We start from the raw sequence: 55,993 nt of genomic DNA, 5'->3' as shown, positions 1-55,993 counted from the left end.
CGGGCTCAAGGGGTTCGAGGAAGTCTATCCGAACGAGCTGTCGGGCGGCATGGCCCAACGCGCCTCGATCTGCCGGATGCTGATCACGGAACCCGCCGTTCTGCTTCTGGACGAGCCGTTCAGCGCCCTCGACGAGCTGTCACGCGACAACATGAACATGGAGCTTCAGCGGATCTGCCGCGAAACGGAAGCGACCGCCTTTCTCGTGACCCATTCGATCCAGGAAGCCGTGATCCTTTCGGACGAGATCGTGGTGATGAAACCGCGGCCGGGCCGGATCGCGGAAATCGTGAAGGTCGATCTGCCTCGGCCCCGCACGCTCCACATGATGACCACGCCCGAATTCGGCGAAACCGTCGATTACATCCGGGACCTTCTGGACAAGGGAGAAGATATGTGAGCGACGTTCAAGAAAATCCCTCCCCGGAGCGGGCCGAGGATACGGTCTGGGTGCAACAGGTCTCGTTCATCGACTCCGTCCCACGTTCGATCGCGATGGCTTTCGTCTTCATCGTCTTCGTCGGCACATGGCAACTTGTCACGAGCTTGGGATTGGTTTCCCCGATCATCCTGCCGACACCGTGGGAAACGCTCGAGGACATGATCTTCGTCGGCCGCAACCTGCTCGGGGGTGGATATCTTCTGGGCGCTCTCTGGATCACGATCCTCGAAGTGGTCTACGGCTTCGCCCTTGCCATCGCGATCGGCTTTTCGCTGGGCGTTCTGGTGGGCGAAACGGCCTTCGGCGAAAAGGCGGTCATGCCCTATCTCGTGGCGATCGACACCATGCCCAAGGTCGCCTTCGCACCGCTCTTCGTGGCTTGGCTGGGCTTCGGCATCGAATCGAAAGTGGCGCTTGCGGCCTTCATCGCGACCTTTCCCATCGTGGTCGGCACGGCGGCAGGTCTGCATTCGGCCGATGAAAACGCCCGCATGCTGTTCAAGACCATGGGCGCAAGCCGCTGGCAAACGCTGATCAAGATGAAGCTGCCGACGGGCCTGCCGCAGATCTTCACCGGCCTCAAGATCGGCGCGGTCGGTGTGATGGCAGGCGCGATCACCGGCGAATTTCTCGGGGGTGGCCAGGGGTTCGGCGAACAGATCCGGGTCGCGGCGTCCCAGCTAAATACGCCGCGGGTCTTTTCGCTGATCCTCTATCTCAGCCTTGTCGGCCTCGCGCTCTATGTCCTTGTCCAATACGTCCAGCGCAAGGTCGTGTTCTGGCACAAGGAACGCGTGGGCGCCCATGACGCCTGACGCGGAGGCCATCGCGGCCGAGGCCCTGCGCCGGTTCGTGGCAGAGGCACTGATGTCGCGGGGCGTGCCCCGGACCGACGCGGCCAAGGTCTCGGCGCTGATGGTTGAGGCCGATCTCTACGGCTATGGCACGCATGGCGTGTTCCGTCTGCGCCAATATCTCGCGCGGCTGAGGGACGGGGGGTACAATGCATCCCCCGTCCTCTCCGTGGTTAAAGAGACGAGCGCGACGGCCCTGATCGACGGGGATAACGGGCTTGGGCATCTTGCCATGTCTGCGGCACGCGATCTGGCCATCGACAAGGCGCGCAAGGTCGGCATCGGCTGGGTGGGCGTTCGGCGCGGCAATCACGCAGGCCCCTTGGCGCTATATGTTCGTCCGCAGGCAGAGGCCGGGATGCTCGGCATGGCCGCCGCCGTGGGCAGCGCCAACCACGTGCCACCCTATGGCGGCTCGGATCTGCTGCTCGGCACCAATCCCATCGCCGTCTCGGCCCCAGTCGACGGCCCCGATCCCTTCGTCTTCGACATGGCGACGACGGTCGCGGCGATGGGCAAGATCAAGACCCTGATCCAACGCGGCGAGCCGATGCCCGAAGGATGGATGGTCGGCAAGGACGGCCAACCGCTGACCGACCCGTCCCGCGCATCCGAAGGCTTCCTCTTGCCCATTGGTGGGCCGAAAGGCTTTGGCCTGTCGGTGGTCATCGGCCTGTTCGCGGGGGTGCTGAACGGTGCTGCCTTCGGATCGGATGTCGTCGATTTCACCGCCGATACGACCTCCGAGACGAACACCGGCCAGTTCGTGATGGCACTCGATCCGGCGGCATTCGGTCTCGGCGATGGCTTCGCCAAAAGGGCCGCAGCTGTTTTTGCGGAGATGCGCGCCTCGCTCCCTCTGCCCGGCCATGACCCGGTGCGTCTGCCCGGCGACGGGAAAGCCGCCGTGGCCGAGGCTCAGCGCCGCGACGGCCTGACGCTGAACCCTTCCTTGCAGCGCGACCTGAACGCCCTCGCCACCGACTGCGGATTGGTCGCGCCTTTCACTGCAGCTTGAGCACATAAGCAGAGAGAACGATCCTCAAACTATCAAGAGGCTATCGCTAAAATGCCGAACCCTAGGCTGCTTTAGCAGTCCATTGGATATTGTCCTTCGAATTGGACAAATTGATCTGTGCTGAGTAGCCTGCTGGCGCGGGTTGCTGACTGGGTTCGAGACTTGGGATGGATTTTAGTTGGCACGTAGAGGCATCTTGACATATCTACCTAGCCACAAGGCAAATGTTGTAGGCCGCGCGGATGGTGCAGGAAGCCTTTGCCAATTCAATCAGCCATTCTAGGCGTCCAAGCGATCAAAGTCACAGTCGCCGCCGGGAGAGCAAGGCGCGGCATTGCAGATCGACTTCTGCGACAATGGGCATGGCTGCCCCCCTGACGTTCCGATCAATGAGTGCGGTCTCACAAACCTGCGCCCATGCGGCCGAGTTGAGGGCTCGAAGTTCCATCTGCACGCTGATCGGGACAGCAGAGGAACCCAGATCACCTTAAAGCTAGGCGCGGTAAAGACGCCAAAAGACGGAATATTCTGCGGCTTACCGAGGCATCGCCCGAGGGCAGCACAGGGTTTTGGGTGCCGTTAATCAGAGAGGACGGCGACGCGGCATCCGAGACCAGTTCCCAGAACAGCACAGAGCACTACCCGTTCGCGCAGGATAGTATTACTGTAGACAGAGGGTACCTTGACGGATTTGGGCCCCTACCCCCCGGGTGGGGTCGACGTGGCGCTTGCCGTAGGTGAAGTGGGGTGGGGGTGCTTCATACGGATCGTTTGATAATACCGCGTTGAACGAGTCATCCGGCTTGGGCATTTCTCGGTTTTGTAACCCACTTGAAACCCCGAGAGCCGAGGCGGGCAAAATACGTCACGTAACCTATTGATTTTATGGCGACCCCTGAAGGACTCGAACCCTCAACCTGCTGATTAGAAGTCAGCTGCTCTATCCTGTTGAGCTAAGGGGCCACGCGGGGGTTGCATAGCGCAGCTGTGGGGTTCGGTCCACGCTCAAAGCGTGCGGGTCATGAAGACGCTCATCGGGTCGGGGCGGTAGGTGCCGAAAGGCGGGCAGGGGGTGAAGCCTGCCCGGGCGTAGAGCCGCCGCGCGGGGGCGGAGGCGGGCAGGCTGCCGGTTTCGAGCCAGAGACGGGCAAAGCCCGATGCCTTGGCGTGATCGAGGATCAGCGTGAGGATGCGTGCCCCCGCCCCCTGGCCGCGCAGGGCGGTTTCGACATGCATCGATTTGATCTCGGCCTCGGTCGCGGACAGGGGCGCATAGCCACCCATGGCGCGGACCGGGCCATCGGGGCCGCCAAGGCGCGCGGCGAAGAGGATCGCGCCCTGCGCGGCGAGTGCCGGACCGTCGAGGTGGTGGTTGCTGTCCGCCGGGTAATGGCGCGCGCTTTCGGCGGCGTGGCGGTCGATCAGCCCGGCCAGTGCGGGATCGTCGGGCGCGATCAGGCCATACTGAAGCGTCTGGGGCATGGCACCTTCCGGTCAATCGGGCGCGGGCCCCGGGGGCGGGGCCTGCGCGGCGAGCATATGGCCATGGATCGGGGGCGGCAAGCTGCGCCTTCGCGCGTCAAGCGCTCGGGACGGGTTCCCATGCGAGGCCGGGGCGATAGCGTTCGGTCACGCGGCCATCGTGCATCCGCAAGAGATGCAGCCAGCCCTTGTCGAAGAGCGCGCGGAGGCTGTCGTGGCGGGCGAGGATGTCGGTGATCGCCTCGGCCGGGGCCTCGATCAGCACCGAGAGGCGCAGGGGGTCATGCATCAGCCGCGCGCCGTCATGGACCGCTTGCCGGGGCAGGCCGGGGCGCAGGCGGCCGCCATTGCCCTCGGTCACGCCGATGCCGCCGGTGACGTTGTGGATCAGCTTGTTGCCGCCGCCAAAGACATCGGGGGCGACGGAGGAGCCGTAATATTGCAGGCTGATCCAGCTTGCGACCACGACAGGTGCGGTCAGGATCAGCTCGAGCGTGGCGAAGCCGTCGTCGTCTTGCCAGGTGTAGCTGTGCAGGAAGGCGCGACCATCGAGCCGCTTGCCGGCGGTGCTGGCGCGGGGGGAAGCGATGAAGGCGGCGCAACCCGCAAGCCCCCATTCGGGCCGCGTTTCGGCCCAGTTGAGCGCGCGGGCCGCGATGGTATCGGGCGTGGCACCGGGCAGGGTCGCGGCGCGTTCGGCCCGGGCGATCCGACCCGCCGCATCGAGCCAGCGGCGCAGGCGCGCAATCTCGGGGGTGTCGGTCGCCACGTCATGGAGCGTGATCTTGTCCGTCGTCGTGTCATGAAGCCCCGCGATGAACAGGGTATCGTCGGGCAGGGTGATGCCGCGTGCGGGCAGGCCCGCGCGGGTTTCGGGATCGTTCAGGAGCGTCGCCAGAAGCCGTGCCGACACCTCGCCCGTCTGCCCGCCGCAAGCGCCGCAGTGATAGGCGCTTTCGTGGGGGTTGTTGGTGACCTGTCCGCCGTGGCCGAGCAGCAGGACGAAGCGGCCATGGCCGTCGCGCAGGCTCATGGCCTTGAGGACGGCGGCGGCGGTGTCGGCCTTGGCCTCGGGCGACAGGCCGCCGATGACCTGCGGGCAGGGTTGGGGGGGCGTGGCGTGGTGGCCGAGCCCCAGCGCATCGCGCAGGAGCTTGCCGGCATAGAGGGGGCCCGCCGCCTCGACGAAGGCGAAGGAGGAGACGGCCGCCTGCCGGAACCGGCCCCAGGCGCGGCGGGTGCGGGCACGGATGCGGATGTCCTGTTCGGTGGCGGGATCGGCCTGGCTGGTCGTGGTGAGCGAGGGTGTCAGCAGCACGGGCAGATGCGCCGCCGCCACGTCGGAGCCTTGCGCCAGATGCGAGAGCGGCAGGCCGAAGAACCCGGCGAAACCCACGGTCGCGATGCCGGGATCGACGCTTTCGAGCGCGCGGCGGAACACCTCGGACCGGACATCGATGCAGAAGGCCGCTTGCAGATGCGGGCGCGTGTCGGCTGCGGGGCCGGAGCCGTCGAGCGTGGCGATCAGGCTGCGCTGGTGGGCGCGTTCCGCGGCCTCTTGCAAGATCGCCAGCGCGGCGGTTTCGGCATCGGGTTCCACGGGGGCGCGGTGGGCGTCGCGCGTCGCGGCCCAGTCCGGGGCGATCGTGGGGATATGGGCCAGAAGCGCCTCGTCCCAGATGAGGCGGATGGCGAGCAGGTCGGCCAGTGTCGTGTCGGTCGTGCCCGACAATTCGGCCTGCCACAGGAGCCAGCGGGCATGTTGCGCCCAGCCGCCCAGATCCATGTAGAGCCGGTGAAAGACGGTCTCGGCAGAGGCGGCGCAGAGGCCCAAAGCCTCGGCCGCGCGCAGGATGGCTCGTTCGGTCGTGTCGGGGGCGGCGGCGGCATGGGCGCAAAAGCCGCTCAGGCCCGCGATCTCGGGCGTGAGGTCATGGCTGGCCCAGGCGCGCCAGGCGGCAAAGGCACTGTCCTTGGGGCCTGCGGACCAGAGCGCCTGTCCCTGGTCGAAATGGCCTGCTGCCCAGAGGCCCATGGATTTCTCGATGATCGAGGGCCAGTCGATGCCGGTCGCCCTGGCGGCCAGATCGGCAATGCCGGGGAGCGGCGTGACGGGGCCTGTATCGGTCGCGGCCTTGGCCATGGCGATCAGCACCTCGGGGGAGGCGGGGCGGGTCGCGGGGGCGGCGGCTTCCCAGGCGGCGGTGATGTCGGTCTGCGTCAACCGCCCCTCGGCGATCCGCGTGGCGTAATCGGTCAGGGCCGGGGTGGCGCGGGTGCCCGCCACCCGCATCAGCCGGGCGGAGGCTTTGGCCAGATCCTCGCCCGTCTGGCCGAGGAACGGGTTGACCGCGACGGTGGCATCGAGGGGGAAGGCCGGCGGGATGGCGCGGCCCGCCGCCTCGGCCGCGGTGAGGATTTCCGAGATCCGGGCGGGGGCGATCTTTGCGTGTTTCATGAACATGGCGATATCCTGCGGATCAATGGGAACGGGAGATGCGGAAGCCGCCGATGGCGCGGTCCAGAAGCGCGTTGAGATAGAGGCCGTTGGCCAGATGCACGCGCAGCCCTGCGGTGGCGGGGTGATGGGCCCAGAGCGGGAACAGCGCCTGCGCGATGGCGACCGTGCCGAAGGACAGGACCGCGAGCACGATCAGCGCCCATTCGAGCGGGCCGGGCAGGGGCGCTGCGGGCAGAAGCGGCCCCCAGAGATGGGCCGCCATGGCCTGAAAGGCGAAATACGCGAAAGCCGTGGCCAGCGCGGCGAGGCCTGTGCGCCGGGTCAGTTGGGCCGGGGCGGCATCGGCCAGACCCTGGGCCACGAGATAGGCGACGCCGAAGATCAGGATCGCGCCAAGCGCCAGCGCCTGCGGTGTCTTGGGGCCGAGGATCGCGGAAAAGCCCAGGGCCATCACGGCATAGAGGACAAGCGCAAGGCCGAAGGCGCGCAGGACGGCGGCAAGGTTCGGCACGGCCACCGGCCCCGGTTTGCGGATCGCGGCGACAGCGGCCACCGCCCCGCCCGAGGACAGGAAGGCATGCGCCTTGTAGAGCGAATGGGCGACGATGTGCAGAAGCGCCAGCGCCCAGAGCCCCAGGCCGCATTGCAGCAGCATGAAGCCCATCTGCGACACGGTGGACCAGGCGAGCGAGGTCTTGACCGCGCTTTGGGTCAGCATGACGGCTGCCCCGAAGAGCGCCGTGAAGCCGCCGAGCATGACAAGGAGCGCAAGGCCCCCCGCGCTTTGCTGCACAAGCGGCGCTGCGGTGATCAAGAGGACGCCGCCCGCATTGATGATGCCCGCATGAAGGAAGGCCGAGACGGGGGTGGGCGCCTCCATCACCTCGGTCAGCCAGCCGTGGAGGGGGAAGGCGGCGGTCTTGAGGATCGCGGCGAGGATCAGGAGGGCTGCGGCGGCATGGCCTGCGATCCCGGGGCCTGCGTCGGACAGGGTTGTGGTGATCGCGGCGATGTCGGCGGTGCCATGGGTGGCGAGCATCAGGATCGCGGCCAGAGCCAGCGCCACATCGCCGCCGTGCCAGACGAGGGTGAATTTCGCCGCTGCGCGCCGCGCCTCGGGCCGGTCGGGATAGAAGAGCAGGAGCCGGCGCAGGCCGAGGCCGATGGCGATGGCAGCACCGGCCAAGAGCACAAGATTGCCCGCCTGCACGAAGACCAGAACGGCGGCGAGCGTGGCCAGCATCAGGCCGTGGAACAGGCCCTCGTTCTCTTCGCCGTCCAGATAGCTGCGGCTGTAGCGCATCACGACCCAGCCGATGAAGGAGACGAGCAGGGCGAGCGTCAGGCTGATGGCATCGACGCGCAGTCCCAGAGGCCCCGCGCCGCCGCCCTGCACGACATGGACCCCAAGCGCCGATGCCGTCAGCGCGAGGGCCGCGAGCGCCGCCAGTTCGGCAAGGCGCGGCAGCTGTCCCGGGCGTTTGCCGGGGTGGCGGAGCGCAAGGCAGGCCGTGGCCAGTAGCAGGGCCGGGGCAAGGAAGCTGAGCGAGAGGATCGGGGTCATGGGTCATGTCCAACGCTGGGGATGACCCGTGACCTAGCGGGTGAATTTGATCTTTAAAAATTCATATATTGAGCAGTCTGTTCATATTTATGGAACCATGCCCGCATGGGTTGTGCCGGGCGCAGAAAGCTGTGGGTCTGTGGCCTTGGCAACTAAAGCTGGCCGGTGCTGCGTCGTTCAAGGCTGCAATTCCACAGTTCAGGACATGCCATGTTTGACCAGTCTCCTGCCCCGATCAAAGCAAACGCGCTTGCGGTCGCGACCGAGGACCATAGTGCCGCAGTGGCCGAGATCGCGCGGCGGATCGGTGATCTTGCGGTTTCCATCGCGGCGGCTGCCGGGGATGTGCAGGATGTGTCCGAATTGTCCCGCCACCAGCGCGACGGGTTCCGGCATATCCGCGCGCAGGTGGGGGCCATGGCGAGCAGCGGTGCCGAGGTTCATACCGCCGCCTCTTCGGCCCTGGACCGGTCGCATGGGGCGGAGGAAAAGATCGCCGTCACCAGTGCGCATCTGTCGGACATGGTGGCGCAGGTCACGGTGCTGACCCAGATCGTCGCCGAGATCAACGACCGGCTGGAGACGGTCACCGAAACCTTGCGGGGCGTGTCGCGGGTGTCGCGGCATGTCGACAGCATCGCGCGGCAGACGAACCTGTTGTCCCTGAACGCGGCGGTGGAGGCGGCGCGGGCCGGTGCCGCGGGGCGCGGGTTTGCCGTGGTCGCGGGCGAGGTCAAGAAACTGTCCACCCAGACCAGCGAAGCGACGCAGGAGATCGAGACCACGGTGGGCCGCCTGTCGGGCGAGCTGACCTGGGTGATCGAGCAGGTGACGCAGGCCGCCGGTGTCGCGGCACAGATCAAGTCGGTCACCAGCGAGGTCGAGGGCGACATCCATGATCTGCCCGAGATTTTCGGGTCGGTGCGCCGCGCGCAGGAGAATATCGTCGCGGCCTCGACCCGGATCGGCGCATCGCTGGACCAGACCCGCGATCGGGTCGAAGCCTTGTCCGATACGGTGGAACGGTCGACGGCGAGCCTTGGCTTTGCGTCGGAGAAGCTGATGGACATCACCGATGCGTCCGAGACGATCACGGGGATTTCGGCACGGCTGGGGATCGAGACGGTGGACACCCCCTATGTGGAGGCGGTGCAGAAGGCGGCGGCGATGGTCACGGGCCTGTTCGAGCGCGCGATCGAGGCGGGGCAGATCAGCCTGACCGATCTGTTCGACGAAGCCTATGCGCCGGTCGCGGGATCCGATCCGCAACAGCATCTGACGCGCTTTGCCCGTTTCACCGACCAGGTGCTGCCATTGGTGCAGGAACCGATGCTGGCCTTGTCGGGGCGCGTGGTGTTTTGCGCGGCGACCGACCGGAACGGCTATATCGCGACCCATAACCTCAAGTTCAGCCAGCCGCAAAAGCCGGGCGATCCGGGCTGGAAAGCGAAATACGCGCGCAACCGGCGCATCTTCAACGACCGGGTGGGATTGCGCGCGGGCCAGAGCGAGCGGCCCTTCCTGTTGCAGGCCTATCGCCGCGACATGGGCGGTGGCGAGTTCAAGATGATGAAGGACGTATCGGCCCCGATCCGCGTTCGGGGGCGGCATTGGGGTGGTCTGCGTCTTGCCTACCTCGCGGAATGAGGCAGGGCGTCAAAGCCGGTAGGCCTGTCTGGCGAGGCGATGCGTCAGATCTTGCATAAGATCAAAGGCATCGGTTTCCGACAGGCGACCGGTGCCCACCAGCGTGGCGAGATAGGCAGCATCGACGCGGCGGGCCACGTCGTGGCGGGCCGGGATCGAGAGATAGGCACGGGTGTCGTCGTTGAAACCGGTGGTGTTGTAGAAACCCGCCGTTTCGGTCGTCATCTGGCGGTAGCGCCACATGCCTTCGAAACTGTCGTGAAACCACCAGGCGGGGCCAAGCCGCAGGCAGGGATAGACGCCCGCCAGCGGCGCAAGTTCGCGGGCGTAGGCGGTTTCGTCGAGGGTAAAGAGGATGATCCGCAGGTCGCGCTCATGGCCGATTGCATCCAGAAGCGGGCGCAGGTCGCGCACGTAATCGGTGCGGGTGGGGATGTCGAAGCCCTTGTCCCGTCCGAAACGGTCGAAGATCGCGGTGGAATGGTTGCGGAAGGAGCCGGGATGGATCTGCATGACCATCCCGTCCTCGAGGCTGAGTTTCGCCATTTCCGTCAGCATCTGGCCGCGAAAATCCTCGCGTTCGGCGGCATCGGCGCGGCCTGAAAGGACCTTTTGATAAAGCGCCTCGGTCGCGGCGGGGGACAGGTTGCGCGTGGTGGCGGTGGGATGGCCGTGATCGGTGGCGGTCGCGCCGCCGATGTCGCGGAAATACGCGCGGCGGGCGCGGTGGGCGTCGAGATACCTGGCGAAACTGCCGGCATCGGTTCCGGCCATGGCGCAGAAGCTTTCGACGTTCTTGCGGAAATCGGGTGTGTCGGGGTCGGTGACGGCATCGGGGCGGTAGGTGGTGATGACCCGCCCGTCCCAGCCGCTGTCGCGGATCATCTTGTGCCAGCGCAGATCGTCGAGCGCGCCTTCGGTCGTGGCCAGCGCTTCGATATCGAAGCGTTTGTAGAGCGCGCGGGGGCGGAAGGCCGGGGTGGTCAGCGCCTCGGCGATGCGGTCGTAGAAGGCCATGGCGGTGGCGGGGCCGAAATCCTCCTCGATGCCGAAGACGGTGGCGAAGGCATGGTCGAGCCAAAGCCGCGAGGGCGTGCCGCGAAACAGGTGATAGTGATCGGCAAATGTCTGCCAAATCTTGCGCAGGTCGGTTTCGGCCGGACCGCCATCCTGCGGCGCGATCCCGAGGCTTTCCAGCGGGACGCCCTGGCTGTGGAGCATCCGGAAGACGTAGTGATCGGGGATCACGAACAGCTGGGTGGGATCGGGAAAGGCCGCATCCTCGGCGAACCAGCGGGGGTCGGTGTGGCCATGGGGCGAGAGGATCGGGGCATCCGCCGCACTGTCGAAGATCGCACGGGCCAGTGCGCGCAGCTGCGGTTCGGGCGGGAACAGGCGGTCGGGGTTCAATCGTGGCATGGGGGGCTTACCGTATCGGTCGGGATCAGGGCGCCGCGATGGGCGATGACGCGCAGTGCCATGGCATGAGCGGCGGTGATGGACCCGGGGATGTCCTGGCCCAGAAGGCGGGCGGCCAGATAGGCCCCGTTGAAACTGTCGCCCGCGCCGGTGGTGTCGACGGGGATGGCTGTGGGCAGGTCGGTGACATGCCCCTCGGCGCTGGCATCGGCCCAAAGGATGGGGCGGCCTGCATTCTTGACCACGATCTCGGTCGCGCCTGCGTGGCGGTAGCGGGTCCGGGTCGCCTCGGGCGAAGGGTCGCCAAAGGTCGCGGCCTCGTCATCGAAGCTGGGCAGGACGATGTCGGCGATGCCGGCCGCGCGGGTGATCCAGTGGCGGGCGGTCTCAAGATCCTCCCAAAGTCTTGGGCGGATGTTGGGGTCAAAGGCGATGCGGGTGCCACGGCTGCGCGCCTCGGCCAGGCTCTGCAGCAGGGTTTCGCGCCCTGCCGGGGGCAGGATCGCCAAGGTGATGCCGGAGGTGAAGGCGAGGGTTGCGCCATCGAGCGCCCGGGCCAGCGGGGCGGGATCATCGGCGAGGGCCCGCGCGGCGGATTGGCCGCGCCAATAGGTGAAGCTGCGTTCGCCATTGGCGTCGAGGCTGATCGCGTAAAGCCCCGGCTGGCGGGTGTCGTCGCGGGTGATGTGGCGGGTGCCGATGCCGTTCGCGGTCAGGAAATCCGCGATATCGTCGGAAAACCGGTCGCGGCCGAGCCGTGTGGCGTAATCGACGCTCCAGTCGGGTGGCAGGCTGGCGCGGGCATACCACGCGGTGTTGAGCGTATCGCCCGCGATGCCCTGCCGCCAGAGGCCGGTTGTGTCGGTCGGGGCAAGTTCGACCATGCATTCGCCGATGGAGAGGATGCGGGTCATCCTGCGGCCTCCGTCGCGATGGCTTTGGCCATGCCTTGGGTCAGCATGATGTGCAGGCGCTCGGTGATCATCACCTGCCAGTGCGGCGCATCGCGCAAGGCATCGGGCATGAAGCCGGGCAGGGTGGACAGCGCGCGGGCGATCCCGTCCGCCGTGGTCGTGGTTGCGAGGGCGGTCGCGATCTCGTCCGCGCGTGGGTCGCGCACGGCATAGGGGGTGCAATCGTGATGCGCGCCCGTGGCGTGACGCATCCATGCGGCGGTGGCAAAGGCAAAGGGCCGCAGATCACCGCCCGCGCGCAGGGTTTCCAGCGCGGGGGCAAAGATGCGTTGCGGCAGTTTCTGGGTGCCGTCCATCGCGATCTGGAAGGTTTCATGCGCGATGGCGGGATTGGCGAAACGGTCCTGCAGCTCGGTCGCATAGGCCGACAGGTCGATGCCGGGCAGTGCGGGCAGGGTGGCGGCGGCGGCGGCCATGTGGCGGCGCACGAGGGCGGCAAGACCCGCATGGGCCATCACGTCGCGCACCAGCGGCAGGCCCGCATGGAATCCGGCATAGGCCAGCATGGAATGGCTGCCGTTCAGCATGCGCAGTTTCATCGTCTCGTAGGGGGCGACATCGGTGACGAAGAGCGCGCCCGCAAGGTCCCAATCAGGGCGGCCAAGGGAGAAATCATCCTCGATCACCCATTGGTGGAAGGCTTCGGTTTCGGTTGCGGCATGGTCGTCGTGGCCGATGAGGCGGGAAGCCTCGGCCCGTGTCGCGTCGGTCGGCGCGGGGGTGATGCGGTCGACCATGGTGGCGGGGAAAGCGGCGTTGGCCGCGATGCGGTCGGCATGCGCCGGATAGGCGCGGCGGGCGAAATCGAGAACCGCCCCGCGCAGGAGCGCGCCGTTCCGGGGCAGGTTGTCGCAACACAGCGTCGTGAAGGGCGGCAGGCCCGCATCGATGCGGAGGACGAGGGCGCGCGTCAAAAGGCCCAGCACGCCCACGGGGCGCTCGGGATTGGCCAGATCGGCACGGACCGCCGGATGGTCCGGGTCAAGGCCGCCGCCCGCGCGGTCGAGGCCATAGGCCTTTTCGGTCACGGTCAGGGTGACGATGCGACAGGCGGGACCCGTCAGGGCGGCAAGGGCCGCGCCCGGATCATCCGCCGCACAGAGCGCGCGGGCGATGGACCCGATGACGCGCGCCCGACTGCCGCCCGCGTCGCGTTCGATCAGGGTGTAGCGCCCGTCCTGCGGCATGAGCTGGCGCGCGGGATCCGGGGAGCGGAGCGAGACGCCGATGATCCGCCAATCCCCGCCCGATGCGGCGAGCGCGTGGTCGGTATAGGCGGCCTGATGCGCCTTGTGAAAGGCTCCAAGGCCCAGGTGCACGATGCCGGTTCCATGATCCTCGGGGTCATACCCCGGTGCGATGGCAGGCGGCAGAGGGGCCTTTGCCGTCAGCCGGGACATCAGCCCGCGACCACGGCGGGATGGTCGAGCGCGGTCATGATGCCCCGCAATTCCGCCAGCCCCCGCAGCCGCCCGATGGCGGGATAGCCCGGCTGTCCCTTGCGTTTCAGATCGTCGAGGATGTCGAGCCCGTGATCGGGGCGCATCGGGATGCTGGGGTCGGTGCGGCCCGCGGCCTTGCGGCGGCGTTCTTCTGCAAGAATGGCGGCGATCATGGCGACCATGTCGGTGCCACCCTCAAGGTGCATGACCTCGTGGAAGGAAGCGGGGATCGTGGGCTGGTCCATCGCCACGTTGCGCAGGTGCAGGAAATGCACGCGGTCGCCCAGCCGCCGCATCATGCCGGGCAGGTCGTTGTCGGGCCGCGCGCCAAGGCTGCCGGTGCACAGCGTAATGCCATTGGCTGGCAGGTCCACGGCTTGCAGGATCGTGGTGTAATCGGCCTCGGTCGACATGACGCGGGGCAGGCCCAGAAGCGCGAAGGGCGGATCGTCGGGGTGGCAGCAGAGCCGAAGGCCAAGGTCCTGGGCAAGGGGCGCGACCTCGGACAGGAAATCGACCAGATGGGCGCGCAGGCGGTCGGGCGTGATGCCTTGGTAGCGGTCGAGATGGTCGCGCACATCCTGAAGGGTGAAATTCTCGGCGGCACCGGGCAGGCCGAAGACGACGTTTTTGGCCAGTTCCGCGCGGCGGGTGTCGGGCATGGCGGCGAAGCGCGCCTTTGCCTCGGCCACGAGGTCGGCGGGGTAATCCTCGGCTGCGCCCGCCCGGTTCAGGATATGGATGTCGAAGGCCGCGAAATCGATCAGGTCGAAGCGCATGCAGGTCGCGCCCGTGGGCAGGCGGTGGGCCAGATCGGTCCGGGTCCAGTCGAGGACGGGCATGAAATTGTAGCAGATCACCTCGATCCCTGCGCGGGAGAGGTTGACCATGCTGTCCTTCCACGTGGCCAGATGCGCGCGCCAATCGCCGGTCTGGGTCTTGATCGCCTCGGAGACGGGCAGGCTTTCGACCACGTCCCAGCCAAGGCCGGATGGGGTGCCATCGGCCATGGTGGCGATCTGGCGCTGGCGGGTGGCGATGTCCTCGGGCGTCCAGAGCTGGCCGGTCGGCACGTGGTGGAGGGCGGAGACGACACCCTGCACGCCGGCCTGAAGCATGTCATCGACCGTGACCGGGTCCTTGGGCCCGAACCAGCGCCAGGTTTGCTTCATTCCCGTCTCTCCCCCCGGTTCAGGCGACCCGGATTCGGGGGGCGCCCGCGTCTTGCCTAGCATCCGGCGACAGGTCCCGGAAGCGCGGTTGCATGGGGTCCGCGCCTAGCCTGCCCGCCGCTTGAGTTGCGCATCGCGGGTCAGGGCGGCGAGGCGATAGGTGGCATGGGCCATTTTCGAATAGGGGAGCGTCACGAAGAAGGCGAGAACCGTGCCCAGGTGCAGCGCCAGTAGCGGCGCGACAAGGCCCGTGCCCGTCGCGGCATAAAGCGCAAGGCCGGTCAGACCCGTCAGGCCCAGCAAGATGACGAAGGCCATTTCGCCACCCCATGCCGCAACCGCCCCAAGCGCGGGATCGGCGCGCAGCTTGAGCATCGCAAGTCCCGCAGCCCCGAGCGTCAGCAAGATGCCCCCCGGCACGCCCAGAAGCTTGGGCAGGCTGAAGAACGGATAGGGGGCGGGCATGTCGAGGACATAGTGCAGGATCGTGCCCGAAGAGGTGGAGGCAAAGCACAGAAGAAAGCCCCAGACCACGGCATGATGGGCATGTTTGCGCGCCACCGAATAGCGGTCGCCCTTTTCGTAGTTGCAACCTTCGGCCGCGCCGCCCGACAGGTTGCGCATCCGCCCCGCATCGATGAGGGCTGCGCGCAGATCGGCAAGTGTGACGGCCGTGCCGCCGACCTCGTGCCAGTAGCGGCGGACGCCCATGGCCAGCGCCAGAAGCGGAAAGAGGAAGGCGGGGGCAAAGATCGCGACCATCGCCGAATGCGAGAGATAGGCATAGAAGCCGTCGCCCGCGCCGGTGCCGAGCAGGCGGATCGCGGCGAAAATGAGCGCGGTGCCAAGGACGAGGGCCGCGGCCAATGCCACGCCATGGGTCTGGAACAGCCGTGCGAAAGCGCCGGGCCAGGCAAAGCGCGCCCAGCTTTCCACCCGCACCTCGGCCAGGGCTGCGGGCAGGTTCAGGGCGAATTCATGCGGCTCGGTATATTGGCAGGCGTAATAGCAGCCCCGGCAATTGTGGCAGAGGCTGGCAAGCTGGGTGATGTCGCCATCCGAAAAGCTGCGTTCGGCAAAGGCCGCCGGGAAGACCGCGCAATAGCCCTCGCAATAGCGGCAGGCGTTGCAGATCTCGACCTGGCGACGGGCTTCCTCGGTGGCGGTGAGGGTGGGGGTGATGTCAAGCGACATGGGCTGCGGCCTCCTGGCCTGCGATGCGTCCGAAAACGGTTCCGATGGTCATTCCGAAGCCGGCCAGATACCCCTCGCCGAGGATCGAACCGGCCATGATCTCGCCTGCGGCCCAGATGTTGTGAAGCCGTGCGCCATGGGCCGAAACCCGTGCCGTGCGATCCACCTTGAGCCCCAGGTAGGTGAAGGTCACGCCGGGGCGCAGCGAATAGCCGTAGAAGGGCGGTTCGGTGATGGGCCGCGCCCAGTTGGTCTTGGGCGGGGTGAGCCCCTCGGTCGCAAGGCCGTCAAGCTCGGTCGGATGGAAATCGCCGCTGCGGCAGGCGGCGTTGAAAGCGTCGATGGTTTCGCGCAGCTTGTTGCCCGGTAGGCCGAGTTTCTGGGCCAGCCCCTCGATCGTGTCGGCGGTTTCGGGGGGGAAGACCGAGGGCATGAACAGGTTCAGCGATTTCGCGTCGATGATGGAATAGGCCACCTGTTCGGGCTGGGCCGCGACCAGACGGCCCCAGATCGCGTAGCGCTTGGGCCAGACATCTTCGCCCTCGTCGTAGAAGCGATCACCGTTCTGGTTCACCACGACCGAGAAGGGCACGCAGTCAAGCCGCGTGACGATGCCGCCGTCGTATTTGGGCGAGCGCCCGTCGATGGCCACGGCATGGCATTGGGTGGGGTCGCCCACGCTGTCGGCGCCCTGGTCGAGCATGTCGCGCAGCACGACGCCCCGGTTGTAGGGCGTGCCCCGGATCAGGAAGTTGCGCGCCGCAGGGCCCCAGGCATCGGCGAGCCAGTCGATATCGGCCTGGAACCCGCCCGAGGCCAGAACGAGCGCGCGGCCTTCGATGCGCAGATCCTTGCCGCCGATGCGGGCATCGAGCCCCTGGAACCGGCCCTCGGCCACGGTGACATGGCGCACCTCGGCCTCGTAAAGGACGGTGACGCCCAGATCCTCGGCCGTGTTGTAATAGGCGTTCACCAGCGCCTTGCCGCCGCCGAGGAAAAAGGCGTTGGTGCGCGAGAGCGACAGGGTGCCCGAGAGCGAGGGCTGGAAGGCGACGCCGTGCCGTTCCATCCACGGCAGGCAGGTTTCGCTGTCGCGGATCGTCATCCGGGCCAGATACTCGTCGGTCTTGCCCTTGGTGACGCGGATAAGGTCGTCGAAATATTCCTCTTCTTCGTAGCTGCCGGTCAGGACCGACAGGGGGCCGCGATGCATGCAGCGGAAATTGCGCGTGTGGCGCGAATTGCCGCCGCGATAGGGTTTCGGCGCGGCCTCGAGCATCACGACGCGCGCGCCGGTTTCCGCAGCTTCGATCGCGGCACAGAGCGCGGCATTGCCGCCGCCGACCACGACCACGTCCCAGGTGATGGCATCTACCCGTGTCATGGGCTTTCCCCTTCGGTTGTCGCGAGATCGCGCAATTGCTTGAGGCGGGCGCGATGCGCCCCTTCGATGTGGCGGCGCATCGCGGCCTCGGCCGCGTCACCGTCATGGGCGCGGAGCGCATCGAGAATGGCGGCATGTTCGGCGACGGCGGCCTGCGCGCGGTCGGCCTCTTCCATGGTGGAGCGGCCAAGGATCAGGAGCGTTTTCTGCACCGCCTCGACCGAGCGCCAGAGAAAGCGGTTGCGCGCGGCATTGAGCAAGATGCCGTGAAACTGGCGGTTCGCATGGTAGAGCCGTTCGGGATTGCCCGAGGCCGCCGCCATTTCGGCGTTGATCGCCTGCAATTCGGCCAGTTCGCTGTCATAGGCGGCGCGCGCGGCGAACCGGGCGGCGGTGCCTTCGAGGACAGCGCGCATCTCGTAGAGCTCGGTCACTTCGGCAAGGTCGAGCCGACGGATGCGCGCGCCCGCACGCGGCTGGTGTTCGACCAGGCCATCGGCCTCGAGCAGGCGGATCGCCTCGCGCACGGGCGTGCGGGAGATGCCCAGACGGTCGGCCAGTTCGGTCTCGGTCAAACGGTCGCCGGGGCGCAGCGCGCCGGACCGGATCTCGGCGATCAGGCGTTCATAGGCATCGCGCCCCTGTCCGGTTTCGGGGCGTCCTTGCGCCTTGCTGTCGGGTTTTTCGGCCAAGGGCCCTCCTTTCGGTTGCAAGTTGCATACAGTTGGATACAAGAGGATGCAATACGGAGATCGCCATGCCCTTGCCCCTCACGCCTGCTGCCCGCGACCGCATTTTGACGCTGGCCCTGGCGACGGCGGGTGTGGCTGTCTTCTGGCTGTTGGGGCTGCCGCTGCCGTTCCTGTTCGGGCCGATGACCGCCTGTCTGATCGCTGCGCTGGCGGGGGTGCGGTTGCGGGGCATGGGGCAGGTTTCGGTCGCGGCGCGCACGATCCTGGGCGTGGCGGTCGGTGCCTCGGTCACCCCCGCGCTGGTGGCGCAGCTGCCGCAGATGGCGTTGTCGGTCGCGCTGATCCCCGTCTACATCATCGCGATTGCCGCGATCGGGGTGCCGTTCTTTCGCAAGGTCTATGGCTTCGACTGGCCGACATCGTGGTATGCCGCGATGCCGGGCGGTTTGCAGGACATGGTGATCTTCGGGCAGGAGGCAGGGGCGGATGTGCGCGCGCTGAGCCTGATCCATGCGACCCGGGTTCTGGTCATCATCACGCTTGCCCCCCTGATCCTGACATTCGGTTTCGGTCAGTCGCTGGACAATCCCATCGGACAGCCCGTGGGCGACATTCCCCTGACCGAGTTGGGGATCATGGTCGTGGCGGCGCTGGTGGGCTGGAAGGGCGGCGAGCGGATCGGGTTGTTCGGAGCCTCGATCCTGGGGCCGATGATCGTGACGGCGGGCTTGAGCCTGACCGACATCATCCATTTCCGCCCCCCGGCCGAGGCGATCCTGGCGGCGCAATACCTGATCGGGATCGGTATCGGGGTGGGCTATGTCGGCGTGACCTTGCACGAATTGCGCCGCGACGTGGCGGCGGGCATCGTGTTCGTGCTGATCCTTGCGGGTCTGGCCGCGCTGTTCACGGAAATCGTGGTGTTCTTCGAATTGGCGCGACCGGTGGAGGGGTTCTTGGCCTTTGCCCCCGGCGGGCAGGCGGAGATGACGGTTCTGGCCATCGTGGCGGGGGCCGATCTGGGCTTTGTGATCGTGCACCACCTGACCCGGATCCTGATCGTGATCAGCGGGGCGCCCTTGGCGGCGCGGCTGTTTCGCGTGTCGGACCGCGACGGGCATGGCTGACGAAAGGGCAGTTATTCGGCGGCCTGACGGACAAGCGGCGCGCGCGCGGCGAGGGGCAGGGTGAGCGTGACCTGAAGCCCGCCCTCCGGCCCGCGGCCAAGGTCTATGGTGCCGCCATGGTTCTGGGCCACGGCCTCGGCGATCGAAAGGCCAAGACCGCTGCCCTGCGACGGCCCCGCCTGACCAAAGCGCGACAGCACGGTGGCGATATCGCCGGGCGCAACCCCGCGCCCGTCGTCGGCGACAGTGATCCGGGCCTGTCCCCCACTGACCGAGAGGGTCACCGCGATCCGCTTCATCGCCGGCCCGCCGTGCAGCAGCGCATTGTCCAGAAGGTTCACCAGCGCCTCGGACAGCATGACCCGGTCGGCGAGCGCAATCACCTCCTCCTCGGGGAGGGTGAGGGCCAGCGTCACGCCACGGGTGCGCGCAGGCAGGCGGAAGCGGTCGGCCACATCTTCGACCAATTCGCCCAGTTCGAGGCTTTCGCTGTGACCTGCCACCACCGTGGCGCGTTCCAGCGTCAGGAGCTTGTTGGCGAGATCGCGGATATGCAGGGCCGAGGCCATCAATTCATCCGCCCGCGCCCGCGCCGCCTGTTCGGTCGGGGCGGAGCGGACCGCCTCGGCCATGGCGAGAACGCCCGCGATGGGATTGCGCAATTGATGGGCGGCATTCGAGACGAATTCCGCCTGCCGCGCCATGGTGGTTTGAAGCTGTCCGAACAAGGTGTTGAGCCGCAGCACGAGGCCCCGGATTTCGGGCGGGACGGGGCGGCGGATCGAGGACAGATCGTCGGAGGACCTGCGCGAGATCGCATCTTCCAGGTCGGTCAGCGGCAAAAGCCCGATCCGCACCCCGAACCAGACCACGAAGGCGACCGTTCCAATCAGGATGGCCATGACGGTGAAGGCGCGGCGCGCGAGGTCGCGCATCAGGGCATCGCGCACTTCGGTGTGCTGCCAGACGGTGACGGTGAAAACGCCGGTGATGCCGTCCACCGTTGTCACGTCGCGCAGGCGCAAGGCCCGGACGGCCTGACCGTGATAGGTGGAATTGTAGTAGGAATAGGGGTCTTCGGACCGTTCTTCGGGTGTTTGCCGGACGGGCGGGGTGGCATAGCCCGTGACGTAATAGCCGTTCGGGGCGAAGACATGATAGAACACCAGCCCGCCCGACGTGTCCGACAAGAGATCGCGCGTTTCGAGCGAGACGGCATTGCCGTTCGAGCGCGCCACATCGCCGGCGACCGCCAAGGCCACGGTCAGAAGGCTTCGGTCGAAGATATCGGCGGCCTTTTCGCGGGCGTCATGGACCTGCCAGAACCCGACGGCCAGGGCGATGGCCAGAAGCGGGCCGAGGATGATCGCCGTCAGCCGAAGACGGAGCGAGGTCGAGGCGTTCATGGCGCCCCCGCCGTCGTTTCGGCCAGGCTGTAGCCGATTCCGCGTTGCACCTTGATCGACAGGCCATGCGGACGCAGCCGTTTGCGCAGCCGCGAGATGTGAACCTCGATCGCGGCTTCTTCGACATCGGCACCGGTGCCGTAGATATGGTCGAGCAGGTCCTGTTTCGATACGGCGCGCCCCTGCGCGGTCAGGAGCCGTTCGATCAGGCTGACCTCGCGGCGGGGCATGTCGATGGGCTGGCCCTCGACCGAGACCTGCCGCGCGTCGCAATCAAGACTGACCGCCCCCAGCGCCACGAGACGCCGCAGCGGTCTGGGGCTGCGCCGGGTCAGGGCGCGGACACGCGCCTCCAGTTCTTCCATCTCGAAGGGTTTGACGAGGTAATCATCGGCACCGGCGTCCAGACCCCGCACGCGGTGTTCGGTTTCGGTGCGGGCGGTCAGCATGAGCACCGGGCGTTCATCGCCGCGCGCGCGCAGGTTGCGCAAGATGGTCAGCCCATCCGTGCCCGGCAGGTTGATGTCGAGGATCAGGAGGTCCGAGGTTTCGCGGCGCAAGAAGGCATCGGCGGCATCCCCGTCCGACAGCACGTCGACGCCATGGCCAAGGTCTTCAAGCCGGTAGGCAATCCCCTTGGCCAGTCCGTCGTTATCCTCGACCAGAACGATCCGCACGCCGCGGTTCCTCCCCCCAGACCTTTTTCTCGTGACACGACAGCTTGACGCAAGGTTCGCAGGTCACACAATGCGCGGCAAGGGCGAAACAGGCCCTGCTTGATCTGCCGTGGGGAGGAGCCCGCGGTATCTTTGGGAGGATATCATGAGCCAATTTTCCACCACGCGCCGCGTGGCCCTGTCGCTTTGCGCCGTTTCGGCGCTGGCGCTGACTGCCGGCCTGCCGACTGCTGCGCAGGCGGACCTCGCGGGCGAGACCGTCGAATTCGTCATCCCCTTCTCGGAATCGGGCGGTTCGGCGCGTTGGGCCAACTTCTTTGCGCCCCTGCTGAACGAAGCGCTGGCCGGCAATCCCACGGTCGTCGTGGGCTATCGCCCCGGTGCGGGATCGACGGCGGGCGCCAACTGGTTCCAGGAACAGACCACCGATGACGGCACGCTGATCTTCGGCACCTCGGGCTCGACCCAGTTCCCCTACCTGCTGCGCGATCCGCGCGTGCGCTACGAATACCGCGATTGGCAGCCGGTTCTGGCCTCGGGCACCGGCGGTGTCGTCTATCTTCCCGCCGATCTGGGCGCGCGCTTCGATGGCGACCTGGATGATCTGCAGGACGAATTCTTCATCTTCGGCAGCCAGGGTGCGACGACGCTCGACCTCGTGCCGCTGCTGGCCTTCCAGATGCTTGGCCTCCAGGTCGAGCCGGTCTTCGGGATCGAGGGTCGGGGCGATGGCCGCCTGATGTTCGAGCGCGGCGAAGCCAACATCGATTACCAGACCTCGTCTGCCTATATCGCGAGCGTCCAGCCGCTGGTCGATCAGGGCCTGGCCGTTCCGGTGATGAGCTGGGGCGTTCTGGATGACGCGGGCGATATCGTGCGCGATCCGACCTTCCCCGACATCCCGACCTTTGCCGAGGTGTGCGAGGCGACGGCGGGCTGCGAGACCGAAGGCGTGGCCTGGGATGCATGGCGTGCCTTCTTCGTGTCGGGCTTTGCGGCGCAGAAGCTGGTCTACCTGCCCGGTTCGGCCTCGCCCGAAGTGGTCGCGATGTACCAGGACGCGATGGCCGCGATCCTTGCCCGTCCCGATTTCGCCGAGATCTCGGCGGCGGAACTGGGTGTCTATCCCCAGATGATCGGCGACGCGGCCGTGGTCGCGCATGAGGCGGCGATCACCGTCTCGGACGAGGCACGGGAATTCGTGCTGAACTGGCTGCGTGACGATTACGGCGTGACGCTCCAGTAACCGGCGCTTTCCAACCCCCCGCGCGAGTGGCTCGCGCGGGGGATCGCGCCAGAGTTTCCCGGAGGAACAGACCATGGACATCATGACGATCGCCTTGCCGGCGTTGGGCGAGGCATTGGCCCTCGTATTTCACCCGACACAACTCATGTTCCTGTGCGCAGGTGTGCTGTTGGGTCTGTCCATCGGCGTCTTGCCGGGTCTGGGCGGGATCGCGGGCCTGTCGCTGGTTCTGCCCTTCATGTTCGGGATGGACCCGGTCGCGGGTCTGGCGCTGATGGTCGGTCTGATCGCGGTCATCCCGACATCGGATACGTTTTCCTCGGTGCTCTTGGGGATCCCCGGATCATCGGCAAGCCAGGCGACCGTGCTGGACGGTTTTCCGCTGGCCCGCAAGGGCGAGGCGGGCCGGGCGCTGGCAGCGGCCTTTGTCTCTTCGCTTTACGGCGGGCTTTTCGGCGCGCTGATCCTGACCTGCATCATTTTCGTCGCGCGCCCCCTGATCCTTGCCTTCGGCTTGCCCGAGATGCTGATGATCACGGTCCTCGGCATGTCGATGGTAGCCATCCTTGCCGGGCGGGTGCCGATGAAGGGCATCATCGCCTGTGGTCTCGGGCTATTGCTGGGCACCATCGGTTCGGCCCCTGCGGGCGGATCGCTCAGGATGTCGACCTATGACATCCCCTATCTCGTGGACGGGTTCCAGCTGGTGATCGTGGGTCTGGGCATCTACGCCATTCCCGAGGTCGTGTCGCTGTTGCGGCAGGACAAGCCGATCTCGAATTCGGGCACGCTGGGGCGCGGTTGGCTGGACGGGTTGCGCGATTGGTGGCGCAATAAGTGGCTGTCGACCAAATGCGCGGCCATCGGTGTCGTCGTGGGCGTGATCCCCGGTCTTGGCGGATCGGTCGTGGACTGGATCGCCTATGGCTATGCCGTGCAATCGACCAAGGATCGCGACCGGTTCGGCCAGGGCGACATTCGCGGCGTCATCGCGCCCGAAAGCTCGAACAACGCCAAGGAAGGCGGCGGGCTGGTGCCTACCTTGATCTTCGGCATCCCGGGGTCGGGGTCTATGGCGGTGTTCCTCGGCGGTCTGGCGCTGCTCGGCCTGTCGCCGGGGCCGTCGATGATCCGGCAGGATCTGGACATCACCTATACGATCGTCTGGTCTCTGGCTCTGGCCAACGTGATCGGTGCGGGGCTTTGCGTGCTCTTGTCGGGGCAGATCGCCAAGCTGACCACGATCCGCTTCACGCTTCTGGCGCCCTTCCTGTTCATGATGATCGCCTTCGCGGCCTTCCAGTCGCGGCAGTCGCTGGGGGATCTGGTGGCCCTGGTGGGGATCGGCCTCATCGGCATCTTGCTGCGCCGGTTCGATTTCTCGCGCCCTGCCTTCCTGATCGGGTTCGTTCTGTCGGCGCAGGCCGAGCAATTCGTGAACATGGCGACGCAGATCGCCTCCGCCCGGTTCCGGCGCGGGTTCGAGGCGGGGCTCGATTACATCGTCACCCCCATCACCGTGACGCTGCTGGTTCTGACGGTCCTGTCCATCGTCATCGGCATCCGCCAGTCCAAGAACATCCGCGAGAACATCGACACCCATACCGGGACCAAGCGCGCGCCCTTCGTGTTCCTGTTGGCGATCACCGCTTATGTCGTGATCTCCATCGGGGATGCGGCCACGATCACCCGCTTCGGCGACAAGGTGTTCCCGCTGAGCGTGGGTCTGGTGACGCTCGCCGCCTGTCTGGCGCTGATCGTGCGCATGATGCGCCGCCCCGAGACGGATGACGTATTCATCGATCTCGAATCCGGTGGGGCCGATGCCGAGGCACCGCAAGGCCTGTGGTGGACCCTGTCGTGGTTCCTGGGGCTTTTGGTGCTGACCGGGCTCTTCGGGCTGGTGATCGCGCTCTCGATCTTCTTTGTCGGCTTCTTCCGGCTGCGGGCGGGATTGTCCTGGGCCAAGGCGGCGCTTCTGGCGGCGGCGGGTGTCGGCTTCATCATCTTTCTTGCCAGCACGCTCGGCCGCGATTTCCCGCCGGGGCTGCTGCAGGAATTCACCAATCTGCCCTGGCCCCTGAGATGAGCCATGGGCGGAGAAGAAAGCGGGGGCGGCGCAACGCCCCCGCCTTTGCCGGGCCAAAGGCCCGGTTCCTTCCATTCTGGGTTTGAAAACACGGGCTGACAGATGACACAGGCGGCGATCCCCTATCTTTTCCTGCGCGGCGGCACCTCGCGCGGACCCTATTTCCGGCGCAGCGACCTGCCTGCCGATCTTGACCAACTGGCCGAGGTGCTGATGGCCGTCGTGGGGGCTGGTCATCCGCTCAACATCGACGGGATCGGCGGCGGCAATGCGGTCACGACCAAGGTCGTGATGCTGTCGCGCTCGGAAGAGGCCGATGTCGATGTCGATTATTTCTTCGCGCAGGTTTCGGTGACGGAGCGGCTGGTCGATTTCGCGCCGACCTGCGGCAACATGCTGGTGGGCGTGGGCCCCGCCGCCATCGAGATGGGGTTGGTGCCCGCGCAGGACGGCGAAACGCCGGTGCGCATCCGTGCCGTCAACACCGGCGCGCTGGTCGAGGCCGTGGTGCAGACACCGGGCGGGCGTGTGACCTATGCGGGCGAGGTCGAGATCGCGGGCGTGCCGGGCACAGCGGCACCCGTGGCGCTCAATTTCCTTGATGTCGTGGGGTCGCGGACCGGGGTTATGTTCCCGACCGGGCAGCGGACCGACGTGATCGGCGGGATCGCGGTGTCCTGTGTCGATGTGGCCATGCCGATGATGATCGCGCGCGCCGCCGATTTCGGGCTGACGGGCTACGAGACGCAGGCCGAACTGGACGCCGACAAGGACCTGTTCGCCCGGATGGAGGCTGTGCGGCTCGAGGCCGGGAAACTGATGGGTCTGGGCGATGTGACGAAATCGGTCGTGCCCAAGATCGGCCTGATCGCGCCGCCCCGCGCCGAAGGGGCGCATCTGACCGCGCGCTATTTCATGCCCTGGGAAACGCACCCGTCGCTGGCGGTCACCGGGTCCCAATGTCTGGCTGCCTGCGCGATTGCGCCTGGAACGGTCGCAGAGGGCGTGGCCGCGCCGGTCGCAGGCTCGCCCGAGATGATCCGCATCGAACATCCGATGGGCGAGATGGAGGTTCTGGTGACCTTCACCCGCGACGGTGACGCGTTCGAATTCCATTCCGCGGGCGTGGTGCGCACCGCGCGGCTGATCGCGCGGGGTGAGGTCATGGTGCCCGCGCAACTCTTGGAGGGCTGATCCGATGGGGGCATCGGGGCTGCATGTCTTCGACATGATGGCGCGGGCCGTGGCGCAGGAAGGCACGGGCACCTGTTTCGCGCTTCTGGGCGATGCGAACATGAATTTCGCCACCCGCCTGTCCGAGGCAGGGACGCGGATGGTCTATGTTCGCCATGAACACTGCGCTGTGGCCGCCGCCATGGCCTATGCCCGCAAATCGGGCGAGGTGGGTCTGGCGACCGTGACCTGCGGGCCGGGGGTGACACAGCTGATGACGGCTTTGCCTGCCGCCGTGCGGGCGCGCATTCCGATGGTCGTTCTGGCCGGTGAGGCACCGATTTCGAAAGGCTGGTACAACCAGGCGATCGATCAGGCCCCTTTCGTCACCGCGACAGGGGCCAGCTACCATGCGCTGCATTGGCCCGATCGGTTGCCCGTGGCGATCCGCGATGCCTTCCTCGAGGCGCGGATGACGCGCAAGCCCGTGGTTCTGGGTGTCCCCTTCGATCTGCAGCATGGGGCGTGGACTGGTCCCGCCGCTTTGCCCGCACCCTCGACCGCGATCCTGCCCGAGGTCGGGCCGATCCCCCCCAATCCTGCGGATGTGGCGCGTGCCGCCGATCTGGTCGCGGGGGCGGGGCGCATCGTGGTGATGGCGGGTCTTGGCGCGGCCGAGGCCGGGGCGGCGGCGGCCTGCCGCGCGCTGGCCGAAAGGCTCGATGCGCCGCTGGCCACCAGTCTGCCAGCGCGGGGGCTTTTTGCAGGCCATCCCCATTGCCTTGGCGTGGCGGGGGGCTTTTCCTCCGATGTCGCGCGCGCCGTTCTGGCAGAGGCTGATCTGGTGATCGCCGTGGGCTGTTCGCTTGCCTCGCACAATGCCGATGCGGGCAAGCTTTGGCCCAAGGCGCGGGTTTTGCAGATCGATACCGATCCGCAGGCGGTGTCGCAGGGTCGGCTTGCCGCCCATGCGCATCTGCGCGCGGATGCGCGGCTGGGGGCAGAGGCGCTGGCGGCAGCGGTCGCCGCGCGGCCTGTCGCGCTTTGCACGCCCGAGTTGGCGCAGCGGATCGCCACCACCCCCGCCGATGGCAGCGCTTTCGCGCCCGAGCCCGGCCTGCATGATCCGCGCGACGTGGTGGCCGCACTGGAGGCGCATCTGCCGGGCGATTGGCAGATGGTGAATTCCTCGGGCCATTGTTCCTATTACGTGGCCCATATGCCGTCGCGGCCCTTTGACCGGTTCCTGACGATCCGGGAATTCGGGGCCATCGGCAACGGCACCTCCTTTGCCATGGGGGTTGCCGCCGCGCGGCCCGGTGACACGGTTGTCCTGTTCGATGGGGACGGCAGCCTGTTGATGCATGTGCAGGAGCTGGAGACGATCCGGCGGCACGGGATGAACATCCTGATCATCGTTCTGAACGACCGTGCCTATGGGTCCGAGATCCACAAGCTCAGGGCCGAGGGTTTGGCCGATGACGGTGCAGTTTTCGGTCCCACGGATCTTGCCGCCATCGCGCGGGGCTTCGGCATCGGGGGCGAGACGATCACCGATCTGGCGGCTTTGCCCGAGCTGATCGCGGGCTTTGCCCGCACGGGTGGTGCGGCTGTTTGGGACGTGCCGATTTCCGACCGCGTGTTTTCCCCCGTGATCCGCCGCGCCCATCCCGAGCTTGCGGCCCAAAATCCGTGACGAGGCAGACCGAGATGAAGGTTCATATCCTTGACGATTGGTTCGACACGCTGCGGACCTTGCCCAGTTTCCGCCTGCTCGACGGGCATGAGGTGACGGTCTGGAACGACCATACCGATGATGTGGCGCTGCTGGCCGAGCGCCTGCAACCGGCCGAGGCGCTGGTACTGTTCCGCGAACGCACGGCGATCACGGCCCCCTTGCTGGAGCGCCTGCCGAACCTGCGCCTTATCAGCCAGCGCAGTGTCTATCCGCATGTCGATGTGCCCGCCTGCACCGCCAATGGCGTCCTGCTTTGTTCCAACATGCATGCCGATGCACCATCGGTTGCGGCGGCGGAACTGACCTTTGCGCTGATCCTGTCTGCGGCGCGGCAGATCCCGCAACAGATGGCGGCCCTGCAGGCGGGGCAGTGGCAACTGGCGCCCGGCCAAACCCTGCGCGGGCGGCGGCTTGGGCTCTATGGCTATGGGCGGATCGCGAAGCAGGTCGCGGCCTATGCGCAGGCATTCGGTATGGAGGTGGTCTGGTGGGCCTCCGACAGGGGGCGGGAACGGGCGATGGCGGATGGCGAGCCCGTGGCGGCCAGCCGGACCGCGTTTTTCGCCGACAGCGATTTCGTGTCGGTCCATGTGCGGCTGAAACCCGAGACCAAGGGGATCATCACGCGCGATGATCTGCTGGCGATGAAACCGACGGCAAGTTTCGTGAACACCTCGCGCTCGGGGCTGGTGGAAAAGGGCGCGCTCGAGGCCGCCCTGGAGGCGGGGCGGCCCGGGTGCCTTGCGCTCGATGTCTTTGACCGCGAGCCGATGACGCCCCCGGTCGATCCGCTGGTGCTGCACCCCCGCGTGATCGCCACACCCCATATCGGCTATGTCACCGAGGATGAACTGGACCTGCAATTCGCCGACATCTACGCCCAGATCAACGCCTATGCGGAGGGCGCGCCGATCAACATGATCAACCCCGAGGTGCGGGGCTGATCCTTTCAGGCGCGGGCCGGGGCAGGAAAGACCAGACCGTCCATCAGCTTGCGCGCCGTGCGCAGGCTGCCTGCCGCCCTGATGCCGCCCTCCGCGTCGCGGTCCAGCATCACCTCGGCCATGCCGGTCGGGTGTTCGATGCGGAAAAGATCATCCGGGGGAAGCATCGCCAGCCGCGCCGCCGGCCCCTTTGGCAGGAGACAGGCCGCCGCCACGCTGACAGCGGCAAACACCCCGATGGAGGCGTGGCAGCGATGCGGGATGAAGCTGCGGGTGCAGATCGTGCCACCCGCGCCGGTGCCCGAGACAAGCGTCATCTTGGGCACCGATTTTCCCGCCACGTCGCCCAGCCCCATCATTGGTCCCGCGACAAGCCGGATCGCCTCGATCCGTGCCTTGAGCGCCGTATCGGCGTCGAGCGCCTCGCGGCTTTCCTGTCCGCTCAGGCCCAGATCGGCCGCGTCCATCACGACGATGGGCATGCCCATGTCGATGAGCGTGCAATCCACCCCTTCGATCCGGTCGACGGCCTGACCCGTGGGCAGCATCGCCCCCCCGGTCATCGACCCGGCAAGCCCGGTGAACATCAGCGGCACGGCGGCATGGCGTCCGGGAACGCCGTCGATCGCCGCCCGGCCATCATAGCTTACCCGCCCGCCCGGTGTGGCGATGCGGGCCAGCGCGATCTCGCCGGTATTGCGCATGTGGATGCGCACAGGCGTTTCGCCCATCCGTGCCGGAACCAGCCCGCGTTCGATGGCTGCCGGGCCCACACCGGCAAGGATGTTGCCGCATCCCTGCGCGTCCGAGACCAGCGCCTGGTCGACGAAAACCTGCAAGAACAGGTAATCCACATCCGCATCGGGCCGTGACGGCGGCGACAGGATCGCCACCTTGGAGGTCAGGGGGTCGCCGCCCCCGATCCCGTCGATCTGCCGCGCATCTGGCGAGCCCATGATCCGCAGCAAGAGATCGTCGCGCAGACCCGTGTCGGCGGGCAGATCGTGCGACAGGAAATAGGCCCCTTTGGACGTGCCGCCCCGCATCCAGAGACAGGGGATGCCGTCCGCCTCAGACATAGCGCAGGCCCTTTTGCGCCAGCTTTTCGCGCATCTCGTACATGTCGAGGCCCAGTTCGCCTGCAGCAAGTCGGGCGCGCTTGGCCTTTTCGGCGGCAAGGCGGGTCCGGGCGGCGGCCAGCACCGTCTCGGCCTCGGCCCGCCGCACGACAACGACCCCGTCATCATCCGCGACGATCACGTCGCCAGCCTCGATCGATTGGCCGCCGCAGACGATGGGCACGTTGACCGATCCCAGCGTTTCCTTGACCGTGCCCTGTGCGCTGATCGCCTTGGCCCAGACGGGAAAGCCCATGTCGCCAAGATCGCGGATGTCGCGCACGCCCGCGTCGATCACCAGCCCCACACAGCCGCGCGCCATCGCCGATGTCGCCAGAAGATCGCCGAAATAGCCGTCGGTGCAGGGCGAGGTCGGGGCCAGAACGAGGATATCGCCCGGCTGGACCTGTTCGATGGCCACATGCAGCATCCAGTTGTCGCCGGGCGGCGCGCTGATGGTGACGGCCGATCCTGCGATGCTGGCCCCGGTCCAGATCGGGCGCAGGTGGGGCGCAAGACAGCCGCGCCGTCCCTGCGCCTCGTGCACGGTCGCGACCCCGGCCATGCCAAGCCCGGCGATGACCGATGCATCGGCCCTGTCCACGTTCCGGATCACCACACCGCCCATCTACCCGTTCCTTTCGCTGTCATGTCTCGTGTCGGAGGCTGCCTGCCCGGCTCAGAGCACGTCGACCGTGCGGGGAAAGATCGACTGGAACCCTTCGGCATAGCGGCAATCGCGTCCCCCGGCCTGTCCCCCGGAATTGCGCTTGAAATGGTTGGCGCGCTGCTCGGCCACGCGGGTGTAATACTCCCACAGATGGACCTGCCCGTTCATCTCTTCCATCGCGGCGCGTTTCTGGTCCCAGACGGGGGTGATGTCGAGGAACGTGTCGGGCTTCCATCCCATCTGCTCGGTCTGGTGCGGTTCGAAGAGGTACAGCTGCGGCGCGCCAAGAACCTTTTCGCCGGGGTTGTGGCCCCAGGCCTGCGCGATCATCCGGCATTCGAGCGCCACCTGCGTCATGTACATGTGGTCGGTATTGTAGGGGTCGTATTGCGAATGGCTCATCATGAAGGTCGGCTGCACCGCCCGGATCAGGTCGACGAGCCGCATCTTGTCGTCCTGCGACAGGTGCAGGGGGTAATCGCCCAGGTCGAAGCATTCCAGACGATGGACCCCCAGAACCCGTGCCGCGGCCTCTGCCTCGGCGCGGCGGATCGCCTTGACCTCCTCGAGCGATTTGCCCTCTTTCCAGAGCTTCGCGCTTTCGCCGCGTTCACCAAAGGACATGCAGGCGACGGTCACCTCGTAGCCGAGCCGGGCATGAAGCGCGATGGCCCCCCCGCAGCGCCAGACGAAATCGGCGGCATGGGCCGACAGGACGAGGGCGGTCTTCTTGGTGGTCATGGCAGGGCCTTCGGATAATGGGACGCTTGCGTGTTGCTCTCATGCGCGACCGGTCCGGGGCAATTCGAAAGCCCGTCCCGCAGCATAAGTATTTGCTATAATGGAATTGCGGCGGCGGGCTATCCCTGTAGAGTTTCCATGCTGTGACCGGTCATGGTGAGGGATGGACATGCCGACAGAACACAAACCCGAAAGACTGGCCTTCGTAGGCTTTGGAGAGGCGGCGACAGCCTTCCTCGATGGCTGGGCGGATGGGCGGCCCGCGCATGTCGCGGCCTTCGACCTCAAGACCGAGGATCCTTTGACGGCTGCCGGGATGCGGGCGCGCTACGCCGCGCACCGGGTCCATGACGCAGGCACGCTGGCGGGCACGTTGGACGGGGTCACGGCGGTGTTCAGCGTCGTGACCGCCGATCAGGCGCTTGAAGCGGCGCGGGCCGCGGCCCCGCATGTGCCACCGGGCTGCATCTGGTTCGACTGCAATTCCTGCGCGCCCGATACCAAGCGACAGGCGGCCGGCATCATCGACGGCGCGGGCGGGCGTTATGTCGATGTGGCGGTCATGGCCCCGGTCCATCCCAAACGCCATCTCGTGCCGCTGCTTGTTGCCGGTCCCCATGCGGCCGAGGGCGTGGCCCTGCTCGAATCCTTGGGGATGCGCCCCAAGCCCGTCGGCGATGCGGTGGGGGCTGCGTCGAGCATCAAGATGATCCGCTCCGTCATGATCAAGGGGATGGAGGCGCTGACGGCGGAATGTTTCCTTGCCGCCCGCCGCGCGGGGGTGGAGGAGGCGGTCATCGCCTCGCTCGAAGCATCCGACCCCGGCGTCGATTGGCGCGGGCGGGGGGCCTATAACCTCGAACGGATGCTGGTGCACGGCACCCGCCGCGCCGCCGAGATGCGCGAGGTGGCGGCGACGGTGGCGGCGCTGGGCCTGTCCGACGGGATGAGCCGCGCCACGGCCGAATGGCAGGCGGCACTGTCGCGGCGCGGGGTCGAGGCGGGCGAACCTGACCTGATCGCCCGGATCGACCGCGCCCTGTCGGCCTTATGAAACCCCGCAATCTGCGGCATTTCCGGGTTTTCCTTGCGGTCGCCGATCTGGGCACGCCCACGGCTGCGGCCGCACGCTGCGGCGTGTCGCAACCGGCTGTCACGCAGGCCCTGTCCCGGCTGGAGGCGGCGGCAGGCGGTGCCTTGTTCGACCGCAGGCGCAAGGGATTTTTCCTGACCGATCGCGGTCTGCTGGTGCAGTCCCGGCTGCGGCGGGGGATGGAAAGGCTGGATGGTGCGCTGGCGCAGGTGGCCCCGCGTCTGGTGCTGACCGCCACATCGGCGCAATTGCAGGCGCTGATCGCCATGGTCGAGACGCAGAATTTCACGCTGGCGGCCCGCGCGCTGGGGCTGGCGCAACCCACCGTCCACCGGGCCATCACCCAGATCGAGCGCGAGGCCGGGCGACCGCTGTTCGACCGGAGCGCCTTTGGCGTCGTCGCGACGCGGCCCTGTCGCGATCTGGCGCAGGCCGCCCGTCTGGCTTTCGCCGAATTCGATCAGGGCGAGGCGGAACTGGCCGACCATGACGGGCGCGAGGTCGGGCGCATCGTCATCGGGGCCTTGCCGCTCGCAAGGTCCGTGATCCTGCCCGAAGCCATCCTTGGCTTCAGGGCCCGTCGCCCGAAAACGATCATCGCCGTTCTTGATGGGCCCTATGACGAGATGCTGGCCGGATTGCGCCGGGGCGAGATCGATCTGATCATCGGCGCGCTGCGCGACCCGCAACCCATCGCCGATGTCGTGCAGGAGCCGCTGTTCAACGACCAGCTGGCCGTTCTGGTTCGACCCGGCCACCCGCTGGCAGGGCAGGGGACGGTCGCGCCCGCGCAGCTCGTCACGCAGTCCTGGGCCGTGCCGCGCAGGGGCACACCCGCGCGGACCCAATTCGACTCCCTTTTCGCGGCGCGGGGCCTGCCGCTGCCCGACAGCATCGTGGAGTGCGGCTCGGTCCTGTTGATGCGCGAATTGCTGCGGCGGAGCGACATGCTGGGCTGCATTTCCGGGCAGCAGGCGGGGGCCGAATTGCGCAACGGCTTGTTGTCCACGCTCGACATCGGCATCGACTGGCCCGGTCGCAGCATCGGGTTGACGTATCGCCGGGACTGGATGCCGACACCGGGTCAGCGCCTGATGCTTGGGGAATTGCGTCGCGCCGGGGCGGAGGTGGCGGAGAGATCGGCCTAGCGGTCGCGCCCGAAGCGGGCATACAGACCATCGAGCGTGTAGCTTTCGCTCACGGGCCCGAAATCCTCGGCACCGAAATTCTCGTCCACCGGCAGACAGCCGCGACCGCAGATCTGCCGGATGCTGCCGGTCCGGCCATCGACGAACCACAACCGGCCCCCCGGCGTGCTGACCCAACCGTTCACGCCCATGCGCATGTCGCCTTCGACATCCTGGATCGAGGGGACCTCTCCGTCATAGGCCGGGTCCCATGCGGCATGGGTATGCCAGCTTGATGCGACCACGAATCCGTCCTCCACCGGCAGGGAGGCGCAGGATGCCGGCCCACCCCAGCTGACCTTGGTCGAGGAATAGGCGCCGTTCGCATGGCGCAGAACATATCCGCAAACCTCGCGGTTGAACCGGATCGACAGCGTGTTCATGGATTCCATCAGCGCCATGACGAAGGCGGTTTCCTGTGCGCTTTGCGCCGTTGACGGGATGGGCGCTATTGCGACGATGGCCGCCATGAAAACGGCGGCGATACGCGAGAGCGATCTGGTCATGGCGGCACTCCTTGCAGGCAGGGATCACGACAAGCTGATCCCAGCTTACAGTGAAAATCCGCTCAATCCAGTCAAACGCGGCACACGGGGCTGGACCCACGCCCGCGACCGCTTATCTTGGGACTATCTGGATAGAGCGCCGATCAAGGAGGGAATGGCATGTCCCGCATGGAATCCATCGAAGTGGCCGTCGCCACGCCCGCAGTGGTCAGTTCGGACTTCGCGAACGACCCCGACATCCAGCTCTGGCTCAAGATGGGGCGCGCGGCGTTTTTCTTCTGCCTCTGGACCTCGATGGCGATCCCTGTCGCGCTGATCTATTACGCCCGGTTCTGAACCGGCGCTGCGCCCTCGGCGCGGTTCCGTGCGCTCAGGCGCGTGCTTTTGTGTGGCTGCGCACGAAGGCTTCGATCTCCGCCGCGGGGCGCGCACCGGTCAGGCGCGCCACCTCTTGCCCGTTCCGGAACAGGATCAGCAACGGGATGCCGCGGATTCCGTAGCGCTGGGATGCATCGCCATGGACCTGCGTGTTGATCTTGGCGAAGCGCGCATGGGGTGACAGGGCCTGCGCCGCCTTGGAAAATTCGGGGGCCATCGCCCGGCAGGGGCCGCACCACGGTGCCCAGAAATCCACCAGCAACGGCAGTGTGTCCTTGGTTTCCGCCTTGCGCAGGGTCGCGGTGTCGATGTCGTGGACCTTGGCCTCGACCAGTTTCGCGCCGCAGGTGCCGCATTTGGGATGGGCCGACAGCCGTTCGGCGGGCACGCGGTTGACGGTCGCGCAGGACAGGCAGGTGATGTGGTGGGACATGGCTTGGTCCATTAGATGATCGTGTCAATCATCTGGGGTCTTTCCGGTCGCGGCGCAAGTCTTGGGCGTGGGTGCCTTTGCGCGGGGGGCTTGGGTGCGCCTGAAGGCGCACCCTACGCAAACTCATCCGTGCCCAACGGTAGGGTGCGCCTTCAGGCGCACCACCCCCACGCCACTCCATATCCGCGGCGTTTACGTTTCAGCGCGTGAACTTCTTGTACTTCAACCGCTTGGGTTCCAGCGCATCGGGGCCGAGGCGACGCTTCTTGTCTTCCTCGTAATCCTCGAAATTGCCTTCGAACCATTCGACATGGCCCTCGCCCTCGAAGGCGAGGATATGGGTGCAGAGCCGGTCGAGGAAAAAGCGGTCGTGGCTGATGATGACAGCACATCCCGCGAAATCCTCGAGCGCATCTTCGAGCGCACGCAGCGTTTCCACGTCCAGATCGTTGGTCGGTTCGTCGAGCAACAGCACGTTGCCGCCTGCCTTGAGCAGCTTGGCCATGTGGACGCGGTTGCGTTCCCCGCCCGACAGGAGCCCGACCTTTTTCTGCTGATCGCCGCCCTTGAAGTTGAAGGCCCCGCAATAGGCACGGGAATTCATCGAGGCATCGCCCAATTCGATGATCTCGGCCCCGCCAGAGATTTCCTCCCACACGGTCTTGTTCGCATCGAGCGCATCGCGCGACTGGTCGACATAGGACAGCTGCACCGTATCGCCGAAATCCACCGTCCCCTCGTCGGGCTGTTCCTGCCCCGTCAGGATGCGGAAGAGCGTGGATTTGCCCGCCCCGTTCGGGCCGATCACGCCCACGATGCCGCCCGGCGGCAGGGAAAAGGTCAGGTTCTCGATCAAGAGCCTGTCGCCGTAGCCCTTTTTCAAGCCATTGACCTCGATCACCCGCGAGCCGAGGCGGGGACCATTCGGAATGACGATCTGCGCGCGGGAGATTTTCTCACGCTCGGATTGGCCGGCCAATTCCTCGTAGGCGTTGATCCGGGCCTTTTGCTTGGCCTGCCGCGCCTTGGCGCCTGCGCGGATCCACTGCAATTCGCGCTCCAGCGTCTTCTGGCGCGACTTGTCCTCGCGGGCCTCTTGCTCCAGCCGCTTGGCCTTTTGTTCCAGCCAGCTGGAATAATTGCCCTCGTAGGGGATGCCGCGACCGCGATCGAGTTCGAGGATCCAGCCGGTGATGTCGTCGAGGAAATAGCGGTCATGGGTCACGATCAGGATCGTGCCCTTGTATTCGATCAGGTGCTGCTGAAGCCATGCGATGGTTTCGGCATCCAGGTGGTTGGTCGGTTCGTCAAGCAGCAGCATGTCGGGCGCTTCGAGCAGCAGTTTGCACAGCGCCACCCGGCGGCGTTCCCCGCCCGACAGCGTGGCGACCTGCGCGTCATCGTCGGGGCAGCGCAGCGCCTCCATCGCGACATCGATCTGGCTGTCGAGATCCCAGAGGTTCTCGGCGTCGATCTCGTCCTGGAGCTGGGCCATCTCCTCGGCGGTTTCATCCGAGTAGTTCATCGCCAGCTCGTTGTAGCGGTCGAGCTTGGCCTTTTTCGCCGCAACGCCCAGCATGACGTTGTCCCGTACGTTCAGGCTCTCGTCCAGTTCCGGCTCCTGCGAAAGGTAGCCGACGCGCGCGCCCTGCGCCGCCCAGGCCTCGCCGGTGAAATCCTTGTCCATCCCCGCCATGATGCGCATGAGCGTGGATTTGCCCGCGCCGTTCACGCCCACGACGCCGATCTTCACGCCCGGCAGAAAGTTCAGGCGGATGTTCTCGAAGCATTTCTTGCCGCCCGGATAGGTCTTGGAGACGCCATCCATGTGGTAGACATATTGATACGAGGCCATGTGCCGCTCCGTCCTGGTGATACGAGGTTGGACTGCCATGTAAGGCTTTGGGCCGGGATGAGCAATCGGGGGCGGGCCGTGGCGTTGACTTGGGGTCCATGCGGCCCCATCAAGACGCGCCCAGATATCGGGAAAACATAGCCCTTGCCCTTGCGATCCGATCTTCCCCTTGCGCGTCCCGGCCAGACCATCGGTCTTTTCGGCGGGTCTTTCGATCCGCCTCATGCAGGGCATGTCCATGTGAGCCGCGAGGCGCTCAAACGGTTCGGACTTGATCGTGTCTGGTGGCTGGTCAGCCCGGGCAACCCGTTGAAACGCAATGGCCCCGCCGCGCTGGACCGGCGCATGGCGGCGGCGCGCGCGATGGTGACGCATCCGCGCATTCTCGTCACCGATATCGAGGCGCGGATCGGCACCCGCTACACGGCCGAGACGCTGGAACGGCTGATGGCGCTTTATCCCGGTGTGCGCTTCGTGTGGTTGATGGGGGCCGACAACCTTGCGCAATTCCACCGCTGGCAGCGCTGGGAATGGATCATGGACAACGTGCCCGTTGGCGTTCTGGCCCGCCCCGGACAGGGCATTTCGGCCCGAAGTGCCAAGGCCGCAACGGTTCATCAGGCCGCCCGCCTGCCTGCGATGGGGGCGCGGCTCTTGCCCCATGCCCGCCCGCCGGCCTGGTGTTTCGTGAACCTGCCGATGGTCGATCTGTCCTCGACCGCGATCCGGGCGCGGGGGGATTGGTAGCGGACCTGCGTCGAATCCCTTGAGAGCTTGGGCGCGCTACGGTTAACTGGTTAAAGATTTAAGTCTTTTGGTTAGTGGTCATGCCGTCGCGTCGCGCTTTTCTGACCGGGGTCGCAGGATTTGCAGCCGCGCCCGCATTCGGGGCCGCGCCCAGCACCTCGCTCCGTCCCGTCATCCGGCCCGAAGGGTTTTTCCGGCGTGCCGTCACCTCCGGCGCCACGCTGATCGAACAGGCGCGGCTTGGCGGTCGGGTGGGCTATGCGGTGGCCGATGCGGCGACGGGCCGGATGCTCGAGGTGGTCAACCCGCTCGTCGCCCTGCCGCCCGCCTCTGTCGCAAAGGCCGTGACCTGCGCCTATGCGCTCGACCGGCTTGGGCCGGGATACCGGTTCCGCACCAGGATCGTGGCGGACGGCACGCTGGCCGATGGGCGGCTGGATGGCGATCTGTGGCTGGTCGGGTCGGGCGATCCGCTGCTCGACACCGATACGCTGGCCGCGATGGCCTCCGACTTGCGGGGCTTGGGCCTGCACGAGGTGCGGGGGCGGCTTATCCTTGCCGAAGGCGCCCTGCCGCAGGTCTTCCAGATCGATCCTGACCAACCCCAGCATGTCGGCTACAACCCCGCGATCTCGGGGCTGAACCTCAATTTCAATCGGGTGCATTTCGAATGGGCCCGGCAGGCGGGCGAGTACCGCGTCACGATGGATGCGCGGTCCGAAACGATCCGTCCGCCGGTTCAGATCGCCCGGATGCGGATCGAGGACCGGGCCGCGCCGCTCTACACCTATGCGCAGGTCGAAGGCCGCGATCACTGGACCGTCGCTCGCGCTGCATTGGGCAACGAAGGGGCGCGCTGGCTGCCGGTGCGGCGACCCGGTGCCTATGTCGCCGAAGTCTTCCAGACGCTGGCGCGGTCCAATGGCCTGACATTCCGCAGCGTGGAATTGGCCGATGCGCCGCCGCCCACGGCCACGATCCTTGTCGAACATGTCAGCGAACCGCTCGAAGATATCCTGCGCGGCATGATGCGCTGGTCGACCAACCTGACGGCCGAGGTCGTGGGCCTTCTGGCGACGCAGGCAGGTGGCACGCGGCCCGCAGATCTGCGCGCTTCGGCTGCGGCCATGTCGGATTGGATGCGGGACCGCTTGGGGGCGCGGCAGGCCGATTTCGTCGATCATTCCGGGCTGGGGGATCAAAGCCGGGTGCGGGCGCAGGATATGGTCGCGGCCCTTGTCGCGGCGGGGCCGAACGGCCTGTTGCGCGGCCTGATGCGCGATATCCCGATGCTCGACGCGCAGGGCAACCGACGCGCCAATCCCCCGGCCGAGGTGGTGGCCAAGACCGGCACCCTCAACTTCGTCTCCTCGCTTGCGGGGTATGTCCGGACCAACACGGGCCGTGACCTCGCCTTTGCCATCTTTTGCGGGGATGTCGAACGGCGCGCTGCCCTGTCCGTGGAGGAACGCGAAAATCCGCCCGGCGGGCGCGATTATTCCGGTCGTGCGCGACGGCTGCAGCAGCAACTGCTCGACCGATGGGCCATCGTCCACGGCTGACGCGCACCCTGTCATCATTCCGATACGCAACCGTCACGCGCCTGTCACCGCCTTGCGGCATGGCGGGCGCGCTGACCCATCTATCGGAGATCGTCGATGACTTACCGTCCGCTGATGCTGACATCCGCGCTGGCCCTGCTCGCCGCCACCCCTGCGCTGGCGCAGGAGATGAATTTCAACCGCATCGCGTCCTTTCCCGTTGCGCTGAACACGCCCGATGCCGAAGAAACCTCGGCCGAGATCATCGCGGCCACTGGCGATGGCATGATGCTGGTCTATTCCGACAGCCCGGCGGGCGTGATCGGCTTCATCGACATCACCGATCCTGCCAACCCCGTCGCGGCAGGTGCCTTTGCCCTGCCCAATGGCGAGCCTACTGCCGTTTCCGCGCTGGGCCAGACCGTGTTCGTGGCCGAGAACACCTCGGAAAGCTACACAGCCCCTTCGGGCGTGCTGCACGCGATCGACGCAGGGACCCGCGACGTGCTCGCGTCCTGCGATCTGGGTGGCCAGCCGGACAGCACCGCCGTTGCCCCCGATGGCAGCTTCATCGCGGTCGCCATCGAAAACGAACGTGACGAGGATCTGGGCGATGGCCGCGTGCCGCAGATGCCCGCCGGTTACCTCGTCATCCAGCCCTTGGACGCAAACGGCGCGATGGATTGCGCGGCGCAGATCCGTGTCGATCTGACGGGCCTTGCCGATATCGCCCCCGAGGACCCCGAGCCGGAATTCGTCGATGTGAACGCCAATGGCGAGATCGTCGTGACGATGCAGGAAAACAATCACATCGTCGTCGTCTCGGCCGCCGGCGAGGTGTTGAGCCATTTCTCGGCAGGCACCGTGACGCTCGACACTGTCGATACCGAAGAAGAGGGCGCGCTGACCTTTGACGGTCGTCTTGTCGATATCCCGCGCGAACCGGATGGGGTGCAGTGGATCGACACCGATCATGTCGCCATCGCCAACGAAGGGGACATGGATGGCGGCAGCCGTGGCTTCACCGTCTTTCACCGCGACGGCACCGAGGTATTCGAGGCCGGGATGGCCTTTGAATACGCGGTTGCCGAAATCGGCCATTACCCGGAGGAACGCTCCGGCAACAAGGGCGTGGAACCCGAGGGGATGGAATTCGCGACCTTTGGCGGCGTGCCGATGATGTTCCTTCTGGCCGAGCGATCCTCGGTCGTGGGGGTCTACGACATGTCGAACCCGGCAGCCCCCGTTCTGGCGCAGCTTTTGCCCTCGGGCATCTCGCCCGAAGGGGCTATCGCCATTCCGGGCCGCAATCTGCTTGCGACCGCCAATGAATTCGACGGGCGCGAGGATGGGGCGGCACCGGCCCATGTGATGATCTACGAATACCAGAGCGCGCCTGCCGTCTATCCGCATCTGACGAGCGCGGGCAGTGACGCCCTGATCGGCTGGGGCGCGATCTCGGGTCAGGTCATGGCCGAGGATGGCACGATCTACGCCGTCTCGGACAGCTTCTATGGCATGCAGCCCACGATCTTTCACATCGATGTCAGCCAGACGCCTGCCCGCATCGTCGATGCGATCCGCATCACGCGCGAGGGGCAGCCTGCCCAGCTGATGGATATGGAGGGTATCGCGCTCGATGGCGAAGGCGGGTTCTGGATCGCCTCCGAAGGGCGCAGCGACCGCATCATCCCGCATGCGATCTACCACGTCGGGGCCGATGGCGCGATCGAGGACGTGATCGCGCTGCCGAACGAATTGCTGTCGGTCGAAACCCGCTTCGGCTTCGAAGGCATCACGCGGGTGGGTGACATGCTCTACATGGCTGTCCAGCGCCCGTGGCGCGACGATCCGGCGAACCACGCCAAGGTTCTGGGCTACAACCTGGACACCGAGGAATGGTCGGTGATCCACTATCCCCTGACCGAGCCCGCAACGGGTTGGGTCGGCCTGTCGGAAATCGTGGCCCATGGCGATCACGTCTATTTCGTCGAGCGGGACAACCAGATCGCGGGCGCAGCCGTCACCAAGCTGATCACGCGTGTGCCCCTGGCGTCGCTCGACGCCATGGTGGCACTGGGGGAAACCCCCGCCGTGCTGGACCCCGAAGCCGTGGTCGACCTGATCCCCTACCTGACCGCGACGGGGGGCTATGTTCTGGACAAGGTCGAGGGTCTGGCGATTGCCGCTGATGGCACGATGTGGGTCTCGACCGACAATGACGGGGTCGATGATCATTCGGGCGAGACGATGTTCTTTGCCATCCCTGCCCAGTGACGCGGGCCTGTCCCGGGAACCGGGGCAAGATCTTCTGCAAGGCTCCAAACCCCGCGGTTCTTCCGCGGGGTTTTTTTCTTGTCCCATCCGCAGGGGACCAAACATTTCCCGAGATGCGGCCGTTTCATTACGGGTGAAACAGCGCATGCGAGGATCAGACGATGCAGCGGGGCCAGATCGACCAGACCGAAGAAGACCTCCAGTTGCGGGCGGCGGGCTATGCCATCTTGATGGCCATGGCGGCGGTGGCCTTTGTCCTTGCCGCGGCCGTGATCGGGATCGTCCTGGCCTGAAGGCTCAAAGCCGGATCACGAAATCCTTGGTCGTAGTCTCGACCACATGCCAGGTGCCGGTAAAGCCGGGCCGGATCACCCATGCATCGCCTGCCACCAGCCGGATCGGCGCGCCGCCCTCGGGCGTCAGGACCGAGATGCCTTCGGTCAGGCGGAAATATTCCCATTCGTCATAGATCACGCGCCATGTGCCGGGCGTGGATTGCCAGACACCGCACCACAGGCCCGGCGCCTCGTCCGTCAGCCATGTGCGATGCTCGGGGTCTCCGTCGATCAGCCGCGCGGGATCGGGGCGCGAAATCTCGGGCGCACCTTGCGGTGTGACGGGGCGGACAAGGCTCATGGGACAGGGACCGGGGAAAAGGGGCGCCGCCCGGTTGGGGGCGGCGCCGGTTGGGTCACTGCGTCCAGCGGACGCCGGTCAGGTCATTGGCCTGCGTGGGTGAATTTTCCCACAGGCCCTCGATATTGGCATTGGCCACGCCCGTCTTGGCCAGCTGGAACAGGTAGCCGTTGACGTGATCCTCGGCGATGATCTGCTGCATTTCCGACAACAGGCTCGACCGCTGCCCCGGATCGGTGGTCCGCGCGAGCGTCTCGTTCAGCGCCACGAATTCCGGCCGCGCATACTGGAAATAGTAATCGGGCCGCGCGTAGATCCCGATATCCATCGGTTCGGTGTGGCTGACGATGGTCAGGTCGAAATCCCGGCCCCGGAACACGCGTTCCAGCCAATCGGCCCATTCCATGTTGGTGATCTCGGTCTCGATCCCGACCTCGCGCAACTGGGCGGCGATGATCTCTCCGCCGCGCCGCGCATAGGCCGGGGGCGGCAGGGCAAGGCGCAGCGTCAGCCCACCCGGTGCCGCCTCGGCCAGGATCGCGCGGGCGCGGTCCGGGTCATGGGGCGACAGCGCCAGCAGGTCGACGTAATCGGGATTGTGCGGCGCGAAATGCGTGCCGATGGGGGTGCCATAGCCGAACATCGCTCCGTCGATGATGTCTTGCCGGTTGATCGCATGGGCGATGGCCTGCCGGATTCGGATATCGTCAAGCGGCGCCGCGCCATTGTTCATGGCAAGGATCGTTTCGCCCTCGGTCGAGCCGACGATGACGGTAAAGCGCGGATCGGCCTCGAATTGTGCCAGCGTCTCGGTCGCGGGGAAATTCGGGAAGGCGTCGACATCGCCCGCCATCATCGCGGCAAAGGCGGCATTGGGATCGGTGATGAAGCGGAAGGTCGCCGCCGACAGCGCCACGGGCGTGCCCCAATAGGCGTCGTTGCGCACCAGTTCGACGCGGTCGCCCTGCACCCAGTTGGCAAAGCGGAACGGCCCGGTGCCGACCGGGTTGGTGGCGTTGGTCTCGGCGCTTTCGGGCGCGACGATCACCGCATCGCCCCATGCCATGTCGAAGGGAAAGGCCCCGTCCGGCCCGTCGAGCGTCACGACAACGGTCAGGTCATCCGCCGCTTCCACGCTGACGATATTGGCGAAAAGGCCGGGCTGGGCGTTGGTCGAGCCCTCGGCCCGCGCGCGGTCGAGGCTGAAGACCACATCCTCGGCCGTCATGGTGCTGCCGTCATGGAAGGTGACGCCTGCCCGCAGGGTGAAGGTATAGGTCGTCCCATCCTCGGACACGGTCCAGCTTTCGGCAAGGCCGGGGTTGACCGACCCGTCGGGTCCGAACCGCGTCAGCCCTTCGAAGACATTGGCATAGACCACCTCGTCGATGGCGGCCGCAGCCCCCGCGGTCGGATCGAGGTTCGGCGGCTCCAGCACCATGCCGATGGAGATATCGGTCTGCTGCGCCAGCGCGGCCCCGGCCCAAAGCGCCGAGATCGCCACGCCGCGGCGAAGATGGTGGATCATGAATCGTCTCTCCCTGATGGTATCCCGATGGTCATCATGACCCCGGCGCGGGAAAAAATCTCGTGAAAAAATTGATCCTTGGGATCAACCCCAGTGATCCGGCAGCACCAGCCCCAAACGCCTCAACCCCTCGCGCTGAGCCTCAACGAATGGCTCCAGCCGTTCGGCAAGGCCCGCGGGCAAGGGTCGTGGCGGCGACGGGTTCACGACACGAGACACGATATCGTCCGGCAGCGCCTGCGGGGTCAGTTCAAGGAAGGATTCGATATCCGCAACAAAGCCGCGTGGGTCGCTTGAGACCCGGTCGAAAAAGTCGATGCGCAAACATTCCTGGGGAAGACCTTCGCGCATGCGCATGATCGCGGCGACATAGTCGGTATGCTCGAGATAGTCGCCGTCCTTGATGTGGGTGAACAGCTCGTCCACCGAAAATTCGTCCAGAAGGTGGGACTTGCCCTGCATCTTGAGATGAAAGCGAACATGGCTCCAAAGCCGGTCGATGGGTTCGCGCAGCGTATAGATGACCCGTAACTTGCGGGTCCTTGCGTGGATATCTCGCCATGTTTCAGCGGGTAGAAGCGCGTTGAGGTTCGAAAAGTCAGCAATCCAGCGCGCGGAATCCTTGTGCAGGAAAAGCCCGTTGAACCACGCGTCGTCGATAGGGTTCGCAAGCCAGTTCGCCGTCCAGCGCACGCGACGCTGAAGAACCCGCGCATGCGAGATTTCCGGGTCAAAGGCGAGATAGCCTTTTGCCCGTCGCATCCGTGCGCGGTCCGACAACAACCCGGGACGCAAAGCTTGCGCGTAGAAGAAGTGGATTTCTTTTTCGTGGCTGAAATGCACTTCGGGGTGTCGGTTCAGCACGTCATAGAGCCATGTCGTGCCCGCCTTCATCGCCCCTACGCCAAGCAGAAGGTGGTCAAATACCGGTTCTGTCATACCAATTACCAAACCATTGCCGATCGAGCTTATGCGCAGCGCGATCTGAAGTGGATGTCGCATCTGTAAGTGGCATGCGCAAGCCGATCCCGTCGCTGCCCTACAGTCGCAACGTCACAAAAGGGTAACGGAGCCGCCCGAATCGCGGTAAGGCCGGGGTGAGGCGAGGAAGACAATGTCACGGGGGACAGATGAGCGTGCCGAATTCCGATGATATCCTTGACCTTGCGCCCGATGCCGTGCCCGGGTTCATCCAGCACCATGCCGGAAAGAAGACCCTGAGCCGCATGGTCAAACGGCTGAATGCCGATCTTCTGGGCGGCGATGCGGTTGCCCGCGACCGGGCCGAACAGGCGCTCGATCGGCTGGGCCTTCTGATCCGCGACTGAGCGCTCAGCGCGCGGAAAGCGGCAACAGCAGTTCGCCCAGCGTCAGTGCCATGACCTTGGCGCTGTCCATCATGTCGGCCACCCCCACCCATTCATCGGGCTGATGCGCCAGGTCGAGGATGCCCGGCCCATAGGCGATGCAATTCTTCAGCCGCCCGATTCGGTCGATGTGTTTCTGGTCGTAAGTGCCCGGCGACACGACGAAATCCGCCTGACGGTGCAAGACGCGCTCGATGGCGGCGGCGACCGTCGTGACCACGGGTGCGTCGCGGTCGGTCATGGTCGGCTGCACCTCGAACAGGTCGCGGATCTCGTAGGCGAAACCGGGACGGCGGGCGCGGATGCGCTCCATCATCGCGGTGATCTCGGATTTCACCTCGGCGATATCCTCCTCGATCAGGAAGCGCCGGTCGATGGTGATGCGGCAGCGGTCGGGCACGCAAGGCGCGGGCAGGCCGGTATAATCTTCGTCCTGCACGGGTTCGCCGCCGTGGATCGCGTTGATGTTGAGCGTGGATTGGCGTGCGCCTTCGGGGACGACGGGCATGGCGGTGCGTTTGCCCGCAAGGAGGGGGAAAAGCGTCTCCTCCATCTCGGCCAGGACCGCGCCCATGTGGCGGACGGCGCAATCGCCCAGAAAGGGCATGGACCCATGGGCGATCCGGCCTTGCGTCTCGATCTCGGCCCACCAGACGCCGCGATGGCCAAGGCAGATGCGATCCTTGTTCAAAGGTTCGGGGATGATCACGTGCTGGACGCGGGCGGGGTCGAAATACCCCTGTTCGGCCAGATAGGCGACGCCGCCGTAACCGCCTGATTCCTCGTCCGCCGTGGCGCTGATCTCGATCGCGCCCGAAAAATCGGGATGGGTCGCGACAAAGGCTTCGGCGGCGATGATGCTGGCGGCAAGTCCGCCCTTCATGTCGCAAGCCCCGCGCCCGTAGATGCGGCCGTCGGAGAGTTCGCCGCCGAAAGGATCGCGGGTCCAGCCGTGGCCTGCTTCGACCACGTCATGGTGGCTGTTGAAATGGACGCAATCGCCCGAGCTCGCGCCCTCGCGCCGGGCGACGAGGTTCCAGCGCGGGTGCCGGTCGCTGTCGGCGGGCGCGCCGTGGGCGCGGATGAGCTCGACGGAAAAGCCTGATTTCTCAAGGCGTTCACGCAGGAATTCACAGATTTCGCGGTAGTTCAGGCCGGGCGGGTTCAGGGTGGGGATACGGATCAACCCTTGCGTCAGCGCGACCAGTTCGGTCTCGCGCGCCTCGATTGCCTGCATCAATGCCGTGTCATCCATGGCGCCAGACTGCGCCGGGCGCGGCGTCTCTGCAAGCCCTGCCATTTTCCGACTTTATCGCCTATATCGGAGGGGAAGCGATGGTTGCGGGGCGGTGCGGATGATCCTTGGTCTTGGGCGTATGTTGTTGGTTATGCTGGTTCTTTTGACCGTGGTCTATGTCAGCCTGTTTCTCTACTGGCGCGCCGGGGTGCGGATGCGGCTGGAAGAGGATTGGGTGATGGAAGGCCGGCCGGGTGACCGGGACGACTGGATCGCCGAGCGTCTCGCGCCCGTGGCGCGGCGCATCCGCACATGGTTGATTTTCTTCGTTTATGTTCTGCCCGTGGGCGGTTTGAGCCTGTATGTTTACCTGACGAATTGAGGAGGAGGGCGAAAGTTGCGCTGGCCCCGGATCATCTTCATCGCCTGTATCGCCCTGATTTTCGGGGCTTTTCTCCATTACACCCTGCCGCAGCGCGATATCGTGCGGATCGTGAGCGTGGAATCACGCCTGACCGAGGTCGGCGGGTTGAACGGTTTTTTCTTCGCGCAGCGCGACAGCGGGACGGCGCAGGCCACGGCCATGCGAGATTTGCGTTTGATTTCAACGATCAGGCCGGATGGACGACCGCTGGTGTACCGCAATGAAGATACCGGAGTTCTTTGGCCGCCCTATTTCAAGTTCGACAGCGAGGATCTGCAGGCGGAGGCGTCGAACCTGACCTCGACCGAGTCTGCGCCGCAATGGGTGGCGATCACGCATTACGGATGGCGGTCGAACCTGATCTCGATCTACCCCAATGCGATCTCGATCCGCCCGGTCGCGGGGCCGGATGTTGCGTTGTTCCCCTGGCTCAACATCATCATCTTGATCGGGCTGGTCATTCTGGCGCTTGTGGCCTGGCGCATCTGGGAACGGTTCGAGGATCGGGTGATCGATCCGATCCGGGACCGGATGGCGGTGCAATGGGCCAAGATCAAGGATCGCGCCGCCGGACGCGGGTAGGGCGCAAGGTGTTACCGAAGGGTTAAGTTTTCGGGCTCGTTCTGGACGGATCGTTAACGGGGCCGGGCCCCGTTAACCCATCTTCAACACCTGTGCCGTCACGCGCCGTAGGGGACCCAGATCGTGCGCACCTCGGTCGCCTGGTCGAGGAAGACGCGTCCCTCGGCCTCGGGTCCCGACCAATCGGGCGCGGCAGTGTTCACCCAGGTCCGTTTCAGGTTCCCGGCGGAGGCCGCTTCGAGCCGCGCCGCGTCGATGCCGCCCGCGAAACTCCAGAGTGCGTCGACATCGGCATGGGTGGCGAGTGTCTGGCCAAGCTCCTGCGGAGCGCCGGTCACGATGTTGACGACGCCGCCCGGCACGTCCGAGGTGTCGAGCACCTGGTAGAGATCGGTTGCGGCGAGCGGATAGGCGGCGGAGGGCACGAGGATCACGCGGTTGCCCATGGCGATGGCGGGCGCGATGAGCGAGACCGCACCCAGAAGCGGCGCGTCATCGGGGGCGAGCGCGCCGATCACGCCCAAGGGTTCGCGCATGGCCATGGCAACGCCCCGGATCGGAACATTGGCGATGCGACCATCCATCTTGTCGGCCCATGCGCCGTAGCTGAACAGCCGTTCGATCGCGGTCTCCACCTCCGCCCTGGCGCGGGCGGGTTGGCAGGCGGTCAGATCGCCGAGGCGCGTGGCGAATTCGCCGGCGCGGGCCGAGAGGTTTTCGGCGATGTAGTAGAGCACCTGCGCGCGGTTGTGACCGCTTGCCTTGGCCCAGGCGCCCGCGCCGCGCGCGGCCTCGACCGCGTTGCGGATATCCTTGCGGTTGCCGATGCCGACATGGCCCAGAAGCGCGCCGCGCCTGGACCAGATCGGGGTCGAATAGCCGCCATCGGGCCGGGCCTGTTTGCCGCCGATATAGAGCTTGGCGGTGCGGTCGAGGCCCGGGGCCTCGGGCGCTGCGGCGGGGGCGGGGATGGGGGCGATCGGTTTGATCGGGCGGGTTTTGGCGGTGGGTTTGAGATAGACGGCCAAGCCTTCCCAGCCGCCCTCACGCCCGAAGCCCGATTCGCGCAGGCCGCCGAAGGGGGCGGCGGCGTCGAAGAGGTTGGTTGCATTCACCCAGACGACCCCGGCGGCCAGTTTCGGCGCGATGTCGAGGGCGAGGTTGAGGTTCTCGGTCCAGAGCGTCGCGGCCAGCCCGTAGCGGGTGTTGTTGGCGATCTCGACCGCCTCTGAGGGCGTGCGGAAGGTGGTGGAGACGAGGACGGGGCCAAAGATCTCTTCCTGCATCAGGGGAGAGGCGGGGGAGAGGCCGGTGATGAGCGTGGGCGCGTAGAAACAGCCCTGATCGGGCAGGGCGATAGGGGCGCGGTAGGTGTCGCCATCGGTGTTGGCATCGACCATGGCGCTGATCGCCTGATGCTGGACGGGATCGACCAGCGCGCCGATGTCGATGCATTTGTCGAGCGGATCGCCCAGGCGCAGTTTCGCCATGCGGGCCTTGAGGCGGGTGTGGAGATCCTCGGCGATGCCTTCTTGCACAAGAAGGCGGGAGCCGGCGCAGCAGACCTGGCCCTGGTTGAACCAGATGGCATCGACCAGCCCCTCGATGGCGCTGTCGATATCGGCATCCTCGAAGATGATGTAGGGGGATTTTCCACCCAGTTCCAAGGTCAGGGATTTGCCCATGCCCGCGGTCTGTTCGCGGATGCGGCGGCCCACGGCGGTCGAGCCGGTGAAGGCGATTTTCGCCGTGCCGGGATGGGTCACGATCGCCTCGCCCGTGCTTCCGTCGCCGGTGACGATATTGACGACGCCCTTGGGCAATCCGGCCTCCCGGCAGATATGGGCGAAGAGGAGGGCCGTGAGGGAGGTGTATTCGGCGGGTTTGAGAACCACGGTGTTCCCGGCGGCAAGCGCGGGCGCGATTTTCCACGCCAGCATCAGGAGCGGGAAGTTCCACGGGATGACTTGCCCGCAGACGCCGATGGGGGCGTGACCGGGCAGTTCGGCGTCGCGGAGCTGGGCGAGGCCTGCGTGGTGGTAGAAATGGCGCTGGGCGAGGGGGATGTCGATATCGCGCGCCTCCCGGATCGGTTTGCCGTTGTCGAGGGTTTCGAGGACGGCGAAGAGGCGGGCGTGTTTCTGGAGCAGGCGGGCCAGCGCGTAAAGGTGTTTGGCGCGGGCATGGCAGGAGAGGCGGGACCATTTGGGGAAGGCTTTGGTGGCGGCCGCTACGGAGGCATCCACGTCCTCGGCCGTGCCTTGGGTGATCTGCGCCAGTTCCGCGCCCGTGGCGGGGTTTTTCGTGGCGAAGGTCTCGCCCGGCGCTGTGAAGGAGCCGTCGATGAAATGGCCGAAGGCGGGGCCATGGGTGGCGATCCAGGCCAAAGCCTCGGCCGCGCTTTCGGGGGCGGGGCCGTAATCCATCGTTTCGAAGATGTCGCGGGTGGTCATCTGCTTGCTCTTTCCTTGCCGCGTGGCCGGAAACCTCGAGGTTTCCGGCCCGAAAAACCCGGGTTTTTCGGGCCGTTTTCCGCGAGGAAAACGGCTCCCTGTTTCATGCCATCGGATGCCGCCAGCCCGCCGAATAGGCGCCGGTGACATGGTGTTCGAGTTGCCGTTCGATATCGCCCAGAAGCGAGGAGGCCCCGAAGCGGAAAAGATCGGGGCGCAGCCAATCGTCGCCCAGTTCCTCTTTCATGAGGGAGAGGTAGACCAGCGCATCCTTGGCCTTGGAAATGCCGCCTGCGGGTTTGTAGCCGACCTTGTGGCCTGTGGCCTGTTCATAGGCGCGGATCGCGCGGATCATGGTGAGGGAAACGGGCAGCGTGGCGTTGACGCTTTCCTTGCCGGTCGAGGTCTTGATGAAATCGGCCCCCGCCATCATGCAGACAAGCGACGCGCGGGCCACGTTTTTCAGCGTGCCAAGCTCGCCCGTGGCGAGGATCGCCTTGACATGCGCCTCGCCGCAGGCGGCGCGGAAGTCGCGCATCTCGTCATAGAGCGCCTGCCAGTTGCCGGTCAGGACATGGCGGCGGGAGATGACGATGTCGATCTCGGCGGCCCCCGCCTTGACGCTTTCCTCGATCTCTTTGACGCGGAGATGGTAGGGAGAGAGGCCCGCCGGAAAGCCGGTCGAGACGGCGGCGACGGGAATGCCGGTGCCCGCGAGCGCCGCGACGGCTGCCGGCACCATCTCGTGGTAGACGCAGACGGCGCCCGTGGTGAGGGGCGGCAGGCCAAGCGCGTCGAGCAGATCGGGGCGCACGGGTTGGCGGGCCTTGGCACACAGACGCCGGACGCGGCCGGGCGTATCGTCGCCCGCAAGCGTCGTCAGGTCGATGAGCGTGATGGCGCGCGCCAGCCAGGCGGCCTGGTGGTCTTTCTTGACGGTGCGGCGGCCGGGCAGGGTGGCCGCGCGGCGTTCGATGGCCGAGGTATTGGCCTGCACGCGGGCGATCCAGTCGAGGTCGAGCGCCATCCCGGGATTGCGGGGGCGGTGCAGCTGCGGCAGGTGATCCTGCCCTGTGTCGTGCAGGGGTTTCATGGCGGTGTCGGGGATCGGGGACATGGGCGGAGCGTGTCACGCAGGCCCCGTCTTGGCAAGCGGTGACCCTGCGGCGCATCGGGGCGTGACAGGCCCTGCGGCAGGGGCTAACAGGGCGGCGATTGCAAAGGGGGGATGCCCATGCCGTTCGACCGTTCCATCAAGATCGCGCCGTCGATCCTGTCCGCCGATTTCGCGAATTTCGGGGCGGAGATCCGCGCCATCGAGGCCGAGGGCGCCGATTGGGTGCATGTGGATGTGATGGACGGGCATTTCGTGCCGAACCTGACATTCGGCCCGATGGCGGTGAAGGCGTTCCGGCCGCATGTCACGACGGTGATGGATGTGCACCTGATGATCGCGCCGGTCGATCCCTATATCGACGCCTATGCCGAGGCGGGGGCGGATGTGCTGACCGCGCATGTGGAGGCGGGGCCGCATATCCACCGCACGCTGCAGGCGATCCGGGGCGCGGGGATGAAGGCGGGCGTGGCCCTGAACCCCGGCACGCCGGCGGACGCGGTGGCGCATCTGCTGGACCTGGCGGACCTGGTTTGCGTGATGACGGTGAACCCCGGTTTCGGCGGGCAGAAATTCATCGACATGACGGGCAAGGTGCGCCGTCTGCGCGAGATGATCGGGGACCGCCCGGTCCATATCGAGATCGACGGCGGGGTGGATGTGACCACCGCGCCGCTGGTCGCTGCGGCGGGGGCGGATGTGCTGGTCGCGGGCTCGGCGGTGTTCCGGGGCGGATCGGTCGAGCGCCCGGAGGTCTATGGCGCGAACATCCGCGCGATCCGGGCGGCGGCGGGCGTCTGAGCGACGCTTGCCCGGCGTAACGGCTTGGGGCAAGCGGCGCGACGTGAGTTTTTTGGCCAAGATGAAGGGGCGGCGTGGCGCTTTGCGCGGCGCTCGGCGGGATATGGGCCGGGTGGCCGGTCTATCGCTGTCCGGGGTAGGAGCCCTGGTCGGTGCGCGCCAAGAGTTCGTTCAGCGCCGAGAGTTCTGTCTGGCCCTTGCGCCGGGCCGTGGCGAGGTGATCGGCGATCGCGCTTTGGGGAATGTGGAGCATCCGGGCCCGGTGGCGGGCGGCCGAAAGGGCGGAGGAGCCGGGATCGGCGACCTGGTCGAGCGGTTTGCCAGCGAGGCGCGAGGCGGCCCGGCGCAGCCCGGCCGAGAGGCTGGCGGCGGTGGAGAGGGTCGTCGAGATGGGGTTGGCAGGCATCGGGAAACCCGTGAAGTCGTGGCGTCTGGATGCCTTGATCCTGAAAGCGGAATGTGGCGGTTTGCGGGCGGAAGCGTGACGCTCTGTCGAAAATCGCCCCGGACATGGACGAAGAAACGCCCCGCGCCGGTCGGGGCCGGGGCGGGGCGCGGGCAACGCCGGGGGTGAGGCCCGGCGTATCGGGCGGGGCCGGGATGCGATCAGGCCCGGATCAGGCTCGGGTCAGGCCCGGGTCAGGCCCGGGTCAGGCGGGCGTGGGACCTGCGGCCAGAACATCCTCGAGCGTGCGCAGGCCGGTGCGGGGGGCCTGCACGAGAACCGCCATGTTGCCGGGTTTGTGTTCGTTGCGGAGCATTTTCATATGGGCGACGGGCAGTTCATCCCAGGGAAAGACCTCGGACATGCAGGGGTCGAGGCGGCGGTCGAGCATCAGCTTGTTGGCCGCTGCCGCCTGTTTGAGATGGGCGAAATGGCTGCCCTGGAGCCGTTTCTGGTGGGACCACATGTGGCGCACGTCGAAGGTGCAATTGTAACCGCTCGTGCCCGCGCAGATCACGACCATGCCGCCGCGTTTCACGACGAAGGTGGAGACGGGGAATGTCGCCTCGCCGGGGTGCTCGAAGACCATGTCGACATTCACACCCTTGCCGGTGATGTCCCAGATCGCCTTGCCGAAGCGGCGCACTTCGGCGAACCAATCCTTGTATTCGTCGGTGCCGACCTCGGGCAGGCGGCCCCAGCAGTTGAAATCACGCCGGTTGATCACGCCCTTGGCACCGAGGTCCATGACGAACTGGCGCTTGTCCTCGTCCGAGATGACGCCGATGGCGTTGGCGCCTGCGGTGTTGATGAGCTGGATCGCGAAGGAGCCAAGACCGCCCGAGGCGCCCCAGACGAGCACGTTCTGCCCGGGCTTCAGGTCATGGGGTTCATGGCCGAAGAGCATCCGGTAGGCGGTGGCAAGCGTGAGCGTGTAGCAGGCCGATTCCTCCCAGGTCAGGTGCTTGGGGCGCGGCATGAGCTGTTGGGACTGGACGCGGGTGAACTGGGCGAAGCTGCCATCCGCCGTTTCGTAGCCCCAGATGCGCTGGGAGGGGGAGAGCATCGGGTCGCCGCCGTTGCATTCCTCGTCGTCGCCATCGTCCTGGTTGCAATGGATCACGACCTCGTCGCCGACTTTCCAGCGCGTGACCTTGTCGCCCACGGCCCAGACGATGCCCGCGGCATCCGAGCCGATGATCGCATAAGGGGCCTTGTGCTGGTTGAAGACGGAAGCGGGTTTGCCCAAGCAGGCCCAGACGCCGTTGTAATTGACGCCTGCGGCCATCACGAGGACGAGCACGTCGTTGCTGTCGAGTTTGGGGGTATCGACCACCTCGATCTTGAGCGCCTCGGTCGGATCGCCGTGGCGTTCCTGGCGCAGGATCCAGCCATACATCTGGGCCGGAACATGGCCGAGGGGGGGGATTTCGCCCATCTCGTAGAGGTCTTTGCGGGGCGCATCATAGCTGGCGATCGCTTGGGTCGCGTCGAGGGCCATCGTCATGTTCTCCGTATCCCTTGTCGATGCCGCAATGCGGAATCAATCTTGCTGCTGCTGCGAGGGTTACATAGGCCCGCGCAACAAAGCAAATGGGAAAACGCGGATTATTGAAATATTATGTCGCAGCCGCGTGCCGGGATGCGGCGGGTGCATCGTGGTCGCGGTCCCGGTCCTCGTCCAGGAGATGCGCGACGGAAGCGGCATAGAAGGCCAGCAGGTCCGTGGCCTGTCCGGTCTCGGAGAGGGTCAACTGGTCGCCGGTGCGGCGCAGGATGCGCCGTTCGATGAGTGCGCGCAGGCCGGATTCGATCGTGTAGCCGATGTCGTCGCGGGGGATGTGGACGGTCACGCCCCGCGCCTTGGCCGCATCGATCCGGCGACGCAGGAGTGCGTCAAGCGCCACGACGCTGCGCACCCCGTCCTGCAGCGCATGGGCGACGAGGGGCACGGGCGTGACGGGCATCACGGTCGCGATGCGGCCCATCAGCTCGGCCCCGAGATCGGCGGCGGCATCGGGGCGCGGGGTCTGGAGGAACTCCGAGAGGCTGAGGGGTTCGCCGAAGCTGACGGCGGCATAGCCGTAGCGGTGGTAGCGCCCGGTGATCCGGTTCCAGAGTTGCCGCCGCAGGTAGCGCCAGATCGGCCGGAGCGAGAAACGGAAGCGGCGCGCGCCCGAGACATGGGCGTCGATCAGGGTCTTGTCCTCCATCACGCGGTCGTAGTTGAGCGCGACGGGGACGAAGACGACATCGCGGGACCGGCCGGGGCGGAAACCTTCGAGGATGTAGGAAAAGAGGCCGAGCTTGGGGCGGGAGAGGTAGCCCGTGCGGCTGAGGCCGCCCTCGGGGAAGACGGCCTGGGTGACGCCCGCCTCGGTCGCCATCTGGACATAGCGGGCCAGCACCTTGCGGTAGAGGGCGTTGTTGTGGCGGCGGCGGATGAAATAGCCGCCCATGGCGCGCACGAGCTGGCGCATCGGCCAGACGCGCGCCCATTCGCCCACCGCATAGGCGAGCGCCGAGCGTTCCGCCACGAGCCATGTGACCAGCACGTAATCCATGTTGGAGCGGTGGTTCATCACGAAGACGACGGTGGCATCGGCCGGGATCGCCTCGAGCGCGGGATCGTTGGCATGGACGAGCCGCACCCGGTAGAGCGATTGCGACAGGATGCGGGCGGCGCGGATGGCGAAGCCGAAATAGGTGAAGGCGGAAAAGCCCGGCACGATTTCACGGGCGTAGCGTTCGGCCTTTTGGAAGGCCACGTCTGCGCGGAGGTTGTTGGCCTGGGCGTGCTCGGCGATGGCGCGGGCGACCTCGGGATCGTAGATCAGGCGGCGGATCGTATCCATCCGGCGGGCGAGCTTGAAGGGCTGGATCGGGCGCTTGAGGCGCTTGTTCAGCTCGTCCACGGCGCGTTCGAGGCGGCGGCGCAGGAACCAGCGCACCGAGGGAAACAGGAAATGCGAGGCGAAGGTGACGCCCGCAAAGAGCAGGATCAGCACGAAGAGCCAGATCGGCAGGGTGACGGAACCAGTCATGACGCGGCAGGTTCGCAGGTTTGGCGGGCGCGGGCAACGGGCGAGCATGTCGCGTGTCGCACATGGGTCCCGATGCGGCGTCGCGGCGAAATCGCTGCGGTGCCGCAAATGCGATGCTGGCGGCCAATGCGGCGCGCGGGGGTCATGGCATGCTGAACGTAATTTCCGGGGTCTGGGCGCTTTTGGTCGGCATCGTCCTGATCATGCTGGGCAATGGCATGCATTTCACGCTGATTGGCCTGCGCGGCGGGATCGAGGGGTTTTCGGCGGCCGAGCTGGCCGTCGTGACCTCGGGCTATTTCGTGGGCTTCTTGTCGGGGGCGCGGATGACACCCGCCTTGATCCAGCGGGTGGGGCATGTGCGGGTCTTCGCGGCGCTGGGCAGTTTCATGTCGGCGGGGTTGATCGCCTATACGCTGGTGGCGGAACCCTGGGCCTGGACGATCCTGCGCATCTTGTTGGGGTTTTGCATGTCGGGGATCTATGTGACGGCGGAAAGCTGGCTTAACAATGCCTCGACCAACGAGACGCGGGGCAAGGTCCTGTCGGCCTACATGATCGCGCAGACGCTGGGGATCATCTGCGCGCAGGGCTTGCTGACGCTGGGGGATGCGGCGGGGGCGGGGTTGTTCATCGGGGCCTCGATCCTGGTGTCGGTGTCTTTCGCGCCGATCCTGTTGTCGGTCGCGCCCGCGCCCGCGGTGGAGGTGGCGCGGCCCATGTCGCTTTGGGCGCTCTTTCGCGGCTCGCCGCTGGGCACGGTGGGGATTTTCCTGTTGGGCGGGGTCTATGCCACGCAATCGGGGATGGCGGCGGTCTTTGGCAGCCAGATCGGCATGAGCGCATCGGAGATCGCGTTCTTCGTGGCGATGCTCTTTGCGGGTGCGCTGGTGTTCCAATACCCCATCGGCTGGCTGTCGGACCGGTTCGACCGGCGCAGGGTGATCATGGGCACGGCGGCGATGGGGGCCATGGCCTGCGGCGCGGGCTGGGTTGCGGTCGGCGATGTGCCGGGGCTGGAGGCCTTGGGCCTGTGGCCGCTGATGGGCGCGGCGTTGCTGGCGGGGGGGATGACCACGCCGCTTTACGCGCTGCTCTTGGCCTATACCAACGATTACCTGCCGAACGAGGACATGGCGGCGGCGTCGGGGGGATTGATCTTCATCTCCGGGCTGGGCGCGATCCTGGGGCCCTTGGTCGTGGGGTGGGCGATGCAGACGGGCGGGCCCGAGGCGTTCTGGCTGGTGCTGGGGGCGAGTTTCGCGGCGATGGCCGTCTATGCGGCCTACCGGATGACCCGGCGCCAGAGCAGCGTCACGGCGGAGGAGACGGAGAGCTACCTGGGCGTTTTGCCCACGGCCTCGGTCGTGGCTGTGGAGGCGGCGGGTGTCTGGGCCGCCGAACAGGCAGAGGCCGAGCGGGCGGAGGCCGAGGCCGAGACGGAATTGCGCGGCGCGGCCTGAGCGCTCAGAGCGTCATGTGCCGCGCGCGCGCCCCGCGTTCGATGGCCGCCGCGTGCAGCCGGTCGATCTCGAGGGCGTGGCGGATTTCCTCGAGAAAGCGCAATTCGGGCTGGGTCAGCGCGCCATCGGCGGCGGCGACATCGCAGGCGATGGCATAGGCGGTTTCGAACAGCCGCTCGGGCAGCGCGTCACGCACGAGGCCGAAGAG

50 protein-coding genes and 1 tRNA gene (2 of these 51 only partly in view) are annotated in these 55,993 nt (G+C 66.4%); 22 read left to right on the top strand and 29 right to left on the bottom strand.

Annotated elements, in window-relative coordinates:
* The 3 genes in view from AABA51_RS14090 to AABA51_RS14080 are tightly spaced (each overlapping or abutting the next) and all read left to right on the top strand, a layout consistent with a single transcriptional unit that may run on beyond the window.
* A protein-coding gene (locus AABA51_RS14090; RefSeq protein WP_425328816.1) for an ABC transporter ATP-binding protein crosses the window boundary here: on the top strand, positions 1–400 show its final stretch. 404 nt of this gene lie to the left of the window's left edge; the window shows 400 of its 804 coding nt (coding positions 405–804); its start codon lies beyond the left edge, outside the window; its stop codon occupies positions 398–400.
* Positions 397–1,257 carry an ABC transporter permease gene (locus tag AABA51_RS14085; RefSeq protein WP_338272613.1) on the top strand — a complete coding sequence of 287 codons (861 nt, stop codon included), beginning with the start codon at positions 397–399 and terminating at the stop codon, positions 1,255–1,257. Before AABA51_RS14090 ends, AABA51_RS14085 begins: the two co-directional genes overlap by 4 nt.
* Positions 1,247–2,314 (top strand): Ldh family oxidoreductase, encoded by a 1,068-nt coding sequence (locus tag AABA51_RS14080; RefSeq protein ID WP_338272612.1) that lies wholly within the window; start codon positions 1,247–1,249, stop codon positions 2,312–2,314. The genes AABA51_RS14085 and AABA51_RS14080 overlap by 11 nt, the downstream gene beginning before the upstream one ends.
* A gap of 886 nt (positions 2,315–3,200) precedes the next feature.
* Here AABA51_RS14080 and AABA51_RS14075 read toward each other — a convergent pair.
* The 4 genes from AABA51_RS14075 to AABA51_RS14060 all read right to left on the bottom strand — a co-directional run bounded on the left by AABA51_RS14075 (position 3,201) and on the right by AABA51_RS14060 (position 7,821).
* Positions 3,201–3,277: transfer RNA gene (locus AABA51_RS14075), tRNA-Arg, on the bottom strand.
* Positions 3,278–3,319: 42 nt separating this feature from the next.
* Entirely contained in the window at positions 3,320–3,796 is a 477-nt protein-coding gene (locus AABA51_RS14070) for a GNAT family N-acetyltransferase (protein ID WP_338272610.1), read from the bottom strand.
* A 97-nt stretch (positions 3,797–3,893) separates the two neighbouring features.
* On the bottom strand, positions 3,894–6,260 hold the full coding sequence (locus AABA51_RS14065) for a YbcC family protein (RefSeq protein ID WP_425328815.1): 2,367 nt from the start codon (positions 6,258–6,260) through the stop codon (positions 3,894–3,896).
* A gap of 16 nt (positions 6,261–6,276) precedes the next feature.
* Complete coding sequence (locus AABA51_RS14060) at positions 6,277–7,821, bottom strand: proton-conducting transporter membrane subunit (RefSeq protein WP_338272608.1); 1,545 nt, start codon at positions 7,819–7,821, stop codon at positions 6,277–6,279.
* 210 nt (positions 7,822–8,031) lie between these two features.
* Here AABA51_RS14060 and AABA51_RS14055 point away from each other — a divergent pair, with 210 nt between their 5' ends.
* Positions 8,032–9,468, top strand: a complete 1,437-nt coding sequence (locus tag AABA51_RS14055; protein ID WP_338272606.1) for a methyl-accepting chemotaxis protein — start codon at positions 8,032–8,034, stop codon at positions 9,466–9,468.
* 9 nt (positions 9,469–9,477) lie between these two features.
* On the opposite strand, the gene uxaC is transcribed toward AABA51_RS14055, so the two are convergent.
* The 7 genes from uxaC to AABA51_RS14020 all read right to left on the bottom strand — a co-directional run bounded on the left by uxaC (position 9,478) and on the right by AABA51_RS14020 (position 17,745).
* On the bottom strand, positions 9,478–10,887 hold the full coding sequence (uxaC, locus tag AABA51_RS14050) for a glucuronate isomerase (RefSeq protein ID WP_338272605.1): 1,410 nt from the start codon (positions 10,885–10,887) through the stop codon (positions 9,478–9,480).
* The gene (locus AABA51_RS14045; RefSeq protein WP_338272604.1) at positions 10,875–11,801 is read right to left on the bottom strand and encodes a sugar kinase; all 927 of its coding nucleotides are present in this window, start codon (positions 11,799–11,801) and stop codon (positions 10,875–10,877) included. Before AABA51_RS14045 ends, uxaC begins: the two co-directional genes overlap by 13 nt.
* Entirely contained in the window at positions 11,798–13,261 is a 1,464-nt protein-coding gene (locus AABA51_RS14040) for a mannitol dehydrogenase family protein (protein ID WP_338272602.1), read from the bottom strand. Before AABA51_RS14040 ends, AABA51_RS14045 begins: the two co-directional genes overlap by 4 nt.
* Positions 13,261–14,475, bottom strand: coding sequence for a mannonate dehydratase (uxuA, locus tag AABA51_RS14035; protein WP_338272601.1), 1,215 nt, complete (start codon positions 14,473–14,475; stop codon positions 13,261–13,263). The genes AABA51_RS14040 and uxuA overlap by 1 nt, the downstream gene beginning before the upstream one ends.
* A gap of 105 nt (positions 14,476–14,580) precedes the next feature.
* Positions 14,581–15,669: a tricarballylate utilization 4Fe-4S protein TcuB gene (gene tcuB, locus AABA51_RS14030; protein ID WP_338272600.1), complete on the bottom strand. Its 1,089-nt coding sequence runs from the start codon at positions 15,667–15,669 to the stop codon at positions 14,581–14,583.
* Positions 15,659–17,053 (bottom strand): FAD-dependent tricarballylate dehydrogenase TcuA, encoded by a 1,395-nt coding sequence (gene tcuA / locus AABA51_RS14025; protein ID WP_338272599.1) that lies wholly within the window; start codon positions 17,051–17,053, stop codon positions 15,659–15,661. Before tcuA ends, tcuB begins: the two co-directional genes overlap by 11 nt.
* Complete coding sequence (locus AABA51_RS14020) at positions 17,050–17,745, bottom strand: GntR family transcriptional regulator (protein ID WP_338272598.1); 696 nt, start codon at positions 17,743–17,745, stop codon at positions 17,050–17,052. The genes tcuA and AABA51_RS14020 overlap by 4 nt, the downstream gene beginning before the upstream one ends.
* A gap of 65 nt (positions 17,746–17,810) precedes the next feature.
* Between AABA51_RS14020 and AABA51_RS14015 the strand changes: the two genes are divergently transcribed.
* On the top strand, positions 17,811–18,872 hold the full coding sequence (locus AABA51_RS14015; RefSeq protein WP_338272596.1) for an AbrB family transcriptional regulator: 1,062 nt from the start codon (positions 17,811–17,813) through the stop codon (positions 18,870–18,872).
* An 11-nt stretch (positions 18,873–18,883) separates the two neighbouring features.
* On the opposite strand, the gene AABA51_RS14010 is transcribed toward AABA51_RS14015, so the two are convergent.
* Positions 18,884–20,278 (bottom strand): sensor histidine kinase, encoded by a 1,395-nt coding sequence (locus AABA51_RS14010; protein WP_338272595.1) that lies wholly within the window; start codon positions 20,276–20,278, stop codon positions 18,884–18,886.
* Complete coding sequence (locus AABA51_RS14005; RefSeq protein ID WP_338272594.1) at positions 20,275–20,955, bottom strand: response regulator transcription factor; 681 nt, start codon at positions 20,953–20,955, stop codon at positions 20,275–20,277. Before AABA51_RS14005 ends, AABA51_RS14010 begins: the two co-directional genes overlap by 4 nt.
* Before the next feature lie 145 nt (positions 20,956–21,100).
* Here AABA51_RS14005 and AABA51_RS14000 point away from each other — a divergent pair, with 145 nt between their 5' ends.
* From AABA51_RS14000 to AABA51_RS13980, 5 genes are all read left to right on the top strand, one after another.
* Positions 21,101–22,201, top strand: a complete 1,101-nt coding sequence (locus AABA51_RS14000) for a Bug family tripartite tricarboxylate transporter substrate binding protein (protein WP_338272592.1) — start codon at positions 21,101–21,103, stop codon at positions 22,199–22,201.
* 73 nt (positions 22,202–22,274) lie between these two features.
* Positions 22,275–24,290 carry a tripartite tricarboxylate transporter permease gene (locus AABA51_RS13995; RefSeq protein ID WP_338272591.1) on the top strand — a complete coding sequence of 672 codons (2,016 nt, stop codon included), beginning with the start codon at positions 22,275–22,277 and terminating at the stop codon, positions 24,288–24,290.
* Positions 24,291–24,392: 102 nt separating this feature from the next.
* Complete coding sequence (locus AABA51_RS13990) at positions 24,393–25,484, top strand: 4-oxalomesaconate tautomerase (protein WP_338272590.1); 1,092 nt, start codon at positions 24,393–24,395, stop codon at positions 25,482–25,484.
* A gap of 4 nt (positions 25,485–25,488) precedes the next feature.
* Complete coding sequence (locus AABA51_RS13985) at positions 25,489–27,159, top strand: thiamine pyrophosphate-binding protein (protein ID WP_338272589.1); 1,671 nt, start codon at positions 25,489–25,491, stop codon at positions 27,157–27,159.
* Positions 27,160–27,173: 14 nt separating this feature from the next.
* The gene (locus AABA51_RS13980) at positions 27,174–28,145 is read left to right on the top strand and encodes a D-2-hydroxyacid dehydrogenase family protein (RefSeq protein WP_338272588.1); all 972 of its coding nucleotides are present in this window, start codon (positions 27,174–27,176) and stop codon (positions 28,143–28,145) included.
* A 5-nt stretch (positions 28,146–28,150) separates the two neighbouring features.
* Here the strand turns inward: AABA51_RS13980 and AABA51_RS13975 are convergent, their stop codons facing one another.
* From AABA51_RS13975 to AABA51_RS13965, 3 genes are read right to left on the bottom strand one after another with little or no spacing between them, the layout of a single operon-like run.
* A complete protein-coding gene (locus tag AABA51_RS13975) occupies positions 28,151–29,224 on the bottom strand; it encodes a 4-oxalomesaconate tautomerase (protein WP_338272586.1) in 1,074 nt (357 codons plus the stop codon).
* A complete protein-coding gene (locus AABA51_RS13970) occupies positions 29,217–29,891 on the bottom strand; it encodes a 4-carboxy-4-hydroxy-2-oxoadipate aldolase/oxaloacetate decarboxylase (RefSeq protein WP_338272585.1) in 675 nt (224 codons plus the stop codon). The genes AABA51_RS13975 and AABA51_RS13970 overlap by 8 nt, the downstream gene beginning before the upstream one ends.
* 51 nt (positions 29,892–29,942) lie before the next feature.
* Complete coding sequence (locus AABA51_RS13965; protein ID WP_338272584.1) at positions 29,943–30,674, bottom strand: PIG-L deacetylase family protein; 732 nt, start codon at positions 30,672–30,674, stop codon at positions 29,943–29,945.
* A 169-nt stretch (positions 30,675–30,843) separates the two neighbouring features.
* Between AABA51_RS13965 and AABA51_RS13960 the strand changes: the two genes are divergently transcribed.
* Positions 30,844–31,728 carry a DUF1932 domain-containing protein gene (locus AABA51_RS13960; protein ID WP_338272583.1) on the top strand — a complete coding sequence of 295 codons (885 nt, stop codon included), beginning with the start codon at positions 30,844–30,846 and terminating at the stop codon, positions 31,726–31,728.
* A complete protein-coding gene (locus AABA51_RS13955) occupies positions 31,725–32,915 on the top strand; it encodes a LysR family transcriptional regulator (RefSeq protein WP_338272581.1) in 1,191 nt (396 codons plus the stop codon). Before AABA51_RS13960 ends, AABA51_RS13955 begins: the two co-directional genes overlap by 4 nt.
* Here AABA51_RS13955 and AABA51_RS13950 read toward each other — a convergent pair.
* Positions 32,912–33,460 (bottom strand): DUF4329 domain-containing protein, encoded by a 549-nt coding sequence (locus AABA51_RS13950; protein ID WP_338272579.1) that lies wholly within the window; start codon positions 33,458–33,460, stop codon positions 32,912–32,914. The two genes, AABA51_RS13955 and AABA51_RS13950, sit on opposite strands and share 4 nt — an antisense overlap.
* 159 nt (positions 33,461–33,619) lie before the next feature.
* Between AABA51_RS13950 and AABA51_RS13945 the strand changes: the two genes are divergently transcribed.
* Positions 33,620–33,796 carry a hypothetical protein gene (locus tag AABA51_RS13945; RefSeq protein WP_338272577.1) on the top strand — a complete coding sequence of 59 codons (177 nt, stop codon included), beginning with the start codon at positions 33,620–33,622 and terminating at the stop codon, positions 33,794–33,796.
* A gap of 34 nt (positions 33,797–33,830) precedes the next feature.
* Here AABA51_RS13945 and trxC read toward each other — a convergent pair whose 3' ends face one another.
* Together trxC and ettA are read right to left on the bottom strand one after the other, a co-directional pair.
* Positions 33,831–34,271 carry a thioredoxin TrxC gene (gene trxC / locus AABA51_RS13940; RefSeq protein WP_338272576.1) on the bottom strand — a complete coding sequence of 147 codons (441 nt, stop codon included), beginning with the start codon at positions 34,269–34,271 and terminating at the stop codon, positions 33,831–33,833.
* A 199-nt stretch (positions 34,272–34,470) separates the two neighbouring features.
* Complete coding sequence (ettA, locus tag AABA51_RS13935; protein WP_338272575.1) at positions 34,471–36,126, bottom strand: energy-dependent translational throttle protein EttA; 1,656 nt, start codon at positions 36,124–36,126, stop codon at positions 34,471–34,473.
* Positions 36,127–36,276: 150 nt separating this feature from the next.
* Here ettA and AABA51_RS13930 point away from each other — a divergent pair, with 150 nt between their 5' ends.
* The 4 genes from AABA51_RS13930 (at position 36,277) to AABA51_RS13915 (ending at position 40,984) form a co-directional block, all read left to right on the top strand.
* Complete coding sequence (locus AABA51_RS13930) at positions 36,277–36,873, top strand: nicotinate-nucleotide adenylyltransferase (protein WP_338276612.1); 597 nt, start codon at positions 36,277–36,279, stop codon at positions 36,871–36,873.
* A gap of 80 nt (positions 36,874–36,953) precedes the next feature.
* The gene (gene dacB / locus AABA51_RS13925) at positions 36,954–38,435 is read left to right on the top strand and encodes a D-alanyl-D-alanine carboxypeptidase/D-alanyl-D-alanine endopeptidase (RefSeq protein ID WP_338272574.1); all 1,482 of its coding nucleotides are present in this window, start codon (positions 36,954–36,956) and stop codon (positions 38,433–38,435) included.
* Positions 38,436–38,531: 96 nt separating this feature from the next.
* Positions 38,532–40,691: an esterase-like activity of phytase family protein gene (locus AABA51_RS13920; protein WP_338272573.1), complete on the top strand. Its 2,160-nt coding sequence runs from the start codon at positions 38,532–38,534 to the stop codon at positions 40,689–40,691.
* 161 nt (positions 40,692–40,852) lie between these two features.
* Positions 40,853–40,984 carry a hypothetical protein gene (locus AABA51_RS13915; protein ID WP_338272572.1) on the top strand — a complete coding sequence of 44 codons (132 nt, stop codon included), beginning with the start codon at positions 40,853–40,855 and terminating at the stop codon, positions 40,982–40,984.
* Positions 40,985–40,988: 4 nt separating this feature from the next.
* On the opposite strand, the gene AABA51_RS13910 is transcribed toward AABA51_RS13915, so the two are convergent.
* From AABA51_RS13910 to AABA51_RS13900, 3 genes are all read right to left on the bottom strand, one after another.
* On the bottom strand, positions 40,989–41,327 hold the full coding sequence (locus AABA51_RS13910) for a cupin domain-containing protein (protein WP_338272571.1): 339 nt from the start codon (positions 41,325–41,327) through the stop codon (positions 40,989–40,991).
* A gap of 55 nt (positions 41,328–41,382) precedes the next feature.
* The gene (locus AABA51_RS13905) at positions 41,383–42,855 is read right to left on the bottom strand and encodes an ABC transporter substrate-binding protein (RefSeq protein ID WP_338272570.1); all 1,473 of its coding nucleotides are present in this window, start codon (positions 42,853–42,855) and stop codon (positions 41,383–41,385) included.
* A gap of 84 nt (positions 42,856–42,939) precedes the next feature.
* On the bottom strand, positions 42,940–43,857 hold the full coding sequence (locus AABA51_RS13900; RefSeq protein ID WP_338272568.1) for a sulfotransferase: 918 nt from the start codon (positions 43,855–43,857) through the stop codon (positions 42,940–42,942).
* A 128-nt stretch (positions 43,858–43,985) separates the two neighbouring features.
* Here AABA51_RS13900 and AABA51_RS13895 point away from each other — a divergent pair, with 128 nt between their 5' ends.
* Positions 43,986–44,183 (top strand): hypothetical protein, encoded by a 198-nt coding sequence (locus tag AABA51_RS13895; RefSeq protein WP_338272567.1) that lies wholly within the window; start codon positions 43,986–43,988, stop codon positions 44,181–44,183.
* A 4-nt stretch (positions 44,184–44,187) separates the two neighbouring features.
* On the opposite strand, the gene AABA51_RS13890 is transcribed toward AABA51_RS13895, so the two are convergent.
* Positions 44,188–45,477: an acetylornithine deacetylase/succinyl-diaminopimelate desuccinylase family protein gene (locus AABA51_RS13890; protein ID WP_338272566.1), complete on the bottom strand. Its 1,290-nt coding sequence runs from the start codon at positions 45,475–45,477 to the stop codon at positions 44,188–44,190.
* Between the two features lie 121 nt (positions 45,478–45,598).
* Between AABA51_RS13890 and AABA51_RS13885 the strand changes: the two genes are divergently transcribed.
* Both AABA51_RS13885 and AABA51_RS13880 read left to right on the top strand, forming a co-directional pair.
* Positions 45,599–45,841, top strand: coding sequence for a hypothetical protein (locus tag AABA51_RS13885; RefSeq protein ID WP_338272565.1), 243 nt, complete (start codon positions 45,599–45,601; stop codon positions 45,839–45,841).
* 15 nt (positions 45,842–45,856) lie between these two features.
* A complete protein-coding gene (locus AABA51_RS13880) occupies positions 45,857–46,465 on the top strand; it encodes a DUF1523 family protein (RefSeq protein WP_338272564.1) in 609 nt (202 codons plus the stop codon).
* A 98-nt stretch (positions 46,466–46,563) separates the two neighbouring features.
* On the opposite strand, the gene AABA51_RS13875 is transcribed toward AABA51_RS13880, so the two are convergent.
* Together AABA51_RS13875 and deoC are read right to left on the bottom strand one after the other, a co-directional pair.
* Positions 46,564–48,918, bottom strand: coding sequence for an aldehyde dehydrogenase family protein (locus AABA51_RS13875; RefSeq protein ID WP_338272563.1), 2,355 nt, complete (start codon positions 48,916–48,918; stop codon positions 46,564–46,566).
* 103 nt (positions 48,919–49,021) lie between these two features.
* Positions 49,022–50,035, bottom strand: coding sequence for a deoxyribose-phosphate aldolase (gene deoC, locus AABA51_RS13870; RefSeq protein WP_425328814.1), 1,014 nt, complete (start codon positions 50,033–50,035; stop codon positions 49,022–49,024).
* A gap of 117 nt (positions 50,036–50,152) precedes the next feature.
* On the opposite strand from deoC, the gene rpe reads away from it, so the two are divergent.
* A complete protein-coding gene (gene rpe, locus AABA51_RS13865; protein WP_338272562.1) occupies positions 50,153–50,833 on the top strand; it encodes a ribulose-phosphate 3-epimerase in 681 nt (226 codons plus the stop codon).
* A 121-nt stretch (positions 50,834–50,954) separates the two neighbouring features.
* Here rpe and AABA51_RS13860 read toward each other — a convergent pair whose 3' ends face one another.
* The 3 genes from AABA51_RS13860 to AABA51_RS13850 form a co-directional block, all read right to left on the bottom strand.
* Positions 50,955–51,239: a hypothetical protein gene (locus AABA51_RS13860; RefSeq protein ID WP_338272561.1), complete on the bottom strand. Its 285-nt coding sequence runs from the start codon at positions 51,237–51,239 to the stop codon at positions 50,955–50,957.
* Between the two features lie 244 nt (positions 51,240–51,483).
* Positions 51,484–52,779, bottom strand: a complete 1,296-nt coding sequence (gene ccrA, locus AABA51_RS13855) for a crotonyl-CoA carboxylase/reductase (protein ID WP_338276609.1) — start codon at positions 52,777–52,779, stop codon at positions 51,484–51,486.
* A 118-nt stretch (positions 52,780–52,897) separates the two neighbouring features.
* Positions 52,898–54,322 carry a 1-acyl-sn-glycerol-3-phosphate acyltransferase gene (locus AABA51_RS13850; protein ID WP_338272560.1) on the bottom strand — a complete coding sequence of 475 codons (1,425 nt, stop codon included), beginning with the start codon at positions 54,320–54,322 and terminating at the stop codon, positions 52,898–52,900.
* Positions 54,323–54,471: 149 nt separating this feature from the next.
* Between AABA51_RS13850 and AABA51_RS13845 the strand changes: the two genes are divergently transcribed.
* Positions 54,472–55,785 (top strand): MFS transporter, encoded by a 1,314-nt coding sequence (locus AABA51_RS13845; RefSeq protein WP_338272559.1) that lies wholly within the window; start codon positions 54,472–54,474, stop codon positions 55,783–55,785.
* Positions 55,786–55,789: 4 nt separating this feature from the next.
* On the opposite strand, the gene AABA51_RS13840 is transcribed toward AABA51_RS13845, so the two are convergent.
* A protein-coding gene (locus AABA51_RS13840; protein WP_338272558.1) for a tellurite resistance TerB family protein crosses the window boundary here: on the bottom strand, positions 55,790–55,993 show its end. The gene runs 210 nt beyond the window's last position; 204 of the gene's 414 nt are visible here — the last part of the coding sequence; its start codon lies beyond the right edge, outside the window; it ends in the stop codon at positions 55,790–55,792.

The organism is Roseicyclus marinus, from assembly GCF_036322625.1.
In the GTDB taxonomy this organism is placed as follows: Bacteria; Pseudomonadota; Alphaproteobacteria; order Rhodobacterales; family Rhodobacteraceae; genus Roseicyclus; species Roseicyclus marinus_A.
The sequence above is the reverse complement of the archived record's forward strand: the minus strand, read 5'-3'. Positions and strand labels throughout refer to the sequence as shown.

Excerpts from the sequence above, each read along its gene's own strand:
- AABA51_RS13965 (WP_338272584.1), bottom strand. The coding sequence starts at position 30,674 with ATGACCACCAAGAAGACCGCCCTCGTCCTGTCGGCCCATGCCGCCGAT.
- AABA51_RS13850 (WP_338272560.1), bottom strand. The coding sequence starts at position 54,322 with ATGACTGGTTCCGTCACCCTGCCGATCTGGCTCTTCGTGCTGATCCTG.
- AABA51_RS13845 (WP_338272559.1), top strand. The coding sequence starts at position 54,472 with ATGCTGAACGTAATTTCCGGGGTCTGGGCGCTTTTGGTCGGCATCGTC.
- AABA51_RS14000 (WP_338272592.1), top strand. The coding sequence starts at position 21,101 with ATGAGCCAATTTTCCACCACGCGCCGCGTGGCCCTGTCGCTTTGCGCC.
- ettA (WP_338272575.1), bottom strand. The coding sequence starts at position 36,126 with ATGGCCTCGTATCAATATGTCTACCACATGGATGGCGTCTCCAAGACC.
- AABA51_RS14060 (WP_338272608.1), bottom strand. The coding sequence starts at position 7,821 with ATGACCCCGATCCTCTCGCTCAGCTTCCTTGCCCCGGCCCTGCTACTG.
- AABA51_RS13950 (WP_338272579.1), bottom strand. The coding sequence starts at position 33,460 with ATGACCAGATCGCTCTCGCGTATCGCCGCCGTTTTCATGGCGGCCATC.
- AABA51_RS13860 (WP_338272561.1), bottom strand. The coding sequence starts at position 51,239 with ATGCCTGCCAACCCCATCTCGACGACCCTCTCCACCGCCGCCAGCCTC.
- AABA51_RS13905 (WP_338272570.1), bottom strand. The coding sequence starts at position 42,855 with ATGATCCACCATCTTCGCCGCGGCGTGGCGATCTCGGCGCTTTGGGCC.
- dacB (WP_338272574.1), top strand. The coding sequence starts at position 36,954 with ATGCCGTCGCGTCGCGCTTTTCTGACCGGGGTCGCAGGATTTGCAGCC.
- AABA51_RS13995 (WP_338272591.1), top strand. The coding sequence starts at position 22,275 with ATGGACATCATGACGATCGCCTTGCCGGCGTTGGGCGAGGCATTGGCC.
- AABA51_RS14015 (WP_338272596.1), top strand. The coding sequence starts at position 17,811 with ATGCCCTTGCCCCTCACGCCTGCTGCCCGCGACCGCATTTTGACGCTG.
- rpe (WP_338272562.1), top strand. The coding sequence starts at position 50,153 with ATGCCGTTCGACCGTTCCATCAAGATCGCGCCGTCGATCCTGTCCGCC.
- AABA51_RS13970 (WP_338272585.1), bottom strand. The coding sequence starts at position 29,891 with ATGGGCGGTGTGGTGATCCGGAACGTGGACAGGGCCGATGCATCGGTC.
- AABA51_RS13915 (WP_338272572.1), top strand. The coding sequence starts at position 40,853 with ATGCAGCGGGGCCAGATCGACCAGACCGAAGAAGACCTCCAGTTGCGG.
- AABA51_RS13960 (WP_338272583.1), top strand. The coding sequence starts at position 30,844 with ATGCCGACAGAACACAAACCCGAAAGACTGGCCTTCGTAGGCTTTGGA.
- AABA51_RS14045 (WP_338272604.1), bottom strand. The coding sequence starts at position 11,801 with ATGACCCGCATCCTCTCCATCGGCGAATGCATGGTCGAACTTGCCCCG.
- AABA51_RS13895 (WP_338272567.1), top strand. The coding sequence starts at position 43,986 with ATGAGCGTGCCGAATTCCGATGATATCCTTGACCTTGCGCCCGATGCC.
- AABA51_RS14010 (WP_338272595.1), bottom strand. The coding sequence starts at position 20,278 with ATGAACGCCTCGACCTCGCTCCGTCTTCGGCTGACGGCGATCATCCTC.
- AABA51_RS13980 (WP_338272588.1), top strand. The coding sequence starts at position 27,174 with ATGAAGGTTCATATCCTTGACGATTGGTTCGACACGCTGCGGACCTTG.
- deoC (WP_425328814.1), bottom strand. The coding sequence starts at position 50,035 with ATGTCCCCGATCCCCGACACCGCCATGAAACCCCTGCACGACACAGGG.
- AABA51_RS13910 (WP_338272571.1), bottom strand. The coding sequence starts at position 41,327 with ATGAGCCTTGTCCGCCCCGTCACACCGCAAGGTGCGCCCGAGATTTCG.
- tcuA (WP_338272599.1), bottom strand. The coding sequence starts at position 17,053 with ATGACACGGGTAGATGCCATCACCTGGGACGTGGTCGTGGTCGGCGGC.
- uxaC (WP_338272605.1), bottom strand. The coding sequence starts at position 10,887 with ATGCCACGATTGAACCCCGACCGCCTGTTCCCGCCCGAACCGCAGCTG.
- AABA51_RS14040 (WP_338272602.1), bottom strand. The coding sequence starts at position 13,261 with ATGTCCCGGCTGACGGCAAAGGCCCCTCTGCCGCCTGCCATCGCACCG.
- AABA51_RS13955 (WP_338272581.1), top strand. The coding sequence starts at position 31,725 with ATGAAACCCCGCAATCTGCGGCATTTCCGGGTTTTCCTTGCGGTCGCC.
- AABA51_RS13900 (WP_338272568.1), bottom strand. The coding sequence starts at position 43,857 with ATGCGACATCCACTTCAGATCGCGCTGCGCATAAGCTCGATCGGCAAT.
- trxC (WP_338272576.1), bottom strand. The coding sequence starts at position 34,271 with ATGTCCCACCACATCACCTGCCTGTCCTGCGCGACCGTCAACCGCGTG.
- AABA51_RS13985 (WP_338272589.1), top strand. The coding sequence starts at position 25,489 with ATGGGGGCATCGGGGCTGCATGTCTTCGACATGATGGCGCGGGCCGTG.
- ccrA (WP_338276609.1), bottom strand. The coding sequence starts at position 52,779 with ATGGCCCTCGACGCGACCCAAGCGATCGCCAGCTATGATGCGCCCCGC.
- AABA51_RS14065 (WP_425328815.1), bottom strand. The coding sequence starts at position 6,260 with ATGTTCATGAAACACGCAAAGATCGCCCCCGCCCGGATCTCGGAAATC.
- tcuB (WP_338272600.1), bottom strand. The coding sequence starts at position 15,669 with ATGTCGCTTGACATCACCCCCACCCTCACCGCCACCGAGGAAGCCCGT.
- AABA51_RS13990 (WP_338272590.1), top strand. The coding sequence starts at position 24,393 with ATGACACAGGCGGCGATCCCCTATCTTTTCCTGCGCGGCGGCACCTCG.
- AABA51_RS13975 (WP_338272586.1), bottom strand. The coding sequence starts at position 29,224 with ATGTCTGAGGCGGACGGCATCCCCTGTCTCTGGATGCGGGGCGGCACG.
- AABA51_RS13875 (WP_338272563.1), bottom strand. The coding sequence starts at position 48,918 with ATGACCACCCGCGACATCTTCGAAACGATGGATTACGGCCCCGCCCCC.
- uxuA (WP_338272601.1), bottom strand. The coding sequence starts at position 14,475 with ATGAAGCAAACCTGGCGCTGGTTCGGGCCCAAGGACCCGGTCACGGTC.
- AABA51_RS13920 (WP_338272573.1), top strand. The coding sequence starts at position 38,532 with ATGACTTACCGTCCGCTGATGCTGACATCCGCGCTGGCCCTGCTCGCC.
- AABA51_RS14080 (WP_338272612.1), top strand. The coding sequence starts at position 1,247 with ATGACGCCTGACGCGGAGGCCATCGCGGCCGAGGCCCTGCGCCGGTTC.
- AABA51_RS14070 (WP_338272610.1), bottom strand. The coding sequence starts at position 3,796 with ATGCCCCAGACGCTTCAGTATGGCCTGATCGCGCCCGACGATCCCGCA.
- AABA51_RS13885 (WP_338272565.1), top strand. The coding sequence starts at position 45,599 with ATGTTGTTGGTTATGCTGGTTCTTTTGACCGTGGTCTATGTCAGCCTG.
- AABA51_RS13890 (WP_338272566.1), bottom strand. The coding sequence starts at position 45,477 with ATGGATGACACGGCATTGATGCAGGCAATCGAGGCGCGCGAGACCGAA.
- AABA51_RS14055 (WP_338272606.1), top strand. The coding sequence starts at position 8,032 with ATGTTTGACCAGTCTCCTGCCCCGATCAAAGCAAACGCGCTTGCGGTC.
- AABA51_RS13945 (WP_338272577.1), top strand. The coding sequence starts at position 33,620 with ATGTCCCGCATGGAATCCATCGAAGTGGCCGTCGCCACGCCCGCAGTG.